Origin of the sequence: Acholeplasma laidlawii PG-8A, from assembly GCF_000018785.1 — a bacterium.
GTDB lineage: Bacteria > Bacillota_I > Bacilli_A > Acholeplasmatales > Acholeplasmataceae > Acholeplasma > Acholeplasma laidlawii.
Window position 1 is genome coordinate 865,071 of record NC_010163.1, and the last position, 57,671, is coordinate 922,741.

Below are 57,671 nucleotides of genomic sequence, written 5' to 3' on the forward strand. Positions count from 1 at the left end.
GATTATTAACACTAGGTGATTTAGAAATTATTTTTAGAAGATTGATTGTGATTGCATATGAAGATATCGGACTAGCAAACCCTACGATGGGTCAAAAGGTTTTAGCAGCCATTCAAGCTGCTAAAATGACAGGATTACCTGAGGCAAGAATCCCTTTATCTGTCATCGTTGTCGACATGGCATTATCTCCTAAATCTAACACTGCTTATAGTGCACTTGATAAGGCTATGGAAGATTTCCAAAATGGTTTAGCAGGACCGATACCAAAACATATTGATAACAAATATATTAAACAACATCCAGATAGCTACAAATACCCACATAACGATCCAGGTTCATTAAATAGTCAAACACACTTACCTGATAACTTGCTGGATAAAACGTATTATGTACCTAAAGATGAAAGTGCTTACGAAAAAGCACTAAAAGATCGCTTAAAACTCATTGATAGTATCAAAGGGTATAAAAGGAAAGGATAATTCTTATGTTAAAAAATAAACATATACTTACAATTGTTTCAAATGATTATGATGATTTAGAGTTTCATTATCCACTCATTAGACTTAAAGAGGCAGGTGCAACCGTGGATATTGCATCGGAAATCAAAGGACAAACCTATAAAGGAAAATATGGTTTATCTACAGTCAGTGATTTATCTTTTGATGAAGTAGATATCACCAAATATGATGGTATCATCATCCCGGGTGGTTGGGCACCAGATTATTTAAGACGCCTACCTAAAGTTCTAGATTTTATAAGATATCTAAATGAACACAAAAAGATTATTGGTAGTATTTGTCATGCAGGTTGGGTTTTATCTAGTGCAGGTATCTTAAAAGGTGTCACGCTTACATCAACTCCTGGTATTAAGGATGATATGATGTATGCAGGTGCTACATGGGTTGACAAGCCTGTGGTAGTTGATAAACATATCGTTACTGCCAGAAGACCCATAGATTTACCATATTACTTACCTAAACTCATAGAAGCATTATCAAAACAATAAAAAAGAAGACTTAGTCTTCTTTTTTCATTTCTGTGGATATAATTACTGGTATCGTAATCGGTCTTCTTCTAGCTGTTTGATATACATACTTGGATACTTCATCTCTGATTTGGAGTTTATATTCATTCCAATTGATGTATTTACCTTTTAAATGTTTATCGGTTACTTTATCAAAGATTGCTCTAATCTCATCAATCATTGATTCATTTTCATTTAAGTGTACAAACCCTTTAGATACTATCTTAGGTTCACCTAAAACTTGTTTTTGTTTTGCATTAATGTTTGCAATAATGAGTAACACACCATCTGCTGCGAGTAACTCTCTATCTCTCATAACAAAGTCATTCACATCGCCAACTGCAGTACCATCAATTAATATTTCAGATGTCTTGATTTCATTTTTTGAGACAAATGGTTCTTTACCCTTACTTAAATTAACTGCATCACCATTATCAAGTAAGAAAATCTCATCTTCTTTGTAGTTCATTTGTAACGCGAGTTGTTTTACACCATATTGATGACGATATTCACCAATGGTTGGAATAATGTATTTAGGTCGAAGTAAATTAATCATCATCTTAATTTCTTCAGCAGTCGCGTGATTAGAAGCTAATAACCTTTTATCTACAACTTCAATATTTGCATCACTTCGATATAAAATATCTAGCGTACGTGCTGCCATCTTCTCTGTACCTGGTACAGGTGATGTCATAAGTAAGATAGTATCATTTTCACTAATGTGAATTAATCTGTCTTGTTTTCTACACATTCTTTGTAACATATAGAATGGTTCATGACGATTTCCTGTAACTAAGCACACTAGATTGTTTGCATCATTTTTATTTTTTTCATCAATAAACTTTAAGTTTACTAGCGCTTCTTTTGGAATTACTAAATATCCTTTTTCAATCGCTATATCAACAATACGTTGTGCACGTCTACCTATAATAGCTATTTTCTTATGATGATTTAATGAAATATCTACAATACGTTGAATTTTTTGTAAGTCTGAAGAGAATAAAGAAACAATAATTCTTCCTTCAGCATTTGCATACACTGAATTAATTTTATGTGTTAATGCATTGTGAATACCACCATCTTGAATTAGTGTTGAGCCTAAAGACTCTACTAATAATGCTATCACATTTTTTTGTGCTAAATCGTTAATCTTAGGAAAGTCTGTTTGATAGTTTGGATCGCTGTATTGAGCAAAAGTAAAATCTGAAGTATATACAATAACACCATCAACCGTATGCAGAGCAATCCCTACTGATTCTGGAATCGAGTGGGTTGTTGAAAAGAAGGTAATTTTTACATTACCAATACGTATAATTGAGTTTTGATCAATTGTGTTTAATGTTAATTGGTTTAAGTCAAAGTTCTTTTCTTTTAAAGAATCTTTTACGACCTCCATAGTAAAAGGGGTAGCATATATAGGCACATTTAATTCTTTTAAAATGTGTGGTAATGCTCCAATATGATCTTCGTGTGCATGAGATAAAAATATCCCTTTTACACGATCTTTGATGTTCATAAACATCTTATAGTTTGGTATAATTTCATCAACGCCATACAGTTCTTGGGTCGGATATTTTAGACCGGCGTCCAAAATAAAATATTGTCTATCGATATCAACGACATACATATTTTTACCGTTTTCTCCCAATCCACCTAAAGCGAAAAAGCGTATTTCACTCACAAATAGTTTTTCCTTTCAGTAACGATTTTCAGTTAATATATTATATCATATTTTTTCGGACTCTGCTTAAAAAACATAAATTTTATCTTTATCATGTAAATATATCTTAATTAGTTTATAATAACTTTATATAGGAGATTATGCAAAATGAACTACCCAAATAAAAAAAAGCCAATCAAAAATGTTAATAATTACGCTAACCTTGGAATGACTTTAGAATCCGATATAGATTTAACTAATCAGTATTATTTATCTCATCAAATTGCTGTAATTCATAAAAAACCTACGCCTATTCAAGTTGTTAATGTCAGCTATCCTGCTCGTAATAAAGCTAAAATTGTTGAAGCTTACTACAGAACACCTTCTACTACCGATTTTAATGGTTTATATAAAGGACGTTATATTGATTTTGATGCCAAAGAAACAAATTCTAAAACAAGTTTCCCATTATCCAATGTACATGAGCATCAAGTTAATCATTTATCTGATGTTGATGCTCATGGTGGTATTGCTTTTTTAATCATTGGATGGTCTCAATATAATGAGTATTACATTTTATTTTTCAAAGATCTCATATCTTTTTGGCAAGCATCAAAACAAGGTGGTAGAAAATCAATTCCTTATACTTTCTTCAAGGAAAATTGTCACCAAATACCATTTAGTTATGAACCACGTCTTGATTATCTTAGCATTATAAATAAATTAATTTGATCCAAACTGTAGTTTTAATTCTTTAAACTGAGGTAGTGCTAAACTACCAATAATAATGATACTTAATGCAGTGGTTAAGGTATAGATGATATTATATATACCTGAATAGATAAATGCATTTTGATTTACATTATCCATTAAGTTTTGTGTAAACTCACTACCTGATGCATAAGCTGCCCAAAGAATTGCTCCTACTATTGTAGATGATAACCATCTAATTAATAGTACAACAACCGTAGTGATACTAAACCAAATACGTGAGTCAAGTGCTTTTTTGAAGAATCCACTTAACCCAAGCGCACCAAATGCAACAATATAGTCTAAGAAAAAGACTAAGAGTGCTTCACTCAAGTTTGTAGCAAAATAACTTAAGGCATAACCATCATAGAAAAATCCAAATAAACCATAAGTAACTGCCCCTACAATGCCGTAAATCGGCCCTAAAAATATACCTATCATTATAATTGGTAATAATGATATGTTAAATAATCTACCACCTAAAGGCATCGATAGATTAAGTCCAGGTATCAAACCTGTTATGACATCAAGTGCGATAGCTATCGCTAATAATGTGGATACGATGACCACATTTCTTATCTGAATCCTATTTTGATTCATATTTCTTCCTCCTTGGAAATAAAAAAATTTCTTCGGGGCCAAAGAAATAAAAAGTTAAAAAAATATAATAACTTTCCCTCCGCTGGCATCACCCAGATCAGGTTTAACGGGTCGACTTGATTAAAGTCCTCTCAGTCCATTACGTGGACTCCCCGAAGTTGATCATATACATTATAGCATAACCAAAATAATTCGTTCTATTTTTGCTTAATATAACTATGAATAATTTTTAATAATTTTTAATAATTTAATTGACAATTATGATAATTGCCCTTATAATATAGATATGAGAGGTGATTTTAATGAGTGTAACATGGTTTAATGGGGAACCAAAGGAAATTGTAGTAACAATTACACCGATAAACTTAACAGTAAATAAATCCGGTGTACAATTCTTTGAGTTTGCCAATCAGGTAATGTTAGGATATGATAAGGATAAAGATGTGATCTTAATTCGTCCCTTATCAAAAGATGATGTGTTAAGAGGGGATATCCCCGAACATACTAGATATAACATCAGCGTGAATGCTTCTTATGGAAGAATTGCTAATAAAGCATTCATTAGTCGAATATCTACTGTATTTGAATTAGTTTTTGAAGAAAAGGGGACGAAATTCAAAGCTGTTTGGAATAAAAATTCCAACATCTTAGAAGTTCGATTAAAGGAGGTATTATAACATGATTGAGTTTCTAGCTGAATATGCAATATGGTTTTGGCTGTTAGTATTTGTTACTACGATTATTATTGAGTTTATGACTGTAGAATTTGTTAGCATTTGGTTTGCGCTTGCTTCTATTCCTACATTAATTATCTCAATATTTATGCCAACAAATATCGGACTTCAAATGATCGTATTTTTCTTAACAGGGTTTATTCTTATGATACTTACTAGACCTGCATTAGTTAAATACTTTAAAAAGAATATCGTTTCAACCAATGTTGATGCCTATGTAGGTAAATCAGCAATAGTTATCAAAGAGATTTCACCCTTGACTCGTGGTCAAGTAGATTTTGAACATATGAACTGGACCGCTATTTCATCAGAAGATATTGAAGTAGGAGCTACTGTTCGTATTCTTGCAATTGAAGGAAATAAATTTATAGTAACTAAAATTAATAAGGAGGATTTAAATTAATATGGAACCAGGACAAGTAGTATTAATTGTATTAGTTGTTGTACTAGGTGTACTTGCATTACTTGTAATATCAGGTGTGCGTATTGTTACACAAACTAAAAAGTACGTTGTAGAACGTTTAGGAGCTTATCACACAACATGGGGCGTTGGTATTCACTGGCTTTTTCCATTTGTAGATAGAGTGGTATCTGTGGTATCACTTAAAGAACAAGTTAAAGACTTTGATCCACAAGCAGTAATCACTAAAGATAACGTTACAATGCAAATCGATACGATCGTATTTTATCAAGTTACAGATCCAAAACTTTATGCTTATGGTGTTGAAAACCCAATACTAGCGATTGAAGCATTATCTGCTACAACACTTCGTAACATCTTAGGGGATTTAGAACTTGATACTTCTTTAACCTCAAGAGATATTATCAACACCAAGATGCGCCACATCTTAGATGATGCTACTGATAAATGGGGTATTAAAGTAAACCGTGTTGAAGTTAAAAACATTATGCCACCTAAAGACATTAGAGACTCTATGGAAAAGCAAATGCGTGCTGAACGTGAAAGACGTCAAACCATTTTAATTGCTGAGGGTGAAAAACGTGCTAAGATTTTAGAAGCTGAAGGTATTAATGAATCGATTATTTTAAAAGCTCAAGCGGATAAACAACAAGTGATTTTAAACGCGGAAGCTCAAGCAGAATCTATTCGTCAATTAAAAGAAGCTGAAGCATTAGGTATTAAGTTAATTAAAGAAGCTGCACCAGATGCAGCTGTACTACAAATTAAGGCTTATGAAGCACTTGCTAAACTTGCTGAAGGTCAAGCTACAAAGATTGTAGTTCCATCTAATTTAGCCGATTTAGCTGGTACAGTGACTGCATTAACTGAAGTTGTTCAATCAGGTAAAGAACCAACTAAAAAATAAGTGGTAAATAAATAAGGTACTGTTCAAAGTGAACAGTACCTTTTATTATGTATATAATATCTCTTCTATGACTTTATCATTTAAGGATTCAACAAATAGTTTGAGTAACTTTTTAGTATGAACTAAATCAGAATAGTCTATCATTTGGTGATGTGAGTGTTTATTTTTGATTGGTATACCAATGGATAATGTTGCAGCACCTAATTTTGATAGTTGAAGATAATGACCTTCACTTAAAACTGATTGTTGGTGTGCTTCTTGATAAGGTATTTTATGTAGTTTGCACAAGTTAAGTACATAATTTCTTAGTCTTGGATGAGCAATTAAGCCTTGATCATAAAAACTAATTACCGGTCCACCCCCTAATTTAATAAAATCAGGCATCGTGTGATCTGTACTATCCATGGTATCTAAACTGATAGCTATATCAGGTTCTACCATGTAACTTGCTGTTTTAGCACCTTTCATGTTCATCTTGTGTTGAACAGTAAATGCAGCATTAAGTGCTACTTTTAAGTTTTCTACTTCTTCTAAAAGTTCACTTAATACATAAACAGATGATCTCGTATCTAAAGCTTTTGAAATAAAACGGTCATTTTCTAGTGACTTAAATTCAGCATAACGCGTAACCATATCACCGATTTGAATACCTTTATCAAATGCTTCTTTATCCGATTTAAAACCAGCATCTAAATAAAGTGTTTTAAAGTCTTCTACTCTAGGTAGTTCATCACCTGCTTGATAGGTTAAAGGCTTACCAATTAATGTAGCTAAAAATGTTTTATCTTTGGTTGTAACTAAAAATAATTGGTTTAATGAGTTCTTAGCATGCATATAGCCAACATTTTGAAATTTAAGTAGACCTTGTTTGGTTACTTGAGTAACAATCATGCCCACTTCATCTATAGGTGCAGTGATTAAAACTTGTCCGCCTTCACCAGTTGATGCGACAACAGAGCCAAGTCTATCTTTCGTTATTTGACCTTTTAGTGAAGATTTTAAGTAACTAGTTACTTCAACTTCATTGGATGCAATTGCATGTAATTGCGTTAATTTATTTAATTTTTCGATGTCTTTTTTCATTTATATGTCCATTCTAAACTGTTTTATGAGAATAAAATAAAAACCTAGGAAGGTGTTGGAATCTCTTATTTTTAAGTGGGAATTTCCTATACACATACGTTGGGATTCCAAGTGATAATTTGGCCTTCAACTCCAGTATGGTTTAACTCCCTAAAAGATATGTTTGGGTTCCACGGGTACTTCCTAGGCACCTTTAATTTACATCATTTTTTTATATTTGTCAATGAAAATGGTTTCCACGTTCTAAATCTTTTTGCTTAAGATTTCATTCAAATCCTTTTTCAAGTCATCGCGTTTTAAACCAAAATCAATGATAGCTTCAATATAACCAATCTTTGATCCAATATCATATCTTTTACCAATCATGTCAAATGAAAATACTTTCTCATAGTCCATTAATCTTAAGATGGAGTCGGTTAATTGAATCTCATTACCAGCACCTCTTTTTTGATCTTTTAGTAATTGAAAGATTTTTGGAGTAAGTACATATCTACCAGAAATTGCTGAGTGTGATGGTGGATTTGATTTAGGTTTTTCAACAACACCTTCTAGTTCAACAATTGGTTTGACACTATCTTTTTTAGGTATACAAATACCATATAATTTGGTGTCTTCTAGTGGAACTTCCATGGTACCTAAAATACTGGATTTCTTATCATTATAAGCATCAATTAGTTGTAAAAGTGCAGGTTTTTCTTCTGATACATACACATCATCTCCAAGTAACACTGCAAACGGTTCACCATTAATGAATTTTTCTGCTTGTAAGACTGCATGACCTAAACCTAGTTGTTCTTCTTGTGTTGTGTAAAATATTTTTGCACCATAACTTGTATTTTTGATGAGTTTAATATCATCAAGTTTATTTTTTTCTTTTAAGAATTGTTCTAACTCAACATTATGTTCAAAGTAAGATTGTATTGCCCCTTTATTGGATGAAATAATAATTAATATTTCTTCTATACCTGATGCAACCGCCTCTTCAATAATATAACTTAATGCTGGTTTATCAATAATTGGTAGCATTTCTTTTGGAACTGCTTTAGTTATTGGTAAAAACCTTGTCCCCCAGCCTGCTGCGGGTACTACTGCTTTTTTAATCATCTTTGTTTCTCCCCTTCGTAATATACTAATATTCTAACGTATGTTGCTTGATAAATCATTGCGTTTAATAAAATGTCTCTTATCTTTTGTTCAATAGCAAAATTAGAGTTTGGTGTTTTAATAGATACTCTAGCTGCTAAATAATCCGAATCATCTAACTCTTCCATACGAGCTACATAATAATGCTTTGATAATTTCAAGATATCTTCTTTATTTTTAAATGAGAATATAATCGATATAATTAACTCTCTCTTGGTTACTTGTAATTCTTTTAATAAATTGGCAAGCGATAATGCTCTTGCAACAATATACTCTGTTTTATGAAAGAAAGTTTTCTCATAAATTTGTTTGTATTTATCATATACAATTTGTTCTTCAATATTTGTGTGTAGTATATTTTCTAAATAGTTTTTAAAATTTTGAGCACGCTTGGCATGTTTATGATAAAACTCAGTATATACATTCATTTCCTTACCATTGAAGGTATATGCAGTAATCATAAAGTGTTTTCTATTGGCATAAAACAGTATATCGTTTAGATGTTTATGAAATTCATCTACATGAGTTTTGAATTTATAAATACCTACGATATTATACGTTTCATTATAAACAAGTGGCTCATAAAACTCATTGGCATAGACATGTCGTTGATCATCTGGATCATAATATTTATAGGCACTATATGCCACTCGGTTTAGTGATAAATATTTTTCATAGACAATATCTGTAATACCAAGTAGTGAAATGATTACTGTAAAGATAACTTGTGATAGAAAGGATATAGGAAGTATCCATGCTGCAAATATAACCGGTAAGAATATAAACATTATAGCTGCTCTAAACATCGCTCTAAAGCCATTTTTATAGAGTATAAAGGTCAGGACGAATAAGGATGTTACACCATAGAAAGTAAAGACTTGTAAGGGATTATAGTTACTTAGATCAATATAGATATTCTTCAATTCATTAATAAACAAGAATATTGCAGTAAATAAGAATAGAATTGTAATTAATTGTCTAGTTTTTAAATACCAACTCTTAGTAAATAACTTTTTAGTTTGAGGTAATCTAACATAGTTTTTCATTTCTTGGCGATATGCATAAAACGGCCAATATTTACCACGTATTGAAATACTTAAAGGTGCTGTGTCTGTCGGTATAAGTTTTGCTTCTAGATGTGTTTCAAAGTTTGATAATGGGTTTAATATAATCATAAGTGAACCAACAGCAATAATAGCTTGCTCATAGTCTGGTAAAATGATTAAACCCAATATAATGACTAATGAGTAAATTAACATTACTATGAACTTGGCGGTACCACTAAATAAGTATACAGAAAGTAGGACAATGCTTATGGTTGCAAATACAGTATATATTAAAGAATAATCTAACTCCATCAATGGAAAAACAAGCATGAATGAGATCAATAACATTAAAATTAATATTAAACTAATTAACAATCTTCTTTTCATCTTAATCGCCCTTTATACGTTTACTTTCCTATCTTCTATTATATCAAACTTTGACTATAAATTGCCCAGGTAACTATAAGTTAAATAGCAAATATTTAAAGAACTAAAAATAAAAGAGACATATTTATTATGTCTCTTAAGTCAATTGTAAAAAAAATTGATTATTTTACTTGATATTTAGCTGGATTAGCGATTGCATCTTTTGCTAATTCAACATATGAAGCAAATACTGTTGGTTCTGAAATTGCTAAATCTGCTAAAACTTTTCTGTTTAATTGTACATTAGCAAGTGATAAACCGTGAATTAATTTAGAGTATTTAAATCCGTTTTGGACAGCTCCTGCATTAATTCTTGAAATCCATAATCTTCTAAAGTTTCTCTTGTTTTGTTTTCTATCTCTGTAAGCATACTGTAATGCACGCATTACTTGTTCGTGTGCTGTACGGTATAATGTTGATTTGGAACCAAAATAACCTTTAGCTAATTTTAATATTTTCTTACGTCTTCTTCTAGTTACTGGTGTGTTTTTTACTCTAGCCATTTTCTAGTTCCTCCTTATTTCATGTTAGCAATTAAACGTTTGATTCTTTTAGCATCTGTAGCATGTACAGTTGTTTCTGCGCTTAATTGTCTATTTTGTTTTGTAGTTTTAGATGCTGCTAAGTGGTTTGAATACGCTTGATGACGCATTAATTTACCAGTAGCAGTGATTTTGATACGTTTTTTTAATCCACTATGTGTTTTTTGCTTTGGCATGGTATTATCCTCTTTCATCTTTCTTTGCAGGTGCAATAATTGCTATAATCTGCATACCTTCTAGTTTAGGTTGTGATTCTACAACAACACCTTGTAGTAATTCAACAAATTTGTTAACTTGCTCGAATCCGATGTCCTTGTGAGTAATCATACGTCCTCTAAAACGTAATGATACTTTTAATTTGTCACCACCATTAATAAACTTTTGAGCATTTCTTAATTTGGTGTCAAAGTCATGTTTATCAATTGTAGGTGATAACTTGATTTCTTTTAGCTTAACGATTTGTTGATTTTTCTTCATTTCTTTAAGCTTCTTTTGTTGGTCATAACGATGTTTTGAATAATCTAATAGTTTTGCAACCATTGGCTTTGCATTTTCAGGTGATACAACTAAAATGTCGATATCTCTTTCTCTTGCAATCTCTAATGCTTGTCTACGATCAAACGTTCCAAGTCTTTGACCTTCTTCATCAATAATTAAGAATTGTCCGTTTGGCAATGTCTCATTTACTAAGTCTGAGTTTTGTTTGGGTTTGAAGCCCATTTTTTGTGGTCTAATATTTAACCACTCCCTTCGATTTTTATGCTTTGGTAAAATAATGAAAAAGCGCGTATATATGAATATACCCGCTTTGCACTAAAATTCGAAATTAAATAAATGTTAGCGTGCTATTTACCCAAGGATGGACCATCAGGTGAGAGGGTATCTCTTCTTTTCACAATATTACCGTAGTTATTATATATAATATCTACTCATTTGTCAAACATATTTTGTATCTTTGATACCAATTTACGCAAATTGTGACATAAAGAGTTCATGATACTTGCCCTTTTGCTCCATTAAGCTCTCATGGGTACCTTTTTCAATGATATTACCTTTTTCAACTAGTAAGATGATATCAGCATTTCTAATTGTAGATAGCCTATGTGCAATCACAAATGTTGTTTTATGCTTCATTAAGTTAAGCATAGCTTCTTGAATGTTGACTTCAGTATAAGTATCTACATTCGATGTTGCCTCATCTAAAATAAGCATTTGAGATTTACTTAACATCGCTCTTGCTATAACAATTAATTGTTTTTGTCCTTTTGAAATGTTTACACCTTCATCTGATAAGACCGTGTCATATCCATTGGGTAGATGTGAAATATAGTGGTGTATACGTGCCTTTTTAGCGGCTTCTACTACCTCTTCAAATGAACAATCGCCATTACCATATTTGATATTATCCAACACTGTACCTTTAAATATCCATGTATCTTGTAACACCATTGAAAATGCACGTCTATAATATTTTCTATTAAACGACTCAATTGGTATACCATCCACTAAAATCTTACCTGAATTTATATCATAATATCTCATCATTAAATTCACGAGTGTCGTTTTACCAGCACCAGTTTGTCCAACAATAGCAACTGTTTGACCAGGCTTTACATCAAAACTTACGTTTTGCAGTACCGGTCTATCTTCTACATATCTAAAACTTACATCATCAAATGTGACTTGGCCTTCAGTAATACCTGAATCTTTACCATCTAAGATATCTTGAGTCTCATCGTCTTGATCAAGTACATAAAATACGCGTTCTGCAGCAGCAAGTGCTGATTGAATATCAGCAACCAAGTTACTCATATGATTAATTGGTCCTGAAAAACGTTTAGAATAGAGCATAAATGCAGATAAGTCACCAACCATTATACGACCAAATAAGACTAATATGGCACCTGCAGTACCCACTAGTGCTGTACCAAAGTTGTTAATAAATAATACACCGGGTCCTGTAGTTGTTAAATAATATCCTGCTTCATAACTCTTTTCTGTTGTATCTTCATTTAAAATCTTATATCTTTCATAGACATTATCTTCTTGAACATAAGATTGAATTGTTTTTTGTGCGCTAATCATCTCTTCAGTATAACCATTTAGTTGACCTAAACTCTTATTTCTAATTCTTAACTTCTTCTTAATAATTTTTGATAAGAAGGTTGTTAATAAGAAACTTAAAGGTATGGTAATAAAATAGATAAGTAATAAAAGCGGAGATACGATTATCATCATAATAAAGGATACAACCAGTGTGATGGTTGATGTAATCAAACTAAGTGCATCAGATGAAAGTGATCCAGCAATCGTGTCAATATCATAACTCATACGAGATATGATGTCACCTGTTTGGTTTGTATCAAAGTACTTTACACTTACCGTTGTCATTTTATTAAATAAATCAGTTCTAAGTTTAAAAACGACACTTTGGGACATTTTAACTAAAGCAACACTTAAGATATAATTCATAAGTGCTGAGGTTAGATAAAAAGAAATCATCAGTCCACCTAATAAAAATACTTCATTAAAATCGATATTAAGTCCATTATTCACTACGACCATCTCATTAATCATCTTACCTGTTAAGTAAGGCCCAATTAATGATAAAGCGTTTGATAATACGGTAAGGATAATACCTATAACTAATCTTTTCTTATAAAACGATAGATAAAACCATAATCTTTTTAGGGTTTTCTTTCTGTCTTTAGCAACATCTGAACCATCGTTTCGACCTTTACGTCCGCCCCGATTCATACTAACCCCTCCCCTAATTGATGTTTTACAAGCAATTGATAAATCTCATTTGTTTTTAATAGTTCTTCGTGTGTACCTTGAGCAGCTATTCTACCATTATCAATAATAAGTATTAAATCTGCATCTTTGATAGAAGATACACGTTGAGCAACAATAATTTTAGTTGTATCTTTAAGATGTGTTGTAATAGCAAATCTTAAGTTTTTATCTGTTCTATAATCCAGAGCAGATGAAGCATCATCTAAAATTAAGAGTTTAGGATTGCTGGCAACAGCTCTGGCAATTAATAGTCTTTGACGTTGTCCACCTGAAATATTGGTACCACGTTGAGCAATTTCATAGTTATAAGTTTCTGGTATATCATCAATAAAGTCTGCTTGAGCAATTTCTTTTGCCATCTTTACTTGATTTGCATCAACTCCTGGTCTAGAAAATGCGATATTTTCGTGAATCGTATCCGAAAAGACTGAGTCATTTTGTAACACCAAACCAACATGTCTACGTAATTCATCACGGTTGATATTTTTAATGTCTTCTCCAAATACTTTAATCACACCTTTTTGAGGATCATAAAAGCGCATAATCAAGTTAATAATTGTAGTTTTACCACTACCTGTAGCTCCAATGATACCTAATGTTTGTCCCTTTGAAATTTTAAATGTAATATCTTCTAGGTGTGATTCTTTACCTTGGTATGAAAAATCTACATGATCAAATTCTAAATGGACTTCATCATTCATTACTAGCGGCAAATTACCATCAACCATCTGAGTTTCCATATTTAGAACTTCTACAATACGCTCAGCTGATGCAGCAGCTTTTGACATTCTAATAAATATACGTGTTAAAGATGCCATTGAGTTTAATATGATTGTAAAGTAAGTAATTAACGCTAAGATTTGACCTACCTTTGTAGCACCATCAGCAACTCTATATGCACCAAAGATGAGGACAATGACCAATCCAACATTCATTACGACACTAATAATAGGGCTAATCTTGTTCATAGTAATTGTAGCAATGAGTTCTTTATCTACTGCTTTTTTGTTCTCATTCTTAAAACGTTGTTGCTCATAATCTGTCATAGATAGTGCACGCACTACACGTACCCCTGTAATATTTTCTCTTAAGACTCTAATAATCTCATCCATTTGAACTTGAATATCTTTATAAAGTGGTTGACCTTTTTTAGAGTATTGCCATACTACAATAGAAATAAGTGGTAACATCGCAATCATTACTAAAGTTAGGAGTGGATCCATAAACGCAGACATGATAATCCCACCAATTAATAACATTGGTGCACGTATACCTAATCGTTGTAAGGAACCTACCATTTGGAAAATATTATAGGTATCTGATGTAAGTCTTGAAATAAGTGATGATGTTGATATTTCATCCACTTGAGAAGCACTTAACTTTTCAGTTTTATAAAAGAGCTCATTTCTAACATCTCTAACTGTTAAGCTAGATACTTTTTCTGCAGATCTATTGGCTGATATATTAAAAAACCAACCTAATAGTGCAATTAATAACATACCAATACCGGTAAATATAAGTAACCAATAATCTGATGTAGTCACTTCAAATAAAAGTTCATCAATCATATAAGCTAATATAAAAGGCAATAATAAGTCTGCTCCGGCAGCGAGTGCCTTAACAATAAGTGAATAAATCACTTGACCCTTATATTTGCCCATTTTTCTAAATATAAATAACATGTTTACATAACCTCTGTTATTTATTTTAACATAATAATTCAATAAATAACGTAGTTATGATGCAATCTAGCGCTTAATAGTTCATAATTTACAAAATATGAAAAATAAGGTAAATAAGTAATACCTTCACTCGTAATAACCTTTACAAAAGTAGTACTAAATAGATAATCGTTTGGTAATACTTGAATAATGATATTGTCTAAACCCAGATGAAATGGTGTTTCATCTGGTCCAACATATATAGTATCTATTTCTGTTTTTAACGCCACATCCACAATAATTTGAAACAATCTTGGTAAATCATCTTTGATACCTTCAATACCATACCAGTGGATATGATTTGCTTGTTGTTCTGGATATTCTACATAAAGCCTACCTGCAAAGAATTCATATACGTCATGATGATAGTTTAGTTTAATATACAACTTATCCATCAAGTAGGTTGCATCAATTTCAGGTAGTTTTAGTATGAGTTCGTATCCATAGTAAGTTTTATCTTGATACTGCTCATTGTGATATGTATCAATATACACTTCTTCTATTTGAAACTTAATCGTTTCATCGGCATTATATATGAACGTACTTAAGATCATTTGTTCATCTAAAATATCTTTTTTAGTAGAAAAATACTTCATGCTGATCGTTTTATCTTGTTCAAATAAAATATAATGCGATTCTGGTACGACTAATATTTCATCCAGTCCCTTTTTGGGTAAGTATAAATATATAAGTATAGCCACCAAAGTTATCATGATGATACTAAATGTAATGTATTTTCTCATATCGGTGTAATTTCTAATCGCTGATAGTGGGTTGTTACTACAAAGATCTCAAACCCACCTTTAGCAATTTCAATCCAAAATAAGTAGTTTTTTGCAACCCCATTTGTAATTTTACCTTCACCATAAAGATAAAGTACCATTTGTGTAGTTGGCTCTATAGAAACTTTAATATCAAAAGTTTCTATATCTTCTGTCTTATTATCATAGACATAGTCCATATTTAAGGAAGCAGTAAGTCCACTACCAAATACTTTATTATCTTTTTGAGTTTGTAGTTTGACACCACCACTGACCTTTAAGGTGTATGAACTAATTGTCTTCTTACTTGCTTTATAATTATATGTAATGGGTGATTTTCCGTTGTTGTAATAACTAAAAAGTGTTTCAGATGTATAAGTAACTTTCATATTTTCTGTGACATAATAATGTTTCCATCCAGCAAATTTATTACGCCCTAACTCTTTATAGGCATAATCATAATCTGATGGGGTAAACTCATCTAATAGCTTATTTGTACCTACTTTTGTAAAATCTTGAAAATCTGCATAACCAAAACTCGTTTGAGTACTTAATGTGATAAGTACAACCAGCAATAAACATATTAACTTAGTTTTCATTAAAAAAATCCTCCTACTTTATAGTAGAAGGATTCCTTAATTTTGACTTTTATTTCATGAAAGCTTCGATATCTTTAACTTCTTTAATGATATCACTTGATAAATTGATACATCCATCTTCAGTTAATAACAGATCATCTTCAATACGGATACCAATACCCTCTTCTGCAATATAAAGTCCTGGTTCAACCGTAATGACTTGACCGACTTTAAATGGTTTTGTAGGATCTCCTACATCATGTACATCAAGGCCAAGTGGATGTCCTAAGCCATGATAGTAATATTTAATGATTTCAGCATCTTCTTTAATTAATCCTAAATCTTTAGCTGCCTGAGTTAAGAGTTCTTTACCTTTTTGATTGTATTCAAATTGAGTAACACCCGCTTTAACCCAGTTAATGATGTCCTTATTAACTTTAAGCACTGCCTCATACACTTCTTTTTGGCGTGGACTAAATTTCCCACTTGCAGGATAAGTTCTCGTAATATCAGATGCGTATTGATTGTATCTTACACCTAAGTCTAATAATACTAAATCGTCTTCATGAATCGTATCATTATTCTTTTCATAGTGAAGAATTGTTCCATTTTTACCACTTGCAATAATTTCATTAAAACTTGGTTTAGTTTGATTTTTATTTAAAACATAATTAAATTCAGCATAAAGGTCCGCTTCATTTGTAGCTGTTTTAAGTGCATTTAATAGTGCAGTATTTGCTAGATTAGATACATGAATTGCACCTTTAATGGCTGCAACCTCACTGCTATCTTTACTACTTCTTAAATCAGCAATCATACCTTGTGCATTTTTAATATTAATATGTGGGTATGTTTTACTAAATTCACTTGCTTTTTTCTCACCAAGTAGTGGATTATCCATTGGACTTTGACGTTCAATATCAAAATACACTTTATCTACTGTACCAAATAGTGCACGTCTTGTTTGAGTTAATAGTTGGGCAAAGAAACTGTCAAACTGTGCAATATCAATAATATTAGATAATGGAATACCTGATAACTTACTTGCTTCTTCAAAACTTAAGGAAGCGCCTACCCATAATGCTTCTACTGGATCAATTTTTTTGATAAATAAATAACTATCTGTTAAGTGAGGTGATTTACCCATAAGTAAAACAGCACCTGCTTGGTCAATATTTGTTAAGTACCAAAAGTTTTTATTGACCATAAATGGATAATAAGAATCATTTGATAAATGTGGTGCATGTCCTGCATACAATACAGTTAAACTATTTTCTTCAACTTGATTTAAATAATTGTTTCTACGTGTCTTAAACATATGTAACACTCCTTATTTATATCTGATTTATAAACGCCATAATGGCTGTTTTTAAATCGCTAATTTTTTGTTTAGATGCTGCATGACTCGTCGTTTTAACTGAGATATAAATCTTTAATTTAGGCTCAGTACCACTTGGTCTAAAGATAATAAAGCCTTGATCACTTTCAAACTTCAATACATTAGATGGCGGTAGTACAATATCATGAGGATGTATCATACCTTTACTAAAGTCAATTTTCTTTTTAACTTCAAAGCCATCAATTTTGATACCATGTAGTCTAACATAGTCCGTAATTTGGATAATACGTTTAGATCCTTCAATACCTTTTAAAGTTAAATTGATGGTGTCTTCAAGATAATATCCGAATATATGATAAATTTCGTCTAAATAGTCTTTAACAGTAAGATTTCTAGATTTTAAAGTATTTAGTATTTCAGCCAATAAGTATACTGCTTGAACAGCATCTTTATCTCTTACAAAATCAGATACTAAACTACCATAGGATTCTTCACATCCGAAGATGTAAGGTAGTTTACCTTGATTTTTTTCTGCTTGTTCACCAATAAATTTAAAACCTGTCAAAGTTTCTCCAACCTTTTGGTTGTATTTATGTGCAATATCTTTAAGTAAATGAGATGATACTACCGTTGTATAAACAATACCTGAAGGTTGCTTCTTTTCACTTAAGATGTAATATAACATCATCGATGCTGTTTGATTACCATTTAAAATGTGATAGTCATCATTTAGTTTATATGCAACACCCAATCTATCAGCATCTGGGTCTGTAACAAAGATGACATCTGCATCTTTTTTTCTAGCAAGCTCAATCGTTTTTTCATAAGCGATATGATCTTCTGGGTTTGATGATTTCGTATGACTAAATTCAGGGTCTACCTTCATTTGATTTGGTTCCCTATAAACGGTGTAACCTGTCTTATCAAGGAGTTTTGGTATCACAGTACCACCAGTTCCGTGAAGTGGTGAGTAAACGATTTTTAAGTCTTTTTCATCATGTCTTACAGCTATTTTTTCTACTTCATTTAAGTAAATATCATCAATTTCATCACCGATCCAGTGAATGAGGTCATTATCTAGCGTACCAATATGAAATGGTGATGCAATCTTACTAATTTCTTCAATGACTTTATTAGATTCATCGGTTGATAACTGTGCACCTGTATCATTATATGCTTTAAATCCATTATATTCTTTTGGATTATGAGATGCTGTTAACATGATACCTGCTGAAGTTTTAAAGTGTCTGACTAAATAACTTAACATTGGGGTAGGTCTTAATGCTTTATAGATATAAGATTTAATACCATTAAATGCTAGTACTTTTGCAGCTTCGTATGCAAATTCATAAGAACCATAACGATTATCATATGAAATAGCTACACCATTTAATTTATGTTCACTTTTTAAGTAATTCGCAAATCCTAATGTTACACGTTGAATCGTATATTTATTAATACGATTTGGTCCTAAACCTAAAATACCTCTGATACCACCTGTTCCAAAGCTTAATTCTTGGTAAAAAGATTCTTCTTTTTCTTTTTCATCCATGGAAAGTAGTGTTTGTTTTTCTTTTTCTGATAAGGCATTTCCATTTAACCAAATCTTATAATTATCTTGATATGTCATATTTCATATCCCCTATTACTTTATATTTTTCTTATAGATATTAAGTAATCCTTTTAATACAAGCTCTTTATCTTGCTTAATATCTAACCTAATGTGTTCTAAGATTAAACTAGATAGGCCACCAGTGATGATTACATCAAAATCTTCGCCTACCTCTTCTCTAATACGGCCAAACATACCTTCAATCATAACAATAGTCCCGTAGACAACACCTGATTGAATACAGTGAATCGTATTATTGCCTAAATATTTTTTAGGTACTTTAATATCCACTTCATGTAAGAGTGCAGTATTTCCATCTAGCGCATGAATCGATAGTTGAAGACCTGGTGCAATAATAACACCAGTTATCATTTGGTTTTTTACATAGATTAATTTGTTGGCAGTACCTAAGTCTATAATCAGTGTTGGATGTGGGTTATCTAAACCTGCAGCATTTGCGATTAAGTCTGCACCAACTTCTCTAGGGTTATCTGCTTTGACAAAAATACCAGTTTTTGTGCCTGGTTCAATAACGACTGGTTTTAGTTTTAAATATTTTTCAGTTAATGCAATTAAAGCTTGTGTAACAAGCGGTACGACTGAACCAATAATAACGCCAGTAATGACATTTGGATCAATAAAAGATTTTAATGTGACAAAATATTCATCCGGTGATTTATGGATATCGGTATTCATTCTAAATGTCTCATCAATGTTTGTACCATTGGATAAACCTGTATAAATACTAGTATTACCTACATCAAATAATATAATCATATTTTTTAACCTCTTATTATATTTTACCTTGTTTTTTCCATTTTATATAAAATGGATTGTTTTTACGTTCATTTCTTATTGTTGAAGCATCATCATGGCCAGGTTTAATGATGATATTGTCATTTAGATCATCAATAAGCTTTAATACACTGCGTTTTAAATCAAATAAGTTGCCACTATATAAATCATGTCTACCGACACTTTCTTTAAAAAGTGTATCACCTGTAAATATATATTTTTGATATAAAAACGAAACAGAACCTTTTGTATGTCCTGGTGTATGAAAAACAACCACCTCATGATCTGCCAGTGGAATTTTTACTTGATCTTCAATCGTTTGAATGTTTAGTTGTTTACGTACATATGGTCTTGGATTATCTTTTGAATACCCATTATATTTATCTTCGAAAAGTAATGCTGCATCATCACTGTGCACATAAATTGGCACATTAAATAGATGAATAAGTGATGTATGATCACTATGAGCATGTGTAAGTAGGATGCCATCAAGTATCTGGTCTCCTAATTTAGATTCTATTTCACTATAATTTATATTGGGATCAATTAATAAACAATGACCAAATCTACAAATCATGTATGCATGAGCATATGATTCATTACCGTTAAATGTATATATCATGTCTTATAAATAGAAAAAAAACTATACTAAAGATAGTTTATTTCTTTTCTCTATGAAGCGTATACTTTCTTGTACGTGGGCAATACTTACTCATTTCCAAACGATCTGGTGTTGTCTTTTTATTCTTAGTTGTGTGATAGTTCTCATCGCCACATTCTGTACAAACTAATTTTACTAATTCACGCATGAATCATCCCTCCAAACTTGCAATATTAAGTATAACAAAATTAAATAGATTTATCAACTTAAAAATATATATTTATGATAAATGAATTTCATAGTCACATATTTCTTCATAAAATGATTTTTCATGTGAAACTAAAATAACGGTTCCTGGATATTTTATCAAAGCTTCTTTTAAAACAAGCTTCGCATGCTTATCTAAATGATTTGTAGGCTCATCAAGAATAATTACGTTAGATTTATGTGTTCTTGTCAGTGCAAACTTCACCTTTGTTTTTTCACCACCAGAGAGCGTTCCAAGCGCTCTAGAGGCCATATCAAAGGTAATACCAAACTGTGCTAGAATCGATAAAATATCTTTTCTATCAAGTTCTGGGTTTTCATGATGCACTAATTCAAATGGTGTATATTTATCCTCTAGATTAATATCTTGTTCATAATATAATATTTGTGTATTATCAATCCAGTCAAAGCTGCCTTCAAGTGGTGGGATAATACCCATTAAGGTTTTAATCATGGTCGATTTACCAACTCCGTTTTTACCTGTTATAGCAACTTTCTCACCTTTTCTTACAATGAACTCGATAGGTTCTACTAAAGGTGTTTCATAGCCAATACTTAAGTCTTTAACCTTTAATACTTCTCTACCAACTGAATTACCATATAAAAACTCAATATGGATCTTTTTATCAAGCACTGGTTTGTGCACTCTAACAAGTTTTTTTAGCATTTTACGTCTTGATTGTGCCATTTTTGTTGTTGAAGCGCGTACAATGTTACGCTTGATATAATCTTCTGTTTTTTCAATAAACTTTTGTTGGGCTTGATATGTTTTTTGTTGTGTCTGAACACGTAATTGATGTTCATTTAAATAAAACTCGAAATTACCTTTATATCTTAATATCGTTTTACCTTCTACCGCAAATACAGTTGTAGCAATCTGTCTTAAGAAATACTCATCATGACTCACAACGATAAAAGCTTTATTAAATCCATTTAAAAACTTAATTAACCAGTCTATATGTTTGATATCTAAAAAGTTTGTTGGTTCGTCTAATAATAAAACATCACAATCTTCTAAGAGTAGCTTACCTAAAATAATTTTAGCGCGCATACCACCAGATAATGTTTTAATTTGTTGGTCTAATACTTCCATATTTAGACCCAAACCATTGATAATATTGGAAATAGTGGATGAAATCGCATAAAAGTTATCCTTTTGTAATTCTTCTTCTAAACGATGTGCTCTGTTTAAAATTTTATCGTAATCTTTTGGATCAGCTGTCCCAATAGATTCATATAAGGTTTGAATGAGCTCTTCTTTTTCAAATAATGGCAAGAATACATCATATAAGTACGATTTAACTGTAAGTTTATCATCGATTTTGGCATATTGGTCAAGATAACCTACCTTTTGCCCACTCAGCCAAGAAACCTCACCTTTATCCGGTGAAAGATTTTTACTTAGTATTTTTAATAAGGTAGATTTACCCGCACCATTTTTACCTACTAATACAGCGTGTTCACCTTCAAAAAGACGCAAATTAGCGTCTTCATAAAGTAAATCATTGTCATATGAAAATGTTAAATTTGTAACATCAAGTAAACTCATTATAGTCCTTCTTTTAATACAGTATCCAGTTCATTAAATGGTATAACATGCATATCCCAAATACGTTCATTAGGTTTAGTGAAACGTACATCACTTTCATCGTAATGATAAGTAAATGGTCCTTCATTAGGATATATGATTACAATTTTTCTGTTAGGCATTTTAGAAAAGATGGTTTGATCGGTATAAAATTTCTTTTGACCTATCTTCTTTTCCCAAATAGTTCTAGAGTTAAATTGAAATTTTGCATATTTTTGAACCTTTATCATTATAACACTATATGTTAGACCTTGATAGTCATAAGATAAGTATAAACCTTCTTCATGTAGTGTGCCATGTGTTTCTAATATCGATTTAATTTCTTGTATATTTAGTGATTGTTTTTCCAAGTATTTACTGACACCATAATAAGCACCATAAATTAATAATATAGCAGCAGCGCCAATAATTATGTATAAATACATATCTGTAATGTCTGTCATAAAGCTTTTACCTCCACACTTAAGAGTTCATTCCCCTTAAATTCACAGTGATAATGATATTTTTTCTTATCTTGAATAACATTCATGATAAAGTAGGGAATATTATATGATACACCTAAGTTTTCTTTATTAACAATCCAATCGATTTGTTTCCAAGCTAATATACCTTCTCTTGTTTCAATTGGTGTTATATAATCAAAGTCTTCTGGTACTTCAGCAAAATAAAGATGAAGTCCTAAAGAGGGTGTATTAAACTCACCGTTCCAAGTTACGATACCTTTATCAAAAATGCTATGTTTATCCACTTTTATATTGGTTTCTTCTAATATTTCTCGGTGTATACAATCTAGTGGTGATTCACCTTGATTTCTTTTACCACCCACACCATTCCAGATACCAAACCATGGACTTTTATTTCTGTTGAGCATTAATATGGATTTTCCGCGCTTAATAAAGCATAAAGTGTATAAAAATTGCATGTTTATTATTCCTTTTCATCATCTTAGTTATTATAACATGCATGACAAAATAAAAATAGAGTTTCAAGTTTCCCAAATACTTTTAAATGCGCTAGTATTAAAAGTAGATAAGAAAATTAGAACTCTATTTTAAGAGTGATTTCTGTAGGGAGAGTACAGAATATCTTGTTTGTAATTTATGCTGGAGAATGCTAAATTACAAGAAGTAAAAAGAGGTTGTTTTAATAATTTTATTTTTTTCAATCAAAAAAGGATTTCAAAAATAAATTTAAACACGAATATGATGTATAATTAAGGGTGCACGACTCCAGCAATTGGAGCAAGATCAGTATTACCAAAATCTTCAAACCCTAGTTTTGAGCTTTGAGCTCTCTCAGGATGATCATTAACAACAGATGCAGACATATTTGAAACAAATACTACTGCCACTAAGAATAAAACGATTACTAATAATAATTTTTTCATTTAAATCACCTCATGTCTATATTCTACTAAATAACCTTATATTGTGACACGACATATATGTCGTATAGTGAAAGGAGTAAAAAAATTGTTCAATCACTCAAAAGAATTAGCTCTTTTTCTCGAACAAATGCGTTTTTCCAGAGGCATTTCGCAAGAAGATTTTACGGATGGTATCATTTCAAATAGACAATATCAACGTTACATAAACGGAAGTTCAGCAATGCCCTATCATTTATTAGATGCTTTTGCTGAGCGATTAAATACCAAAAAAGAAATATTATTGTTGGAATTTGATAACTATGCAATTAAAGAGGCAGAAATAGTTCTAGATTTTTATAACGCAATCAATAATAACGAATTAGATAAAGCTAAATTAATCGGAGAAAATATTAGTCCTAAGTTTATCTTAGATAATTATAATCTTAAATTATATGAACATGCTAAGTCACTCATGAATTACATGGAAAATAAAATTACAAAATCAGATTATATAATATATAACAAGAATCTCATTGATTATCCAAAAATTTTATCTCACGCAGCAATGACTATGATTGAAACTGTAATTTTATCCAGTTTATTGCCCTATACTGATGAAGAAGAACAAAACAAAATATTTCCAAAAATCCAGTCGTTTCTATCTAATCCTAATTTGATATGGACAGGAAGTCAAATATTAACTTTTAACATGATTATATATATGATTGCAAAGTACTCTGGTGTTAAGAAAGATTTTAAAAATGTCATACATTTTTGTAAGATGGGTATCGCTACGAATTTAAAGGCAAGATATTTTTTAAATCTTGATTACTACTATTACTTCTTGGCATTATCTTATTACAATCTAGGTAACCAAGAGTTATTCAATTTAAATTTATATAAGTGCTATACAACACTAGAAATGATGGACAACCCAACTAAAACGTCAAAAATACTTAATTTAGTAAGAAAAGATTTCAACATGGATTTAAATCAGTTTGCAATTGAATATCAACTTAAGAAGTATAAATCAAAAGGTTTGAACATTTAGTTCAAACCTTTATTTATTAATTTCTCTATGAAATTTTTAAGTAATACAAGTAAAACTGTAAATAATACAATGACCGGTAGCATGATACCTAAACAGAATATTAGTACACTACCAAGTGATTGATCACCATATGTTGGATTCATAAAATTGTATGGATACCAATTGGTCCATGGACCAACCGCTAAAATAATCCCAAAATATAATATTGGCAAGATAAGTGAGACCCATACATGGCGTAGTTTGATACATTCTTGAATAAGTAGGTAGTAAAATGCTGCAAATAGTACTGGGTTGATCGTATGAACCACATGGTTTTGGAACGACATGCCTGGCTCTGCTAGCAGTGCATGATATATGATGCCTGTCATCAATATGGCTACCAAACCAATTACAGCTAAATATTTAAACCATTTTTCCTGATGTATGTTTAGTAAATATAAACCAACTACAACAAATACTATCATATTGGAAATATTTGTAAACATTCTTAATCTTTCTAAAACCTCTAACATAGATTCATTTAAAAAGAATAAATCTATCATTGCATACACATTGAAGATGAAAATAATACCTGCGATTGTCTTTGTTGTTTTTTTATTATCTCTGATGGATTGGATCCAATTACTCATATATGTTATTCTCCTTTATGAAGAATATTATACTAGTTTCATCGATTATTTCAATCTAATTGACTTTCTTCTTTTAATAATGAGTATGGATGAACCAACAATTAATACTATCAACGTTAGTGTTACACGGATTATAATCCATATATTATGTATATTGGTAGAGTTTATATCTGTTTGAATTGGTATGGTTTCATTGACTCTAACTTGTGTTTGAATTTGAATCCATTCAGTTCCAGTATTAGCACTTAATGTAACAACATATACACCTGGTTTAGTCTCATTCCCCTCATAATCATTTTGAGTGATTTCAATTTCTGTGTAATTAATCGTTAATAGATTCTTGATTAATCCAAGTAATTCATTTGCGTCATGTATATTGCTTGCATCTAAGTTAATTGCAGGTATTTTAATAAAAAATACTGGTGGGGTATTGTCTAATACCTCAATAAATACTTCTTTAGTTGCTTCATTACCAAATTGATCTTTTGCTCCTATAATTACTGTAAACTGTCCAGTTTCATGTTTTTTAAAATCACTTGATTTGATATATACTTCAATGAAATCCTTATCTATTTCATCAATTGCTGACATACTTTCTAGAATCATTTCTAAATCAAATTGATCTTCAATATCAATGATATATGTACTTCACCAGTAATAATAGGTGCAACATCATCAATTACATAAATATGTTGTCTAACAGTGACAGCATTACCATTGTAATCATCCACCATGATATCAACATAGTATTGTCCAACAATATGTTCATTACCTGTATAATTTTCATCATCAATTGATATTTCTAAGTTCTCTGTATAGTTATCTGTTGCCTCTACGATGTCAATAAGAGTTCCTACATCAATTTTGCCGGCATAACTAATCCTAATATCTTCTAAAGGTTGGACAACAGGTGGTTTTGTGTCTTGGACCCACACATTGTAAGTATATGTTGTTTTATTATTAGATAGATCTGTTGCTTCTATTGTCACTTTATACAGACCTGGTTTATGTTTATTCGGGGTGTAATTATCATTTATTATAACGATACTATCCGTAATGTTTCCATTTTGATTGTCCCATGCTCCAAACAACTCATTTAATTCTAGAATATCTAGTGGATACTCTACATCAACTTTTAATGTGATAGTAGACTGAACTCTAGAGAATTCTCTTCCTTTTACAAAGTACATATGAAAATTACCTAAATCTTCTAGTAATGTCGTATCCTCTTGACTAGACAATTTTAAGATGCCATCTTTATTATAATGAGTGCTATCTAATAAAATTGATGTTCTTCCAACATAACTGTATATGATATTACCCGTATCTGCATCAGATACTACAAATGTTTCATATAGTGAATCTATTTTATATATATTTGGACCCATACGACTCATCACATCATCATTAAATAAAATGTCATCAAATGCTGCTATATAGACACGGTCATGCGTCTCTATAAGTTCCATTTCATCCAGACCTTCTAGCGGTTTTAAACTCACTGGAAGTGCATGTACATTCGGTATCAGTGATACCGTCAAACAAAGTATACTTATCCATATAACTATCATTAAAAGCTTTTGTTTCATATTAAAATCTCCTTTTATTTACTTTCTACCTTATAGTAGAGACAAAATATAAAAATGACTTTTATTTTTGTTTGACAAATAAGTAAACTTGATATACAATGATAATGCTTTATAAAAAATGCATCCATAGCTCAGTTGGTAGAGCAACAGACTCTTAATCTGTGGGTCCACGGTTCGAGCCCGTGTGGGTGTACCATTTATATATGAAAAGGCCATTTGATGAACATATCAAATGGCCTTATTTTTTCGTTATTAAAATCAATAATTATTTTACTCTCTTACCTTTTTCATAGTATTTAGACGCCATATAACTATAGATTATTTTCCCATCTTCTATAATCATATATCCAGGTTCATAAATCACATAGATTGGTCTTTCATGATAGTGACTTGTACGTCTTAAACTCTTCTTTTGTTGTTTACGGCGGTTATAATGCACCTCAACACCAAAATCCTCTAATAAGCCAATACCATCACTTAATTGATATTTTTTATAGTCTCTATCTTTTGAAATATGGAACCAGTTAAATTGAACCATGGTCCCTGCAGATGGTCCCATGACTACTTTATTAGAGTTTTTAATGGTATCTAATAAGTTATATTCTACGAGACGATTATAGAATTTTTCTGGTGCACCACCTGGTAAAAAGATGATATCTGCATCACTGACTTTTTTTATGGCGCTATCCGCTGTATCCTTTTTATAAATCACCCAACTCACATTATCCGGATCGATACCATAACTTAAAAACGGTTCTAAAATATGCAGATACCAAATACCTAGAGGTTGTTCATAACCTTTGTGATATTGATCTATCATATCATCAGACTCAAATTGTGAGAATGCTATTACGCATATCTTACTATCTTTATGAATGTATTTTTCTAAATGTTTTTTGACATATGGTTTGTCATAGATTGTTCTTGAACTTAATATATTTATCATGACCCTATTATACCTTATTTTTACATGATTTTAAAGTCTATTAGAGGTGCAATTAAAGGTTAAAAAAAAACACCTTCTAAAAAGGTGTTTTACAGCATGCGCCAAGTGTTTGATCTTTCTTAACTTTTTCAATTAAATGTAAAATGACATCTTCATCTAACATCACATGAACAAGCGCGTTCGTAATACCTTCACTTAAGAAGGATTCAAGTTCAGCTAAAGTTCTTAACTGTTTTTCAGTTTGGGTTTGAAGTCTGTTATCAAGTAGTTGATCTTCATGATCCATAACAAGCGCCAACATGTATTCTTTATACGCTTTAATATGATCGCATAACTCATCCACACTAAGTTTTTTTAGAGCATCTACAGTTGGTTTTTTCTTCTTGTAATATTCAGTTTCAACAAATGTCTTATAACTTTTTTCTTCTGTCACTTTTATAACCTCTAATTGATATGAAGTATTGTAGCATTAAACAAAATAAATGTCATGGAAAGTGGATTATAACTTATGAATTGTGTGAATTTCCGTGACATTAAGAAAAAACACTTACCATGGTAAGTGTTTATAACTATTATTTTATGATTAAGGTTGTTGTGTCACAATTGGTTGTAGTGTTTCATTTTCTATGGATTCAGGATAAGGATAAGCTTCTTCACGTAAGCGTTTGAACATGACATAAATTAAACCTCTAGTCAAATCAAGTCTTGTTACGATACCCAAATCTCTTTCACCCTCAACACGAATTTTTTCACCGATTAAATACGTTTCATTGCTCCATGCCATATGTCATTTCTCCTAACATTTAAACTACTATTTATTATACCATATTTCAAGCTAAAATATCTTTAATTATTTTTCCAATTACGAAACTATGGTTTCTATCCTTTATTCTTTGGAACCATAATAGTAATTGTTTTAAACTCGGATCTTGAATTAATTTAATTAATTGATCTAAATCTTGCATAAATAAAGGGTGATCCATATCATTTAAATTATTAATTAAACGTTTAGCTTGTTTACTTGTTTTAATTGTTTTATATAGTTTTTCTATTAATGGGGGCATTGTTAAAACAGGTATACGAATCTTTTTACTATTGATATCCAAATTCATTTTATAAATCGCTAATATTTGCTGTTTGGCAGCATAATCAATGATTTCCTGATACTTATCATCCTTCCAGATAAAAATCTCTTTAAGGAGTTTTAATCGATATAAAAAGCGGTGGTTCGAACCCTTAGATAAGTTGTTTTCACGTAAGAATTTCCCCTCTATTAATTCTAAATCCTGTAGATTATAAACACCATTGAGTGATTGCTCAAATAAGGATACTAAAAGTCCAGTGGTTTCAGTCTTATGTGGTGTATTTTGAAGATATCTTTCTAAGTCTATTAATACATTGTTTTTTTCTAGTTCGTAAGCATTCAAAACACTATCAAATGATACTGTTTGAATGCTTCGATTGATTTTCTTATCTGTAATAATATAGGTTATATAAGAAAGTTTATCTTTTGTAATTTCATCTTCAATAATGACAGAAAATCCAAATGAACCATCTTCATAGTTTCTATTTGTTGGATGTCCTACAATATCATTACGTAAATATTTTAAATGTCTTAAGTTTCTATTTTGGTTGATGTTAACGTGGTATTTATATTTCGTTGCTGTAAAAGAGAGTTGATATAACGCATCAATGGCTACAAATAAGCCTTGAAGTAACCCAAAAACGTCAAGTAAAATATCTGCTTTACTGGATGCATCTCTAACTTTAAAATCTTCTATCATAAGATCCACATACTTTAATGCGGCTACACTACTTTCAGCTCTAATTTTTGCATCAAACGCTAAGTTTTCAATTGCTTTTTCAATTCTCATTTGAACTATTTCCTTTGATTTTTATAAATAGCCTATCTGCAGTAATTGGTTTATACATATCACCTTGAATGTATTTGATGCCTAAACTATGAAGTACTTCTTTGTGTTCAGGTGACTTTACATCTCTAATGATAACTGCCATGTGATGATTTAGGAACAATTGGTGCATACTTTGAATATATTGGTTCCATTTATCGTCCGTAGATTTAAAGTCCAGATGAAGTGCATTAAATGGATAGGAAAGGGCAGTTTCCACAGATGTTGTATCCAGTCCAATACCCGTATTGGCAAGTTCTGATATTTGATTTAAGTGCTGATTGATTTTTATATTATCACCCTTGACTTTAAATCGAATAAATTCAAAGGGTATACTATATTGATGAAACAACCCAAAGATATAAGGATTAAAGTCTACACTCGTAAATGTTTCTTTAGAAATTGGAATGGTAATTTTAATGAGCTTAGTTGTCTCTTTTTCGAGTGTATGTAAAAACTCACAGACCATCTTAATATGATGGTGTTCTAACGCTTCTAAACGATTACGTTTTTTAGCAATTGCGTGTAGGTATTTACTATCTACAGCAATATTTTCTAAGATAAGATCAGATTCATATTGCCAAATAACATTTCTATCTAAATCGATTATTTGCTCAAAAGCAAGTGATAGTTGATTGGTTTCAATCGCTTGATTTAAGTAGTTAATGACTTGTTGTTCAAAGACTTCATTTTCATAGATAGAATGCTCATAGAATATATAGGGTTCATCACTTGCTTTTCTTCTTAAATAATCTAGTGATAATTCTAAATATCTAAATATCTTACTTGGTAGTTTTTCTTCTGTAACAACAGGATATCTAATCACAGCTATTTTCGGTTCAAATTGTTCGTAGCTTATGACTACAGATTCCGTGTCATTTAAGTATTTAATATATGCTTTTAATAATCTTGTCACACTTCGTATATCATTTACAGGTACATATACAAACAATTGGTTTGTACCATATCGGTAAACTGTACCATCTTCAAAGAACTTTTGACTACGTTGACCAAACTCTTTAAAGAATTTTAATGCAATATCACTACCATAGATAGGTAAAATAGATTCATTAAATGATATGAGTAAAAATGAACCTTTATCTTTAATGTACTTTTCAAAGTTATTATGTAGCGCATTTAAATTTAAAAGCGATGTTTCAAAGTCCACTGTAGCTTCTTCAATGAGTTTCATACGTTCATCATAAATATGTGTAATATCATCAAAGATTGAAATTACATGAATTTCATCTTGAGTAGCGATTGAAACAAGTCTTTCTTTAATTTGTTTATCTAAATAAACGTAGGTGACTACATCCATTAAACCTGCTTTTTCAAATAATCTTTGAACTGAATGTTCATAAGCTTTAATTTCATGAACACCTAGATTTCTTAAAAACAGCTCAAATGGTAAGTGACTATCAACATTGAGTAATTTTTGACTTGCGATATTATAAGTTGATTGATGATTCGTCATGATACGTAGGTTCATTAAGTTTGAGTCTAGGATATGTCTTAAAAACGTATTTTCAGTACGAATATTACCTATTTTCTCTTCATCCTTTAAACTTCCATAGATGATGGTTGAAATACCTTTAAATAGGTCAAAAAAGGTTCCTGGATCTTGTATTTCATCTTTTAGATATACCATGAAGGCACCTAAATCATAAAGGGCAAAACTATAAATATAGCCAACACTTTCATCATATGGTTTACCAGTTAATATATTTTTGGAATCCATAAATGATTTTGGTGTACCAAAACGCTCTTGACCATCTTTTAAGACATTATGAATGATGGTGTCATAATAACTTTGAGGTATCAGTTGCTTATCGTAGAGTCTTTCTTTTTTATAATGATAGAGCATATCATCTTTACTGGTAAAGACGATAAAGTCTGTTGCATCTACTACTTCAGATACACGCATAAAAAAGAGTCTTAAGTATTCTCTATAGTGTTTGTTATCATGGATTTGATGAGCATACCCAAAGAGCTCAATTAAGGCATCCATGTGATAGATATTTTCCTTAACTGCTGAAACTTTAGGAGCTATACTTACTTGATGATCCGTGACCTTAATGCCTGAATCTTTCTTTTCTTCAATAACAGATTCATTTTTCTTTTGTTTCTTTAATTCTTTTTGAAGATTTTTTAACTTCTTGGCATAATTATCATAAAGAAATTTGTTTTTAATTTCCTCATAAAAATTCATGAAAAGTTCATAGGATTTTAATCTAAATTCAGGTGATTCTAACTCTATTTTCTCACTAAAATCGCCATCTAGAATTGCTAGTCTATGTGAATCCTTTTCATGTACATAAACTTCTAAAAGCGTCATAAATGCAGACATTTCATGTCTTTTATCTTGACGATATTGATTTGCGATTAATTTAGCTTCACTATACTGATTTAATTGTAGTAGTGTTTTTAAATATAGTGGTATATACGTTTGTTCATAATCTAATCTTTTGAGTTCAGCCATCAAAGTAATGGCTTTATTTGGTTCATTTTGATTTAAGTAATTCACTAAAAGATCTTTTAATAATGATAGTTTTATGTCATTAGGTAATGTATCTTGTAGTAATCTTTCGATATCTTCAGTATAATTTTGATGGGTTATCTTTTTAAATTCTAATAAATTTAAATCAGCTAAATATCTTTTATTTACCGGTAGTACTTCTTTACGATCTTGAATATAGGCATATGCAATATCATATTTTTCTAAGTTCATAGCAGATAAATAAATCAGTTCATAAAGTACTTCTAATTCAGGATTTTGATGATGTTGAATCAACTTCTCATGATAAGCTATACCTTCATTTAATACGATTGGATATGCTTTTAGAGCATAATAGGTTTTCATTAAATGGATAAAAACTGTTTGGTGTTCCAAAACAGTTAATGTCTTATGCTCTATGAAATTTAATATTTCAGCAACGGATTCTTGACTTGGCTGAAGGTTTAATATCTCTTTCACTTGAATTGCTCAATTTCCTTTAGTTGTTCTAAAAAGTGGCCAGCTAAACTTAAATACTTGCCTGCAATCATTTCAAAATCTAAATGAAGTTTCTCTGATAAATTAATTTCATGTTTATAGGTTGCAACAATATGCCATTGTAACACTTGATACATTCTATAAAAACGTATATGTGCAAGTTCAAAAGCAGATGGTGTACGTTCTAGATAATAACCTAATAATTTTTCAGCATCTTTAAAATCAATGTTTCCAAACGATGCAATATCATAGTAAGGGTCATTTAATCCAGAAAATTCCCAATCTAATAAATAGATTTTATCCCCTGATTTCACTAAATTAGAGCGCTGTGCATCACCGTGGCATAGCACTTTAGGTAATTTAGAAAAATAAGCATCATATAATTTAAGCCATTGCATCTTAAGTGTATAATACGTAGTTGATGGCTCTTTTTTAAGAAGCTTTTCATATCTTCTTAAACGTTCTTTTAATCCATAGTCTTCACCAGGTAATTTAGCTTGATGAAGTGTTTTTAATGCATTAGCTACTAATGGATAATCTGTTTCTTCCATACTAACAGATAGCGGTGTACCTTCTACATATTTTGAAACTTTAACACCTGTTTTAGAATCAAAATAAACTAATTCTGAGTTAAGATTTAAAGCTTTTGCTTGTTGAATATGCTTTTTTTCAATACTTGGTTTAACTAAAACTTCACCACCATCACCAATAATTCTAATGACATATGGTTGTTCTTTGACATAGACCAAGTAGGTGTAGTTACTCATACCTCCTTTAAATCTTGAATCTACTCTTACATCTATTTCATTTACTTGAAATACTCTTGTAGCTATTTCTACGATTTTATCTTCAATCAACATTTATGATGCTCACTTTCTCTTTTTCGTATACTGCGTATGTCTTATTCTTTTGTCCGGTCAGGGCACCTGGGTTTATAAATATAATATTATCAATACTTCTATAAAATGCGTCATGCGTATGTCCAAATATGCAGATGTCTGCACCCATTTCTTTAGCCATCATGATTAATTCATTTAAACCATACTTTACATTTTGAAGATGACCATGTGTCAGTAATATGTTTAAACCTTTAAATTCAATGAGTCTTTCGGTTGGTAAATCTAGGTAATAATCCGTATTACCTTTAACAGCAATCATTTTAGCATTTTCAATAGTTTGTAAATCTAAACCTAAATCACCAGTATTTAGATGTAAATCAAATGTAGGTTCTCGTTTCAATACTTTTTCAAGTACATCATTTCTTCCATGTATATCGCCAGTAATCAATAATTTCATCTTTAGCCTCCAAAAAGTTGTTCAAAGCATGTCTTCTATGCGAATGTTCATCTTTATAAGTTGAACCTAATTCACCCAGTGTTTCTTGCTTACCATCTGGTATGAAGATTGGATCATAACCAAATCCCATACTCCCTTTTAAGTTTAAAGCTATATTGCCTAACATGTTGCCAACGTATGTAAATATTTTACCATCAGGAAACGCAATTGCAATCGCACATACAAATCTTGCTTGACGATTTTCCTTATTTTTTAGTACATCTAATACTTTAATATTATTCACAGTATCACCTAATCCACTATACCGTTTCGAATAGATCCCTGGTAGGGGACTTATCGCTTCTATAATGATACCAGAATCATCTGCAATGGCCACTTGATTAAATCTTTTAGCAAATGCTCGTGCTTTAATCTGTGCATTTGCTTCAAAGGTTAATCCGGATTCTATAATTTCTTTTTCATCTATTTGAAAGTCTTTTAATAAAGTGATCTGATGTGGTTTTAAAATACTTTCCATTTCTATGAACTTATGATAATTATTTGATGCAAATATTATATCCATATATTCACCTTTATAAAATTTATATCATATATAATTATATCATTATTATGATAACTAATGGTTTTCTAGTATAATAGATTTATTAAATACGTTGAGGAGATAAGCACATGTATGACCATTTAGATGAAATAGAAAATGAATTTAAAGAAATTCATGAAGAACAGAAGAACAAGGATGAAGTAGATCCAAAAATGCAAAAAATTTATAGAAATAACCTATTCTTATACTTAGCGTATATGATACTACCAATTATTCTTTCTATATTTATTTTAATCGCATTAACTGATATCGACTTTTTCTTTCAAGATGTGAACGCTAGTGAATTTGCAATCACTAATGCAGTCAATGATGTCAATGGATTACTGATTGTCGATCCAAACAATTTTGAAAATCTTGATTCAGCTTATGAATCTTTCTTAATACCGGTTGGAGCAGATGGTACCCATATCATTTATGTACACGCTTCAGCAACCTTTATTACAGATACTGACTTCTTTGATTCCGTCTTAGAAGGCGATGTTTACACCTATACATTGAAGGCATCAGTGCTCAATGATATCATAGATGGAAACATAAAAAAATGGCCTAATAACGCCCAAATTAACTTCCATATACCCTATGATGATGTTTCACCACTAGTGGCAGGTTCTTCTGTTGACAATATCATCGAATTGACCAAAGAAAATTCAGTCCCAACAGTAGCTTTAAATGCAATATTCGCGTTTACATTAATGTTAATTATTGCAATTCCGATGGTAATCATTTCTAAACCAATTTTAATTGGAGACTTCAATTTATTAAAGGTAGATAATGAAAGTGTTGGCACAGTTTTAGCAAAATCTGGTATTGGTGTGCTTTACATGTTTGGTGGTAATATTGCTGTTGGTATTCTTGTCATGGCGATTTCTACAATGTTTCAAATCCCTGATCAAGTATCTGCAAATCAGTTAGCAATTAATTTAATGTTAAAGTCACCTTACTTTATTTTAATGATTATTACTGCTGTTGTTATTGGACCTATTGTTGAGGAATTGGTATTTAGAAAATCATTCTTTGGTTTAATTAAAAATGAAAACTGGGCACTTGTTATTTCTTCACTAGTGTTTGGATTAATCCACATCTCAACTGAAATTCTTACAGGCGATATTGGTATGGTGATTGTAAGTAGCTTACCATATATTGCAGGTGGATTTATATTTGGTTACATTTACATGATTAATAAGAAAAACATTGTGATACCGATCATTGCACACATGGGTTATAATTTAATATCTGTTTTAATGTCCATGTTCTTACTTTATGTTTTATAAAAATAATAGCAGCCAAATTGGCTGCTATTTTTGTATCGTGCTTAAATGAGTTGTCTAAGTACATTAACACATGCACTTAACTTATAGTGCTGTGCATAATCAAATGCGTTTTGCTTTAATCTGTCCTTTTTTAATAAATAGCCATTATCAATAAGTGTTCTAAGTTTTAAGTGATCTCTATTTAATACTGCTAGTGTAAGTATTTGATCATTTAATAAATTTGTATAATCTGGCGATAACTGCCATTCTTTTAATAGTTCATAAATAACGATGTCATCATTAATTTTTGCTAGATTTAATGGTGTCTCATAGCGTCTATTATATATTTCAACATATGCATCATACTTTAGTAAAAGTTGGACAATGTCTTTTTGACCAAATCTTACGGCGTTAAACAGTGGTGTTTCAAAGTGGTCATTTAATAAATTAGGATCTAATTTATGTTCTAAAAAGTGTTCTACCATAGATACATTGGTTGTTCTAGCAGCATAATGTAAAAACGAATCTTTATTACTGTCTAAATAAAAGTATGAAGTCTTAGCGTATTCTAAGAGATATGTAACTACATCCATATGTCCTGCAAGTATTGCATAGTGTATTGGTAATCTATCTTCATTATTTTTAGCTTTAGGGTCTGCTTTATATTCAAGTAGTAATTTAACCATATCTAGATTACCCTTATGAGCTGCCAAATGTAAAACTGTTTCATCACGGTTATTTTTGATGTCTACACGTGCATATTTAGCTAATAGTTTTTTAGCAATATTTAGTTTAGCTTTTCTGGCACAATCAAAAAGTGCAGTTTCTCCTAATTGATCTTTTAGATTTAAATCAATTTCTTGATTTAATAAATAATCAATAACATCCATACTACTGCCTAGTACTGCATGATGAAGTAATCCCTTACCTCTTTGGTCTTTAATACCTAAAAAATCGATATGAGTCTGAAGACTAGACACATCATTATCATATGCATATTTAAATAAATCCATGATTAAAAACCTCCTATTCCTTCAAATATATTATATACTATTTCCTAAAATAAAGTTACTTGAACTCGTCTTATAAAAAAAGTACACCTAAGTTGTACTTAGAAGTGTACTTGTTTACTATGATTTCTAAAAGATTAACTTGTAGATATTTGAGCCATTCTCAAGTTGCTCATAGATTTTATTAAAAGGCTATTTAACTGCGTCTTTTAATAATTTACCAGCTTTGAAAGCAGGTGTTTTTTGTGCTGGGACAATAATTTCTTCACCAGTACGTGGATTTTTACCACGACGTGCAACACGATTACGTACTTCAAAAGTACCAAATCCCGTAACAACTACTTTTTCGTCTTTAGAAAGAGTTTCTGTAACGACATCTACAAACGAGTTAACGACTTTTTCAGCCATAGCTTGAGTAACTTCAGCTTTGTCGGCAACTAATGCAACTAATTCAGTTTTGTTCATTTTTAATCCTCCTATTAAGATATTATGATTATAACATGATAAATCGCTTTATACAACGATTAATACACTCTATTTTTTTAATAACCGACTAAAATTAAACATTACAGACTCAAATGTTCTCATTTTAGGCATAAAAATACCCCGTAAAACGAATTATTCCATAATATGGATTCACGTTTTATGGGGTAGTTCATTTAAATTAGCTTTTAAATTAAGCAATAACTTCTTCTTTTAACTCTCTAGTTAATAGATTTTGAATCGCTTCTTTGACACTCATGTTATTAAAGATAACCTCATAAGTGATTTCAATAATAGGTAACTCAATTCCTGTTTGAACACATAAATCTTTTGCTGCTTGGATTGCACGAACACCTTCTACAACCATCTTAGATTCACTTAAAACTTGTTCAACTGGTGTACCTTGACCTATCTTTAAACCTGCATTAAAGTTTCTAGAATTATAACTTGAAGCTGTTACAATTAAATCTCCAATACCTGTTAAGCCAAACGCAGTTTCTTTTTTACCACCATAGTGAACAACAACACGTACAATTTCTAGGATCCCACGTGTAATTAATGCTGCACGTGCATTTTCTCCTAAACCATAACCTGTCATCATACCCGATACGATAGCAATCGCATTTTTAATTGCACCACCGACTTCACAGCCAATTAAATCATCTGATGTATAAACACGTAAGTAGCTTTGATTTGAAAAGAGTTGTTGAACACTTTTTCTAAACCATTCCACATCACTTGCAGCAGTTAATACTGTAAGTTTACGTTCGATAACTTCTTCAGCATGAGATGGCCCTGTCAATACTGCGTAAGCACCAAGTAATTCTGGGGTAATTTCATCAGTTACAATTTCTGAAACACGTTTAAGTGTTACAGGTTCAATTCCTTTAGATACATTGATAAAATATAGTTTTCTAGTTGCTAGTTTATTAATATCTCTTAAGGAGTCACGCATAAACTTAGTAGGCACTGCAAGTAAAATGTAATCAGCATAATCAATAGATTCTTTCAAATCTAATGTGGCACGAATGCCAGTAATCTTATTATCGAAAAATGGATGGATATTATTGTTAATCTTTTTAACTGCTTCAGGATTCACATCATAAATCAATGTTTCATGTCCATTATCAGTTAGTACTTGAGCAAGTGTAGTTCCCCAAGAACCGCCACCAATTACACTAATCTTCATAGTTATCCTTCTTTCTAAAGACGAATTTTAACGGTGTACCCGTTAATTCAAAATTATCTCTAAACTGATTTTGTAAATAACGTTCATAACTAAAATGAATGAATACTGGATCGTTAACGAAAATTGCAATCGTAGGTGGTTTTGTATCCACCTGTGTAGCATATGAGAAGTTTGCTTTACCATGATTGAATATAGCAGGTGGATTCATTGCTACAGCATCATATAAAGTATCGTTCACAAGTTTTGTAGGTAATTGTTTCGTGAAGTTTTCATATACTTCTCTTAATACAGGGAATATTGTATGAACTCTTTGGTTTTCTTTAGCAGAAACAAAGACAATTGGTGCATAAGGTAAGAACTTAAACGTTTCACGGATTTCAGTTTCAAACTTCTTCATTGTCTTACTATCTTTTTCAATTAAATCCCATTTGTTCACGACAATAATACATCCACGCATATATTGCATAATATAGCCAGCAACGTGGCCGTCTTGTTCTTGTATACCTGCTGTTGCATCAAGTACAAGTAGTGCAATATCACTACGCTCAAGTGCAGTCATGGCACGTAATACAGAATACTTATCTAAGTTTTCGTATACCTTACCACGCTTTTTAATACCAGCAGTATCAATAATCGTATATTTTTGTTTATCTTTTGTAAATGTTGTATCAATTGCATCTGTGGTTGTACCAGAAATATCTGAGACGATCACACGCTCTTCACCAATAATGGCGTTAACTAATGAACTCTTACCAACATTTGGTCGACCTAGAACTGAAAAAGAAATAATCCCTTTTTCATGTACTTTTTCTTCCTCAACCATGTAACTTAATGTTTTATCTAATAAATCACCGACACCAATACCATGGTGACTGGATACTGCAATTGGATCACCAAATCCAAGTGCATAAAACTCAAAAGCATTATGGGCATGTACAATATCATCAATTTTATTAACAGCAACAATGACAGGTTTATCTGTCTTGTAAAGTAGTTTTGCAATATAGTAATCACTATCTGTTAAACCACTTAAGCCATCAACAACAAAAATAATGACATTTGCTTCATCCATTGCTATTTCTGCTTGGTGTTTAATTTGAGTTAAAAAAGGGGCATCACCAACATCGATGCCCCCAGTGTCTATTAGACTAAATCGTTTAGTTAACCACTCTGCTTGAGCATAGATACGGTCTCTTGTGACACCCGCTACATCGTCCGTGATCGAAAACCTTTCACCTATTATACGATTAAACAGTGATGATTTGCCGACGTTTGGACGACCGACGATTGCTACAGTAAATGGCATCCTAAAACCTTCTTTATATTATATTTTTTTATTTCTTCTTTTTATCTTTGCCTAAATTTGTATATATGTCACCTAGTGTTAGGCTTTCTGCTTCATCAGCATCACCCATATATTTTTCAAATTCTTGGCGTTCTTGTAAGTTTAATAAACGTTTAACAGATAATTTTAATACCCAGTTTTGTTTATTAAATTCAATCACTTTAGCTTTAACAGTATCACCAACTTGGTAATACTCATCAATATTCACTTTTGGATCGTTATGTGCTTCATTTTTTGGAATGATACCATCAACAGATTCAAAAGATACTTTGACTTCTTCTTTTGTTACTTCTTCAATACGTACTTCAATATCTTGACCAACTCTTAAGTTAAGTTTAGCCCATGGATTATCTTCTAATACTTTCTTAGAAAGTGAAATTCTTTCTTTCTTAGCATCTTTAGATAAAATAACTGCTTCAATTTCATCATCAATTTTGATGTATGCGTCAAAATTAGATTGAGGATTCCATGAATATTCACTCTTATGAAGTAAACCTTTAACATCACGATCAAGTTCTACTAAAATACCAAATGGTAATTTAGATACGACTTTACCTTTTACTGTTTCTCCAACTTTGTGAGCTTTTAAGTATGCTTCATATGGTGTAGGTTGTAAAGCCTTCATAGATAAATCTAGACGGTTACCTTCTTTTTTGATCACTTTAACTTGAACTTTTTGTCCGATTTCTAAGACATCTTCAATTTTATCAATTCTATGATGTGACACTTGAGAAATACGTAACATACCTGATACATGTTCAAAACGTACAAATGCAGCGTGTGTTTCAAAGGATTCAACAACACCTTCTAATACAGCACCAGTTGTAATTGTTTCTAATTCTTCTTGGCGTGCTTCTTGACGTTGTTGTTGCTCTTCTTGACGACGTGCTTCAAAAATAGGTTTTCTAGTTGCAATTAATTTAGGACGTTTACGATCTGCTTTAAACTCTTCAATTAATACCACTAATGATTGTCCAATAAGTTTATCTTTTTGATCTTTTAATTCGAAATCTAATAATGAGTAAGGTAAGAATAATTCAATTCCTTCAAAGTTTAATACTAAACCTTTATCATTAGCTGACTTAACTACAGTTTCAATTTCTAACTTTTCATCAAAAGCTTTTTGGATTTTTTCCATATTCTTTTCATGTAAAAGTGGTAATCTAGATAACATGATTAAAGATGAACGATCATCTTCACTTATTTTTTCTACCTTAGCGCGTACTTTATCGCCTTTTTTGATAACTTTTCTTAGATCCTCAGGTGCAGGTCTGTCAAAGTACTCAGCATAGATAGTTCCCTCTGTAGCTGCGTTAATGTCTAAAAGTACATAATTTTTCTTTACTTGAAAAACTTCACCTTCGATAATTTGTCCTTTTTTAGGGATTATAAAATCATTCATTGATTACTCCTTTTGCTGACTGTATCAGCTCTATTATTTTTTTAACTGTTTGTTGCAATGACATATGTGTCGAGTCTACCACGATTGCATCCTCTGCTTTTTTAAGTGGTGATATTTTTCTTTGTGAGTCTAGTTGATCTCTTCTTGTAATTTCTTCAATTAACTTTTCGATATCTACTTCATAGCCTTGGTTTTGTTTATCTTGTTGCCTTCTTTTAGCACGTTCTCTTACATCAGCGATTAAAAATATTTTTAAGTCTGCATCTGGTAAGACAACTGTACCAATATCTCTACCATCCATGATGATATTGTTTGTTTCGCCAAGTTTTTGTTGTATTTCAACTAACTTCTTCCTCACATAAGGAAAACTTGAGACTAGTGACACGTGGTCAGTGACCGCTTTAGAACGAATTTCTTTTTCAACAATACGGTCACCTATATAGATGTGATCATCTCTATAAGTTATCTGTACGTCCTCTAAAAAGCGATACTGAGATTCATCATTCATGTCAATTTGATTTTCGATGGCTAAAAGGGTGACTGCTCGGTACATGGCACCCGTATCTATATGGGTCATACCTAGTTTGTGCGCTACATTTTTGCTAATTGATGATTTACCGCTTCCTGCGGGACCATCAATGGCCACTTTAAATCCTGCCATAAAATTCCTCCACACTACATTTTATTATACCACAAAGTAGATTTAATATCATATGTTAACTACGATATAAGTATTTTACTTCGTGAGATTTTAATTTTCTATAACTTCCTCGGTTAACACCTTCTAGTGTTAGACTATCAAATCTAATACGAGTCATGTTTTTAACCTCATGTCCAAGTTGCTTGAACATGGTTTTTAGTTCTTTAGCTGATTCATTGGTTATTATCATTTTAACTAATGTGGATTGATGTGCTTTATCAAGTTCAACAATTGCTATATCAACTGGTTTAATAATTTTGTTTTCAACCTTAATACCGCGTTTGATTTCACGGATACGCTCTTTAATCATGATACCTTTAGTACGTATAACATATTCTTTTTGAATACTTTCGCTTTGGCTTGTTAATTTCTTTGTTAATTCACCATCGTTTGTTACAAGCAATAAACCAGATGTATCATATTCAAGTTTATGTATTGGAAATAAACGAACATTTTGATCTTCTTTTAAAATAAGGTCTAAAATGTTACGACGCTTATGTATATCAGCGGTTGTAGAAAGATAACCGGTAGGTTTATTTAGTAAATAGTATACTAAAGGTTCTTTGACTAAGGGTTTGCCTTCAACAGTAATGATATCTTTAGGACTAACTTTATAGCCTAAAACATTAATGACTTCATCATTAACCTTAACCTTACCTTCTGTAATTAAATTTTCTGCTTTACGTCTGGATGCACACCCAGCCTGAGCAATGACTTTTGATAATCTTTCCATATTTTCACCTTTAATATTATAGCATATTTAGCTTATAATTTTAACCCTAAAATCTACATGTTTCAAAATAAAAAGACACTAACGGTCTTTCTATCTTCATAAATATAAATTACGCTCTTGAAACGTAAGTACCTTCAGTTGTATTCACGATGATCTTTTCACCAGTTTCAATGAACATTGGTACTTTAACTAAGTATCCAGACGCCAAATAAGCATCTTTCATTGCGTTAGTTTTTGTATCACCTTTAACACCAGGTACAGTTTCTTTAACTTCTAATACTAATTTTTCAGGTAAGTTTACACCAATAATTTCTGTTCCGTAAAAGTTGATTTCAACTTCTAAACTTTCATATAAGAAATTAAGTTCGTATTCGATTTGAGATTTGTCCACTTCGATTTGTTCATAAGTTTCCATATTCATGAATACGTGTGTGTCACCTGATGCATATAAGTATTGCATTTTAATGCGGTCGATAATCGCACGTTCAACTTTATCGCCAGATTTGAAAGTTATTTCTTGAATGTTTTTTGTACGTAAATTACGTAATCTTGTATTAATTAGCGCTCCACTTCTAGCTGTTTTAGAATGTAGGAAGTCTAATATTACATAGATTTGGCCGTCAACTTCGATTGTTAAGCCTGTTTTAAAATCACTTGTAGATACCATTTTTATATTCTCCTTTGTAAAACCTTATATAGTTTACTAGAAATTACTCATTTTTTCAAGTATATAAGTAACTGCATCCATATAAGACTGCTCTTTTTTACCAAAAAATGTTTGATTTACCACATCTTTTATATAATTTATCTTTCTAAAAGCTTCTCGTTCATAAATATTTGATAAATGAACTTCCACTTTAATTAACTTAATTGTTTCTAAACAATCTCTAATAGCAATCGACGTATGTGTATATGCACCTGCATTGATTACGATAGCATCACATGCTGTTTCTTGAAGAAAATCAATGATTGCACCTTCATGATTACTTTGGAAAAATTCAAAGTCTACTTTAGGAAATGTATTTTGAATATGACAATTGATATCATCAAGTGTCATCATGCCATAATGATTTACATCTCTTTTACCTAACATATTTAAATTTGGACCATGAACAATAGCTATCTTCATTTATTTTTCCAATCCGTAACAATCTTAACTAAGTCTGATACAGCTTTAGTTATATCATCACTGTTTGATACTATTTTATCAGCAAACCCTTGATATTTTAAAAATCTAATATCATAAAGTTCTTCTAAGGTCATAGATTTTAATAAAGGTCTATCATAACTAGATTTTAATCTTTTTTCTATTGTTTCAATCGGTGTATTAATATAAATTTTTAGTCCATCCATCAAAGCTTTGTTTGCCTTCTTCATGACTATACCACCACCGGTTGAAATGACGTAATCTTTACCGATGAAATCTTTTAGGCTTTCAGTTTCAATTTCTCTGAATTTTTCTTCGCCATACATTCCAAATATTTCATCAATGTAAAGTAAATATTTTTGTTCAATATACTGATCAAGATCGATAAATGTCTTATTAAGTTCTACTGCTAACCTTTTACCTAACGTGGTTTTACCACTTCCCGGCATACCAATTAAATATATATTCATAACTTTATACTCCGATAAATTCTTTGATGTCTTTTAAACACTCATCTAGCAAATCAGGGCTTAAAGCATTATATACTTTAGGCTTCATTTGATTGATAAACCATGTTTTTTGTCTTTTAGCAAATCTCATTGTTGCAGTAATAATCTTTTCTTTAGCAGTGTCTAAATCATTCATACCATTTAAATAATCTTTGATTTCACGATAGCCTATAATATTTAAATCGTAGTTTATTAAAGCTTTAGTCTCTTCAATAAATCCCTTTTCAATCATGAGATCTAATCTAGTTTCTAATCTTTTTTTCAAGATTTTTCTATCCATATCCAAATAAATTAAATAGATGTCATAGAGTGGTTCGTTCTTTTTAGTTTTGTTACTTCGCTTTTGACCACTGATGATTGTTCTATATGCAGATTCTATACGTCTAGGATTATTTAGATCTATTTCAATATCCGGATCTGCTTTTCTAATAACTTCAATCATTTCATTAATGTTTGGAAATTCAACGTTATCTTGTTGCTCAAATTCATAATTATAAAGCGCGGACTTAACATATAAACCACTACCACCTACGATAAATGGTTTATCTATTTGATCAATTAGCGTGCGAACATCTTGTTGAAAATTATAAACTGTATAGGGTTCATCTAAGGCTACATGACTGATTAAATGATGTTTTACACCATCCATTTCATCAGTTGTTATCTTAGCTGATCCAATATCTAGTTTCTTATAAATACTTACACTATCACCATTAATAATTTCAGCGCCTAATGATTTGGCAAGTTTTACAGATAATGCAGTCTTCCCACTACCTGTAGGTCCCACAATACAAACGACTTTTTTCATACGATACGCTTAAACATTTTCTCAATATCTTGATTAGAAAGTTTAATTAATACAGGACGTCCATGTGGGCAGGTATACGGATTTTTACACTGTCTTAAATCATTTTCTATTTTTTTTATTTCTTGTAGGGATAGTTGTCGGTTTGCTTTAATTGCACCTTTACATGCAATATCTTTAGCTAGTTGGTTTCTTAAGATCTTTAGATCAATTTTGCCATTATCTTGAAGCTGATCTACTAAAGCATGCACTGCTTTATCAAGTTCATTTTCACGTAACCATGTAGGATGTTTTACAACACTAGCATTCTCAAATTCAAAGCCAATATGTTTTAATAAATGACGATGTGTATGTAAAATTAATGCATCTTGTTCAGTGATATGTAGATCTTTAGCAACTAAGAGTTCATAGTAATCACTCTTTAAGGCACCAACTTTATCTTCATAATATTCATAGCGAATACGTTCTGCAGCAGCATGTTGATCCATTAGGAAGAGTCCTTCATCATTTTGATACAGTAAGTAAGTACCTGAAAGTGTTCCAATATACTCTAAATGTGGTAGTTTTTCAGTTTCTACAATCAGTGATTCAACTACTGGTGCCTCATTAAGTTCAAATAACTGTTCTGGTAAATCTTCTTGTTTAACAAAATCAAAGATGTCAATAATGGTTGGTTTAAATAAGTCTTTTCTAACTTCGGTAATTGCTTGCCTAATTGGCATATTACCAGATTCTAAGGTTTTTCTTATCTCTGGTGCTAGTTGATATGCAAACATACGCTCGTTAGCAAGTTTAGCCTCCATCTTTTGAGGATGGACATTCACATCCACTAAACTTGGATCTAGCGTAATATATAGTAAGCACAATGGATATTTGTTTGTCATTAAAAATGTTTGATAACCATCAATAATACTTTGACTAATGACATAGTTTTTAATATATCTTTGATTAATAAAGATGTTGATGTCACTTCGTTTAGAACGAACAAATTTAGGATCTACTAAATAGGCATCTACTTTAATTTTACCTAGATATGTAGATAATACTTTCATACCTTCAGTTATCTTTTTACCATAGATTGCTTCTATGAGTTGATTCATTTGGTTATTGCCCAATGTAGATTTTACTAATTTATTATCCATATAAAGTTTAAAACTAATCGTTGGATGTGAAAGTGCTAGTTTGTCAACTATTTCAGTGATTGCATTTTTTTCTGCGTATTCAGATTTCATGTACTTAAAGCGTGCCGGCGTATTATAAAAGAGTTCTTTAACAATAATTTTAGTGCCCTTATTTAATACTGCAACACCTTCATCAACAACCTTAGAATTTTCTAACTTTAAAAAGTATCCGTCGCCAGCATCTGTTCTAGACATAATCTCAATTTTAGATACAGATAAAATAGAAGGGAGTGCCTCACCTCTAAAACCTAGGGATCTGATATCATTTAAATCTGATATTTTAAATATCTTTGATGTAGCATGTCTAAGAAAAGCTTTATGAAGGTTTTCTCTAGTCATACCACTTCCATCATCGGTAACGCTGATGGATTCAAGTCCCATATTATGAACTTCTATACTTATGTTTTTGGCTTCTGCATCAATTGCATTTTCAACTAATTCTTTGATGACTGATGCAGGACGTTCAACGACTTCACCAGCTGCAATTGTATTGGCAAGCGCCATATCCATAATGGCTATATTTTTCATCATTAAATCCTTATTTTTTTTCTTTACTTAAACTTTGTAGATATTTTAATTTAATCAAAGCATCAAGCGGTGTCATTTGATTAATATCCAAGTCATTGATGTGATTTAATAAATCCTGAATATCATGCGGAATGATTTGTCCAAGTTCTACTTTTTCTTCAAACATAAATAGATTATGATCAATGCCTTTTCCATCTTTTTCTAATTTTTTAAGTAAGTATTTAGCACGTTTAATCACCGGATCCGGTAGATGTGCTAGGGCTGCTACTTGAATACCATAGGATTTATCTGATGAACCAAGTTCAACTTGGTGTAGGAATACCATATGGTCTTTTTGTTCGATAGCTTTAACGTGTAAGTTAGTTATAAGATCATGTTTTTCTGATAATTTAGTCAGTTCATGATAGTGTGTTGAAAACATCATTTGAGCTTTGATTTGGGTATGTACATACTCAATCATCGCCTGAGCAAGTGCAAGTCCATCATAGGTTGCAGTACCTCGTCCTATTTCATCAAATAAAATAAGAGAGTTTTCTGTTGCATAAGTGAGTGCATCATTTGCCTCAACCATCTCAACCATAAATGTAGACTTACCACCTGAGATATCATCACTTGAACCAATACGTGTAAATATTGCATCATATATTGGTAAATTTGCAGATGTAGCGGGTACAAACATACCAGTTTGAGCCATAACAGTAATGACTGCAAACATACGCATATAAGTCGATTTACCACTCATGTTTGGTCCAGTTAAAATAAATATTTCACTTGGTTTCATGTGAATATGGTTTTTAATGAACTCAACATGTTGTTCCACAACTGGGTGACGTCCATTTTCTATATCTACAATGCGGTTATGATTGAGTTTTGGTCTAACATATTTATACATTTCTGCTACTTTTGATAAACTGATATATTTATCAACTGATGCAATAATTTGACTTAATAATTGAAGTTCATGTGTATACGTTTTAGCAGTTTCTTTAATTTGATTAAATATTTCATACTCTAGTTTATCTGCTCTATCTTTAGAGGATAAAATCTTATTTTCTGCATTCTTTAAATCTTCTGTAATATAACGTTCTGCATTAGCTAGTGTTTGTTTTCTAATATAACCAAATTCCTCTTGAATGAGTGGAATATTTCCTTTAGATACTTCAATAAAATATCCAAATACACGGTTATAACCTACCTTTAAGTTCTTAATTCCGGTACGTTCTTTTTCCTCATTTTCAAACTTTTCTAACCATAAGTCACCGTTTTTAGCAATACTTCTAAATTCATCTAAAGTTTCATCATATCCATCTTTGATGATGCCACCTTCTTTAACAGTTAGGGGTGGTTCATTTTCAATCGATGCATCAAGTAATTGAAATAAAGTTTCAAAAACATCTACCTTATCATTCATTTCATCAATAAGTGGATTATCAAATGAATCTAAAACTTCTTTAAACTCTGGAATAAGACTAAGTGTTGTTTTAAGTTGAACTAAATCTCTAGCGTGTGTTTGGTTACTTGAAACACGTCCTACTAATCTATTTAAGTCATAAACTTGTTCTAGTATAGATTCAAGTTTATTTCTTGGTTCAAATTGTGTAAAAGCTTCAATATAATCATATCTTTTTTCTAGTAATTCTTTATCCTTTAAAGGATGTGTTAATTCATATCTTAGTAATCTAGAACCCATTGCAGTGGAAGTTTTATCAATCCACTGAATCAAGGTAGAATTGATATTTCCTGTTAAGGATTCTGTTAACTCTAAGTGATTTAAGACCTGGTGATCAAGTCTCATATATTGATCAACAATGACACTTTCAAAAGGCATTAAGTGAGATAAATCAAGTTTAGATTCTTTTTCTAAGTAATTAATTAATAAAGAACCAGCTTCTTTGAGATGCTTTTCTTTTAAATTTCTTACAATTCTAGTATTTTGAACTTCTTGATTCGTATAAATGGATACTAAAATACTTTCTTGTTTAAAAAAGTTTAATAAATAAATGTCCGAAGTGTTTGTTAAAACGATTTCTTTGAGTTTTAAATTAGATACTTCATCAGTTAAAGCTTGTTTGGTTAGACCATTTAAGATAAATGTATCACCCGTTGAAATATCTGCATAACTTAATATATATCCATATTCTGATAAAGATACTGAACCGATAAAGTTATATTCATTTTTGGGTAGAATATCATCATCAATAATCATACCAGGAGTAATGAGTTGAACAACTTCACGTTCAACTAAACCCTTACCGGGTTCTGATGTTTGTTCAACAATTGCGATTTTAAAGCCTTTAGTAATTAGTTTTTGAATGTATACTTTCGCTGCATGATGCGGTACACCACACATTGGAACAGTTTGACCTGCTTCCTTTTTAGTAAGCGTTATTTCTAGAACCTTGGATGCAGTAATCGCGTCATCAAAAAACATTTCATAGAAATCACCAAGTCTAAAAAAGACTATCGCATCTGCGTAGTCTTCTTTAATTTTTAAGTATTGTTGCATCATAGGTGTGTATTTAGAAATATCTGACATGTTTACTTCCTTATTTTATACATAATATTGTGACATATCATGTGCAGAACCAAATAGTGGTTCTATGATGGAATCTCTTAAGAATGGTCCTATAAATGGTATGTTTTCATATCCATAAGTAAATTCTAATCTCCAAATGCCATAGAAAACTACAAAGACTAAAAGCACAAATGTAATAAATCCTAATAAGAAAAACATGAATCCACGAGATTTTTTAACTTTTTTCTTACTGTCAGGATGACTTATTTTTTCTATAGCTTCAGCTAACTTAGTGGTTTCTGATGCTTCTTTTTGTTCTACAACTTGAACTTTTGATCCAATAGAAGCAAACACTAGTAATCCTGTAATAATAAATCCTGTAAATAGTGTAATCACACCTAGCACTTTAAGTGACTTCATTGAAGGTTTTCTTAGGAGTTTAATAAATGCATATAAGTTTACTAACGAAAGTACAATAGAACCATAGTTGACAACTAACTTCATAGTAGCATCTAAATCAGCAACCATTTGATTTGCTTCCACTAAGAATGGTGCAATAAGTAGACCAAATGAAAGGAGTGATACCCAAGCAAATCCAACCGCAAAGACTAGTGATAATAAAGCAGCAAGTACACCAATTCCACGTTTGTAATGGAATTCTTTAGTCATTGTTTTACCATCAATCTCAAATGGTTTTTCAGGATCAAGTTCTGGTGCATCAGAATCATCTTCTCTTAACAGTTCTTGAATAAGTACTTCTTGATTCACCATCATATTAGTTGGTTGTGGTCTAACGACTTGTTCTTCTTTTATGAGCGGTTCTTGAACCACTACAGGTTCAGGTCTAATTGAATTTTCAATGTGAACACTAAACTCTTTTTCTTTAAAACTTTCAGCTAATTTGGTAAATGCTTCAGTTAGTTTATCAAGTTGAGGTCTATAATCAATAACATCGGCGTTTACGACAACATTTGGCGTCACAGTAGGTTCAACTACCTTTTCAATAATCATAGGTTTAGGTTCAACTACTGTTTCAGTTTTTACTACTGGTTTAGGTACTTCTTTTTTAACTACAGGCTCATCAAGATTTTCGTATACTTCTTGAGACTGTGGTACGAAATAAGTTGACTTAGTTTCTTCTGCATTTGATAGAATAAATTCAATTATTTCTTCTTTTTTAAGTTCAGTAGATACTTTGATGTCATGATCTTTAGCAAATCTTTCAAGTAAAATAATATTTTGTGTTTTTAATTTCTTTTCAAGATCTGGTGTAAGCTCATTACGTTCTTTTAATTTATCTAAAATCACTTGAAGCATTTCGTTTTTCTTTAAGCGCTTTGGAATTGGAGCATTATACTTTTCACCAATACCTCTTAATTCAGTTAGGGTGGTTGCTTTATAAGTAACCGGTCTAAATTGAGCTTGTGTTACACCATCAATTTCCCCGTTTTCATCATATAAAACAGTATTTAAAGCTTTATTGAAGTCCAGAGTAAGTGGGCGTTTATTGCTCTTAATTGAATTATCAGCTTCGATAAATAGTCTTTCAATATCGCTATCGGATACACCTTTAACAACTATATAGTCTAAAAAATCTCTCCAGAAACCAGTGAGATAAAGATTACCTAAGGATGTTGATTTATACCATTCTAATAAGTTAACTAATTGTGTATCGGTAAACTTACTAAACCATGTTAATTTGTAACCCATTTCATCGGCAAGTGTTTTTCTTTCTTCAATTGTGCGCTCAACAGGTTCTTTTAACACTTTGGATAAAACATTCATGCGTAATTTACGCGGAATAGTTAAACCAATAGATTGTAAAAACTCAGCTAGATAAGTTCCTGATACAAAACTTAACTTAGTGACCAAATCATCGACTTGGTATTTCCCTTTTTTTGTAACAAACAAACCCTCTTTATTGAATACTGCCATAAGAAATTCCCCCTTATCATATAGACTATTTTAATTATAACATATAATATTTTATAAAAACAAACATTTGAGTGAGTCATATAGGTCAATTATTGCCTTAATATAACATTTAAACTAATTTATGAGTTTCCTCTAAATGTATTTTTTCAATTTTCTTTGTAGGACTTAGCGTAAATAAACATGCATTTAATTGACGTCTACCTAGTGCTACTTCGTTTGGTCTACTTTGACCATGGATAAATCTGTCTATGATAATTTCTTTTTTAACACCTATGACACCATCTAGTGGTCCTGTCATGCCTACATCTGTGAGATAGAGTGTACCATTATCAAGTAATCTATCGTCATTTGTTTGAATGTGCGTATGTGTTCCCACCATCATATCAACTTTACCTTCTAAAAAGTAAGCCATCGCTATTTTTTCAGATGTTGTTTCAGCATGAAAATCTAATAGTGCATAGTCATAAGTTTCTTTGTCTAAAACTTCTTTAACCATCATAAATGGCGGTTCATAATCTTCATTCATAAACGCTTTTCCAAGTGCGTTGATCACTAATACTTTTTGACCGTTATAGTTGATGATTCTATAACCACTGCCTAAATTAGATCCATCATTGATTGGTCGAATGATATTGCTATCTTCAATAAATGTTTTAAGTTCAGGGTTCTTCCATGTGTGGTTACCCATAGTTAAAAGTGATATACCAGCTTGCATAAGTTTTTTATATATCTTTTTATTAATACCGCGTCCATTTGCAGAGTTTTCTGCATTTGCAATGATTAAATTAGGTTGGTATGTTTGTCTTAGGTATGTGATATTTTCTAATAAGTAATCTATACCAGGATCACCATAGATATCACCAATAAATAATATTTTCATACATCCATTATATATGAAAAAGAGGCAAAACTGCCTCTTTACATTAAACTTTATTTTATTTAGCTACATCCGTTGCTCGTTTTTCACGAATAACTGTAACTTTGATGGTTCCAGGATATGTCATTTGTGCTTCAATCTTTTCTTTGATTGTGCGCGCAATATTAATTAATCCTAAATCATCTACTTTATCAGGTAATACCATAACACGTACTTCACGACCAGCTTGAATAGCATATGCTTTATCAACACCAGTTACATCATTAGAAATTTCTTCTAATTGTGTTAGACGTTTCATGTAGGAGTCCATAGATTCAGATCTTGCACCTGGACGCGCTGCAGATAATGCATCTGCTGCTGCAACTAAAACTGCAATAATTGATTCTGGCTCGCTATCACCATGGTGAGATGCGATTGCATCAATAACTTCTTTAGGTTCTTTATATCTTGACATAAGTTCCACACCAATCGATACGTGTGAACCTTCTACTTCATGATCAATTGCTTTACCAATGTCATGGAATAAACCAGCACGACGTGCAAGCATTTCATTTTCACCAATTTCAGCAGCTAATTTCCCTGCTAGGAAGGCTACTTCAATTGAGTGTTTCAATACGTTTTGACCATAGGATGTTCTAAATGTCATACGCCCTAATAGTTTAATAATATCTGGATGTACTTTACCCACACCAGTTTTAAATACTGCTTCTTCACCAGCTTCGCGGATGAACATGTCAATTTCTGTTCTTGCACGTTCAACAACTTCTTCAATACGTCCTGGATGAATTCTACCATCTTGAACTAATATTGTTAAAGCACGTTTTGCAACTTCACGTCTTACAGGGTCAAAACCTGATAAAACTACTGCTTCTGGTGTATCGTCAATAATTAGATCCACTCCAGTGAGAGCCTCAAGTGATCTAATGTTTCTTCCTTCTTTACCAATGATACGACCTTTCATGTCTTCATTTGGTATTTCAACAACTGTAACTGTACGTTCAGATGTTGTTTCAGCTGCATATTTTTGCATAGCAAGTGATAATATCTCTTTACTCTTATTTTGAGCAATAGACTTCGCATTATCCTCTTCATCTCTAATATAAGCCGCAATTTCATTTGAGATAGAATCCCTTACTTGAGCCATTATCAATTCACGAGCTTGCTCTCTTGACAACGCTGAAATAGAACTGAGTTTCTCCTCTTGTTCCTTTATTAATTCTTCCACTTTGCTATATTGGATATCAAGTTGTTCTTTACGTTCGTTATGTCTTTCTTCTTTAGCGTCCAGACCGATTTCACGTTTATCTAAATATTGTGATCTTTGGTTTAAAGCATTCTCACGTTGAGTTGCTTTTTCTTCAAGATTCATGACGATTTGACGGCGATCTTTAATATCTTCATCAAATTCTTTACGTAACGTTAAAATTTCTTGTTTAGCTTCAAAAACCATCTCTCTTTTAGTTCTATCAGCTTCTTTTTTTCCGTCTTCAATAATACGTTCAGCTTCTTCTCTAGCCAAACGTAAACTTTTTTCATGTTGAGCTACACGAATAAAATAACCCACCAAAGCACCACCAAGGGCACCTACGACGATTAGCAAAATGAAGGTAATTAATGCAGGAGTGTCAACATTAAACATTATGTCAAACATCTCTTTAAACCTCCATATTTAGTTTTAACTTCTTATTTGAATAATAATCAAAAATTAGTTTCGTACATAAAGTACTTAATTTATTATAACTTGATTTCATTTTATAGTCAATGAAAAACACGATATAGAAGCGCTTAAATATTTTCATAAACGACCATTTACTTTTAAATAACACGATTCATCGATTTTGATGTCAAGAAAAACTTATAAACATTTTTAAATCTAACATTTCTATAGTATAATATCACTTAAGTAAACGTTATAAGGAGAAAGACATACATGGTACCTAAGCATACACCAAATTCTAAATTCGGAAGATGGTTATTAAAATATCGACTAAAACTCATACTATTTGCATTTATAGTTATTATACCAGTCACCTTTGTCATCGCACTATATTTAGGGGATTATCTAAAATATAAAAATGTTGATTTTGATGGCAATGTTGTATCACAGTTTCAATCAACTTTCATCACAACCGAGGATGAAACAAATCATGAAATCATTAATTTACAAACAGATGAATTACTTATCCAAATCAAACTTATGGATATGTTAATTCCTGAATATTATGATGATACCAATGGTCATTACACATTCAAGGCACGTCAAGAAGTTAAATCGGGTAAGCACATTCATGAACTCGCGGTAAAATTTGTAGTTCAAGCAGAATGGATTAATGCTAAATCAGCTGTGACTACCATACCACTTACAAACACTTTTGGTACAGATAGAAAAATATCATTTAACCACATATTACCTCAATCACCATTATGGTTTGTTCATGTGAATGCACCTTATCTATATGTAGAAGTTGTATATCATATTGAACTAGCTCTTGATCAAGAAGAGACAGTGACACATTACTTCAAGACATATCTAGGTGATTTAACACCAGCTAGTCAAATAGTAACTGAATAATTAATTTATAATAAAAATCCTTTTGGTAGACAATCTCAAACTTGAGATCTTACCAAAAGGATTTTTTTATTAAACGTTTTCTATTTTAACATTCATTTGTGATTTATAGATGTGAGCATATTGCTTATCAAGTTCCAGCAACTGATCATGTGTGCCTTCTTCTACCTTAAAACCATTATCTAATACTACAATTTTATTTGCATGCTTAATTGTAGACAATCTATGCGCAATGACAATTGTTGTACGTCCTTCTTTGACCTTATTAAGGGCTGTTTGAATAAGACTTTCAGTTTCAGTATCAATATTAGCTGTAGCCTCATCCATAATTAAGATAGCAGGGTTATGAATTACTGCTCTAGCAAAGCTAATTAATTGTTTTTCCCCAACAGATAAATTACTTCCACCTCTATAAAGTGGTTGATGAATACCTTCTGGTAGTTTATCTATCATAGGTCCACCACCAATTTCTCGAAGTACGCTTTCTACTTCTTCATCCGTGACATCTTGGCCAAATTTAACATTACTTGCTATAGTACCTTTATAGATCATTGGATCTTGTAAAATCATACCAATATGGTTTCTATAAGTACGTTTAGAGTAAGACTGGATATCTACACCATCAATATAGATTTTACCTGAATCACCATCTTTAAAGTCATAAAATCTTAGTAATAGATTCATCATTGTTGATTTACCACTACCTGTATGTCCTACAATACCTACCATAGAACCTTCTTCAATATTAAGACTTACATTTTTTAATACAGGGGCATCTTTTGAATAGGCAAAGGTGATATCTTCAAATTCGATTTTACCTTTAAATCTTTCAATTTCTTCAAAACTATCATCTTCTTGCTCAGCATCAATGATTGTAAATATACGGTCTGTTCTTACAAGAGCTAGTTGTAAATTACCAAACTCTCTAAATAACACACCAACCGGTTCCATCAAACGAGATAGGAAGTCATTGTATGCATAAATTGTACCTGCAGTCATGACGTATGTACCTACAGTTAAGCTTTGGAATCCAAAATAAGCAACAATAAATGCAGTAACTAAAAATCCAAGTAAACGAATCATATTCCAACCAATCGATAAGTGAAGTCTTTGTTCTTTGAGTTGTTCACTTCTAAATATATTGGATGTGACTTCAAATTCTTTTTCTGTTTGTTCTTGGTAGTTAAAGATTTGAAGCACGTTAATACCATTTATAATTTCATTTAACTGTGCAGTAATCATGGAAGCAGATTCGGATACTTTTTGAGCAATCTCATTTAAATTTCTAATAAATACCTTTAACCATATATAGATTAATGGGAATAAAATAAATGTAAATAGTGCAAGTGTTGAATCTAAATAGAACATTCCAATGTATGCAAATATAACGGATAAGAATGAATTAAATACTAAATTCATCAAAGTTGAAAATAAATTGATCATACCATTGACGTCTGTAATAATACGGTTTGCTATTTTACCAGCTGGTTCGTACTCAAAATAAGACATCGGCATATTTTGAAGTGCTTTAACTGCATCTTTTCTTGCATCTCTAACAACATTTGTTGTAATGAAGGCTGTTGTAATACGTTGGATAAATAGAAATAGTATATGAAATACATATCTAAGGATTAATAAACCTAATAGGATGAAGATAGGTTGTAGGAATGGTGCATAAAAACTACTCACTTCACCACCTGTTAGAATTTGTGCAGTATATACAACTTTATCACCTTCAAAAGTTGTAATTGTTAATTGCCCTTCTGTTTCAGTAGTTGCAACAAATTGTTGATTTCCAGAGACGATTTCATCAAAAATAGCTAAGTATTTCCCATTTACAATAACAATCGTTAATGGTGCACCTTCATTTGCGTCTTGAGTATAGTAATTTCCTTGATATGCCACTTTAGAACTATCTGTAGTCTCATACCACTGTTTAGTAATTCCTACTAATTGATCATCTAAAATAGAACGAACGATGAGTGGTGCTAAGAGTCCAAGCATTTGGACAATGAGCATACTAATGATTGAAATAGTTAATAACTTTTTATAGCGTCTAATATAACGCCAAACTTTTTTAAATTGTTTCATATAGACACCTATTTCATTTTCATTTGTTGGTCATATTGAGCTTTGTACCAACCATCTTTTTGAATTAATTCTTCATGTGTTCCGATTTCAGAAATACGCCCTTTATCCATAACGATAATTTGATTAGCTTCTCTAATTGCTGAAAAACGGTGTGCAACAATGATATTTGTATTACCTGAACGATAAGTTTTAAGTTGTTTTAATATGGTTTCTTCCGTGTTTGCATCGACTGCTGAAAGTGAGTCATCTAAGATTAATATTTCAGGGTCTCTGATGATTGCTCTGGCAATCGATAGTCTTTGCTTTTGACCACCAGATAGTGTTGTTCCACCTTCACCTACACGTGTTTGAAGACCGTTTGTTAAAAATCCGATATCTTTTTCAAAGTCTGCTATTTTAATTGCTAAATTTAATTGATCAATACTTGCATCAGGATTACCAATCATGATATTTTCTGTTACTTTTCTTCTAAATAACATATGTGTTTGAGGTACATAACCAACAATCTTTCTTAAACTCTTAATGTTATATCGTTTAATACTTTTATTATCAATAACAATATCACCTTCTGTGACATTAAACTCTCTTAAAAGTTGTCTAACTAGTGTAGTTTTACCTGAACCAGTAG

59 protein-coding genes, 1 tRNA gene and 1 riboswitch (2 of these 61 cut by a window edge) are annotated in these 57,671 nt (G+C 31.3%); of the genes, 10 read left to right on the forward strand and 50 right to left on the reverse strand.

Annotated features, from left to right (window positions below; translation table 11 throughout):
- On the forward strand, positions 1 to 479 hold the end of the coding sequence (locus tag ACL_RS04105; protein WP_012242775.1) for a replication-associated recombination protein A. The gene continues 760 nt to the left of window position 1, outside the view; 479 of the gene's 1,239 nt are visible here — the last part of the coding sequence; its start codon lies beyond the left edge, outside the window; it ends in the stop codon at positions 477 to 479.
- A gap of 5 nt (positions 480 to 484) precedes the next feature.
- Positions 485 to 1,006, forward strand: coding sequence for a type 1 glutamine amidotransferase domain-containing protein (locus tag ACL_RS04110; protein ID WP_012242776.1), 522 nt, complete (start codon positions 485 to 487; stop codon positions 1,004 to 1,006).
- A gap of 10 nt (positions 1,007 to 1,016) precedes the next feature.
- On the opposite strand, the gene ACL_RS04115 is transcribed toward ACL_RS04110, so the two are convergent.
- Positions 1,017 to 2,705, reverse strand: a complete 1,689-nt coding sequence (locus tag ACL_RS04115) for a ribonuclease J (RefSeq protein WP_012242777.1) — start codon at positions 2,703 to 2,705, stop codon at positions 1,017 to 1,019.
- 147 nt (positions 2,706 to 2,852) lie between these two features.
- On the opposite strand from ACL_RS04115, the gene recU reads away from it, so the two are divergent.
- Complete coding sequence (recU, locus tag ACL_RS04120) at positions 2,853 to 3,416, forward strand: Holliday junction resolvase RecU (protein ID WP_012242778.1); 564 nt, start codon at positions 2,853 to 2,855, stop codon at positions 3,414 to 3,416.
- On the opposite strand, the gene ACL_RS04125 is transcribed toward recU, so the two are convergent.
- Positions 3,408 to 4,034 (reverse strand): energy-coupled thiamine transporter ThiT, encoded by a 627-nt coding sequence (locus ACL_RS04125; protein WP_012242779.1) that lies wholly within the window; start codon positions 4,032 to 4,034, stop codon positions 3,408 to 3,410. The two genes, recU and ACL_RS04125, sit on opposite strands and share 9 nt — an antisense overlap.
- Before the next feature lie 57 nt (positions 4,035 to 4,091).
- Positions 4,092 to 4,199: riboswitch (TPP riboswitch) on the reverse strand.
- Between the two features lie 137 nt (positions 4,200 to 4,336).
- Here ACL_RS04125 and ACL_RS04130 point away from each other — a divergent pair.
- Genes ACL_RS04130 through ACL_RS04140 form a run of 3 tightly spaced genes read left to right on the forward strand, consistent with a single transcriptional unit; the run spans position 4,337 to position 6,096 of the window.
- Complete coding sequence (locus ACL_RS04130; RefSeq protein WP_012242780.1) at positions 4,337 to 4,711, forward strand: hypothetical protein; 375 nt, start codon at positions 4,337 to 4,339, stop codon at positions 4,709 to 4,711.
- A 1-nt stretch (position 4,712) separates the two neighbouring features.
- Positions 4,713 to 5,171, forward strand: coding sequence for an NfeD family protein (locus ACL_RS04135; RefSeq protein ID WP_012242781.1), 459 nt, complete (start codon positions 4,713 to 4,715; stop codon positions 5,169 to 5,171).
- 1 nt (position 5,172) lies between these two features.
- Positions 5,173 to 6,096 carry an SPFH domain-containing protein gene (locus ACL_RS04140; RefSeq protein ID WP_012242782.1) on the forward strand — a complete coding sequence of 308 codons (924 nt, stop codon included), beginning with the start codon at positions 5,173 to 5,175 and terminating at the stop codon, positions 6,094 to 6,096.
- Between the two features lie 45 nt (positions 6,097 to 6,141).
- On the opposite strand, the gene ACL_RS04145 is transcribed toward ACL_RS04140, so the two are convergent.
- The 19 genes from ACL_RS04145 to ACL_RS07475 all read right to left on the reverse strand — a co-directional run bounded on the left by ACL_RS04145 (position 6,142) and on the right by ACL_RS07475 (position 23,781).
- The gene (locus tag ACL_RS04145; protein WP_012242783.1) at positions 6,142 to 7,179 is read right to left on the reverse strand and encodes a M42 family metallopeptidase; all 1,038 of its coding nucleotides are present in this window, start codon (positions 7,177 to 7,179) and stop codon (positions 6,142 to 6,144) included.
- A gap of 243 nt (positions 7,180 to 7,422) precedes the next feature.
- A complete protein-coding gene (locus ACL_RS04150) occupies positions 7,423 to 8,283 on the reverse strand; it encodes a UTP--glucose-1-phosphate uridylyltransferase (protein ID WP_012242784.1) in 861 nt (286 codons plus the stop codon).
- The gene (locus ACL_RS04155) at positions 8,280 to 9,755 is read right to left on the reverse strand and encodes a hypothetical protein (protein WP_012242785.1); all 1,476 of its coding nucleotides are present in this window, start codon (positions 9,753 to 9,755) and stop codon (positions 8,280 to 8,282) included. The genes ACL_RS04150 and ACL_RS04155 overlap by 4 nt, the downstream gene beginning before the upstream one ends.
- A 161-nt stretch (positions 9,756 to 9,916) precedes the next feature.
- Complete coding sequence (rplT, locus tag ACL_RS04160; protein WP_012242786.1) at positions 9,917 to 10,297, reverse strand: 50S ribosomal protein L20; 381 nt, start codon at positions 10,295 to 10,297, stop codon at positions 9,917 to 9,919.
- 14 nt (positions 10,298 to 10,311) lie between these two features.
- Positions 10,312 to 10,512, reverse strand: coding sequence for a 50S ribosomal protein L35 (gene rpmI, locus ACL_RS04165; protein ID WP_012242787.1), 201 nt, complete (start codon positions 10,510 to 10,512; stop codon positions 10,312 to 10,314).
- A 4-nt stretch (positions 10,513 to 10,516) separates the two neighbouring features.
- Entirely contained in the window at positions 10,517 to 11,056 is a 540-nt protein-coding gene (gene infC, locus ACL_RS04170) for a translation initiation factor IF-3 (RefSeq protein ID WP_012242788.1), read from the reverse strand.
- Between the two features lie 246 nt (positions 11,057 to 11,302).
- Positions 11,303 to 13,093 (reverse strand): ABC transporter ATP-binding protein, encoded by a 1,791-nt coding sequence (locus ACL_RS04175; RefSeq protein WP_012242789.1) that lies wholly within the window; start codon positions 13,091 to 13,093, stop codon positions 11,303 to 11,305.
- Complete coding sequence (locus ACL_RS04180; RefSeq protein ID WP_012242790.1) at positions 13,090 to 14,814, reverse strand: ABC transporter ATP-binding protein; 1,725 nt, start codon at positions 14,812 to 14,814, stop codon at positions 13,090 to 13,092. Before ACL_RS04180 ends, ACL_RS04175 begins: the two co-directional genes overlap by 4 nt.
- A gap of 38 nt (positions 14,815 to 14,852) precedes the next feature.
- Positions 14,853 to 15,596 (reverse strand): hypothetical protein, encoded by a 744-nt coding sequence (locus tag ACL_RS04185; protein WP_012242791.1) that lies wholly within the window; start codon positions 15,594 to 15,596, stop codon positions 14,853 to 14,855.
- A complete protein-coding gene (locus ACL_RS04190) occupies positions 15,593 to 16,213 on the reverse strand; it encodes a hypothetical protein (protein ID WP_012242792.1) in 621 nt (206 codons plus the stop codon). The genes ACL_RS04185 and ACL_RS04190 overlap by 4 nt, the downstream gene beginning before the upstream one ends.
- Positions 16,214 to 16,262: 49 nt before the next feature.
- Entirely contained in the window at positions 16,263 to 17,510 is a 1,248-nt protein-coding gene (locus ACL_RS04195) for an aminopeptidase P family protein (protein WP_012242793.1), read from the reverse strand.
- 16 nt (positions 17,511 to 17,526) lie between these two features.
- Positions 17,527 to 19,161, reverse strand: a complete 1,635-nt coding sequence (locus ACL_RS04200; protein WP_012242794.1) for a phospho-sugar mutase — start codon at positions 19,159 to 19,161, stop codon at positions 17,527 to 17,529.
- A 15-nt stretch (positions 19,162 to 19,176) separates the two neighbouring features.
- Positions 19,177 to 19,920 (reverse strand): type III pantothenate kinase, encoded by a 744-nt coding sequence (locus ACL_RS04205; protein WP_012242795.1) that lies wholly within the window; start codon positions 19,918 to 19,920, stop codon positions 19,177 to 19,179.
- Between the two features lie 16 nt (positions 19,921 to 19,936).
- Complete coding sequence (locus ACL_RS04210; RefSeq protein WP_012242796.1) at positions 19,937 to 20,560, reverse strand: MBL fold metallo-hydrolase; 624 nt, start codon at positions 20,558 to 20,560, stop codon at positions 19,937 to 19,939.
- 37 nt (positions 20,561 to 20,597) lie between these two features.
- Positions 20,598 to 20,747, reverse strand: a complete 150-nt coding sequence (rpmG, locus tag ACL_RS04215) for a 50S ribosomal protein L33 (RefSeq protein ID WP_012242797.1) — start codon at positions 20,745 to 20,747, stop codon at positions 20,598 to 20,600.
- Positions 20,748 to 20,819: 72 nt separating this feature from the next.
- Complete coding sequence (locus tag ACL_RS04220; protein ID WP_012242798.1) at positions 20,820 to 22,355, reverse strand: ABC-F family ATP-binding cassette domain-containing protein; 1,536 nt, start codon at positions 22,353 to 22,355, stop codon at positions 20,820 to 20,822.
- Positions 22,355 to 22,837, reverse strand: a complete 483-nt coding sequence (locus ACL_RS04225) for a hypothetical protein (protein WP_012242799.1) — start codon at positions 22,835 to 22,837, stop codon at positions 22,355 to 22,357. The genes ACL_RS04220 and ACL_RS04225 overlap by 1 nt, the downstream gene beginning before the upstream one ends.
- Positions 22,834 to 23,316, reverse strand: a complete 483-nt coding sequence (locus ACL_RS04230) for an NUDIX hydrolase (RefSeq protein ID WP_012242800.1) — start codon at positions 23,314 to 23,316, stop codon at positions 22,834 to 22,836. Before ACL_RS04230 ends, ACL_RS04225 begins: the two co-directional genes overlap by 4 nt.
- A 291-nt stretch (positions 23,317 to 23,607) precedes the next feature.
- Entirely contained in the window at positions 23,608 to 23,781 is a 174-nt protein-coding gene (locus ACL_RS07475) for a hypothetical protein (RefSeq protein ID WP_012242801.1), read from the reverse strand.
- Positions 23,782 to 23,908: 127 nt separating this feature from the next.
- Here ACL_RS07475 and ACL_RS04235 point away from each other — a divergent pair, with 127 nt between their 5' ends.
- A complete protein-coding gene (locus ACL_RS04235; RefSeq protein ID WP_012242802.1) occupies positions 23,909 to 24,811 on the forward strand; it encodes a transcriptional regulator in 903 nt (300 codons plus the stop codon).
- On the opposite strand, the gene ACL_RS04240 is transcribed toward ACL_RS04235, so the two are convergent.
- The 3 genes from ACL_RS04240 to ACL_RS04250 are packed head-to-tail and all read right to left on the reverse strand — an operon-like array spanning position 24,808 to position 27,029.
- Positions 24,808 to 25,440, reverse strand: a complete 633-nt coding sequence (locus tag ACL_RS04240; protein WP_012242803.1) for a Pr6Pr family membrane protein — start codon at positions 25,438 to 25,440, stop codon at positions 24,808 to 24,810. The genes ACL_RS04235 and ACL_RS04240 overlap by 4 nt on opposite strands.
- A 45-nt stretch (positions 25,441 to 25,485) precedes the next feature.
- The gene (locus ACL_RS04245; RefSeq protein ID WP_012242804.1) at positions 25,486 to 26,046 is read right to left on the reverse strand and encodes an Ig-like domain-containing protein; all 561 of its coding nucleotides are present in this window, start codon (positions 26,044 to 26,046) and stop codon (positions 25,486 to 25,488) included.
- A gap of 2 nt (positions 26,047 to 26,048) precedes the next feature.
- On the reverse strand, positions 26,049 to 27,029 hold the full coding sequence (locus tag ACL_RS04250; protein ID WP_012242805.1) for a hypothetical protein: 981 nt from the start codon (positions 27,027 to 27,029) through the stop codon (positions 26,049 to 26,051).
- A 120-nt stretch (positions 27,030 to 27,149) separates the two neighbouring features.
- On the opposite strand from ACL_RS04250, the gene ACL_RS04255 reads away from it, so the two are divergent.
- Positions 27,150 to 27,225, forward strand: a tRNA-Lys gene (locus ACL_RS04255).
- A gap of 69 nt (positions 27,226 to 27,294) precedes the next feature.
- On the opposite strand, the gene ACL_RS07270 is transcribed toward ACL_RS04255, so the two are convergent.
- From ACL_RS07270 to rdgB, 8 genes are all read right to left on the reverse strand, one after another.
- Complete coding sequence (locus ACL_RS07270) at positions 27,295 to 27,975, reverse strand: Type 1 glutamine amidotransferase-like domain-containing protein (RefSeq protein WP_012242806.1); 681 nt, start codon at positions 27,973 to 27,975, stop codon at positions 27,295 to 27,297.
- Positions 27,976 to 28,051: 76 nt separating this feature from the next.
- The gene (locus ACL_RS04265) at positions 28,052 to 28,408 is read right to left on the reverse strand and encodes a hypothetical protein (protein ID WP_012242807.1); all 357 of its coding nucleotides are present in this window, start codon (positions 28,406 to 28,408) and stop codon (positions 28,052 to 28,054) included.
- 150 nt (positions 28,409 to 28,558) lie between these two features.
- Positions 28,559 to 28,759 carry a hypothetical protein gene (locus tag ACL_RS04270; RefSeq protein WP_012242808.1) on the reverse strand — a complete coding sequence of 67 codons (201 nt, stop codon included), beginning with the start codon at positions 28,757 to 28,759 and terminating at the stop codon, positions 28,559 to 28,561.
- Between the two features lie 46 nt (positions 28,760 to 28,805).
- The gene (locus ACL_RS04275) at positions 28,806 to 29,849 is read right to left on the reverse strand and encodes a hypothetical protein (protein WP_012242809.1); all 1,044 of its coding nucleotides are present in this window, start codon (positions 29,847 to 29,849) and stop codon (positions 28,806 to 28,808) included.
- Complete coding sequence (locus tag ACL_RS04280) at positions 29,839 to 32,859, reverse strand: EAL domain-containing protein (protein WP_041634094.1); 3,021 nt, start codon at positions 32,857 to 32,859, stop codon at positions 29,839 to 29,841. Before ACL_RS04280 ends, ACL_RS04275 begins: the two co-directional genes overlap by 11 nt.
- The gene (locus ACL_RS04285; RefSeq protein ID WP_012242811.1) at positions 32,856 to 33,737 is read right to left on the reverse strand and encodes a phosphotransferase; all 882 of its coding nucleotides are present in this window, start codon (positions 33,735 to 33,737) and stop codon (positions 32,856 to 32,858) included. Before ACL_RS04285 ends, ACL_RS04280 begins: the two co-directional genes overlap by 4 nt.
- Entirely contained in the window at positions 33,727 to 34,173 is a 447-nt protein-coding gene (locus ACL_RS04290) for a metallophosphoesterase family protein (protein WP_012242812.1), read from the reverse strand. Before ACL_RS04290 ends, ACL_RS04285 begins: the two co-directional genes overlap by 11 nt.
- A complete protein-coding gene (gene rdgB / locus ACL_RS04295; RefSeq protein ID WP_012242813.1) occupies positions 34,133 to 34,735 on the reverse strand; it encodes an RdgB/HAM1 family non-canonical purine NTP pyrophosphatase in 603 nt (200 codons plus the stop codon). Before rdgB ends, ACL_RS04290 begins: the two co-directional genes overlap by 41 nt.
- 107 nt (positions 34,736 to 34,842) lie before the next feature.
- Here rdgB and ACL_RS04300 point away from each other — a divergent pair, with 107 nt between their 5' ends.
- The gene (locus ACL_RS04300; protein ID WP_012242814.1) at positions 34,843 to 36,045 is read left to right on the forward strand and encodes a CPBP family intramembrane glutamic endopeptidase; all 1,203 of its coding nucleotides are present in this window, start codon (positions 34,843 to 34,845) and stop codon (positions 36,043 to 36,045) included.
- A gap of 41 nt (positions 36,046 to 36,086) precedes the next feature.
- Here ACL_RS04300 and ACL_RS04305 read toward each other — a convergent pair whose 3' ends face one another.
- From ACL_RS04305 to rny, 16 genes are all read right to left on the reverse strand, one after another.
- Positions 36,087 to 37,037 (reverse strand): ankyrin repeat domain-containing protein, encoded by a 951-nt coding sequence (locus tag ACL_RS04305; RefSeq protein WP_012242815.1) that lies wholly within the window; start codon positions 37,035 to 37,037, stop codon positions 36,087 to 36,089.
- Positions 37,038 to 37,226: 189 nt separating this feature from the next.
- Positions 37,227 to 37,499, reverse strand: coding sequence for an HU family DNA-binding protein (locus ACL_RS04310; RefSeq protein WP_012242816.1), 273 nt, complete (start codon positions 37,497 to 37,499; stop codon positions 37,227 to 37,229).
- Between the two features lie 211 nt (positions 37,500 to 37,710).
- A complete protein-coding gene (locus ACL_RS04315) occupies positions 37,711 to 38,706 on the reverse strand; it encodes an NAD(P)H-dependent glycerol-3-phosphate dehydrogenase (RefSeq protein ID WP_012242817.1) in 996 nt (331 codons plus the stop codon).
- Positions 38,696 to 40,012 carry a ribosome biogenesis GTPase Der gene (gene der, locus ACL_RS04320; protein ID WP_012242818.1) on the reverse strand — a complete coding sequence of 439 codons (1,317 nt, stop codon included), beginning with the start codon at positions 40,010 to 40,012 and terminating at the stop codon, positions 38,696 to 38,698. Before der ends, ACL_RS04315 begins: the two co-directional genes overlap by 11 nt.
- A gap of 28 nt (positions 40,013 to 40,040) precedes the next feature.
- On the reverse strand, positions 40,041 to 41,453 hold the full coding sequence (locus tag ACL_RS04325; protein WP_012242819.1) for a S1 RNA-binding domain-containing protein: 1,413 nt from the start codon (positions 41,451 to 41,453) through the stop codon (positions 40,041 to 40,043).
- Entirely contained in the window at positions 41,446 to 42,114 is a 669-nt protein-coding gene (cmk, locus tag ACL_RS04330; RefSeq protein WP_012242820.1) for a (d)CMP kinase, read from the reverse strand. Before cmk ends, ACL_RS04325 begins: the two co-directional genes overlap by 8 nt.
- A 55-nt stretch (positions 42,115 to 42,169) precedes the next feature.
- The gene (locus tag ACL_RS04335; protein WP_012242821.1) at positions 42,170 to 42,886 is read right to left on the reverse strand and encodes a pseudouridine synthase; all 717 of its coding nucleotides are present in this window, start codon (positions 42,884 to 42,886) and stop codon (positions 42,170 to 42,172) included.
- Positions 42,887 to 42,995: 109 nt separating this feature from the next.
- Positions 42,996 to 43,553: an elongation factor P gene (gene efp, locus ACL_RS04340; protein WP_012242822.1), complete on the reverse strand. Its 558-nt coding sequence runs from the start codon at positions 43,551 to 43,553 to the stop codon at positions 42,996 to 42,998.
- Positions 43,554 to 43,589: 36 nt separating this feature from the next.
- Positions 43,590 to 44,015 carry a type II 3-dehydroquinate dehydratase gene (locus ACL_RS04345; protein ID WP_012242823.1) on the reverse strand — a complete coding sequence of 142 codons (426 nt, stop codon included), beginning with the start codon at positions 44,013 to 44,015 and terminating at the stop codon, positions 43,590 to 43,592.
- Positions 44,012 to 44,503: a shikimate kinase gene (locus ACL_RS04350; RefSeq protein ID WP_012242824.1), complete on the reverse strand. Its 492-nt coding sequence runs from the start codon at positions 44,501 to 44,503 to the stop codon at positions 44,012 to 44,014. The genes ACL_RS04345 and ACL_RS04350 overlap by 4 nt, the downstream gene beginning before the upstream one ends.
- A 4-nt stretch (positions 44,504 to 44,507) precedes the next feature.
- Positions 44,508 to 45,350, reverse strand: coding sequence for a tRNA (adenosine(37)-N6)-dimethylallyltransferase MiaA (gene miaA / locus ACL_RS04355; protein WP_012242825.1), 843 nt, complete (start codon positions 45,348 to 45,350; stop codon positions 44,508 to 44,510).
- Positions 45,347 to 47,059: a DNA mismatch repair endonuclease MutL gene (gene mutL / locus ACL_RS04360; protein ID WP_012242826.1), complete on the reverse strand. Its 1,713-nt coding sequence runs from the start codon at positions 47,057 to 47,059 to the stop codon at positions 45,347 to 45,349. Before mutL ends, miaA begins: the two co-directional genes overlap by 4 nt.
- A gap of 7 nt (positions 47,060 to 47,066) precedes the next feature.
- A complete protein-coding gene (mutS, locus tag ACL_RS04365) occupies positions 47,067 to 49,592 on the reverse strand; it encodes a DNA mismatch repair protein MutS (protein ID WP_012242827.1) in 2,526 nt (841 codons plus the stop codon).
- A 15-nt stretch (positions 49,593 to 49,607) separates the two neighbouring features.
- A complete protein-coding gene (locus ACL_RS04370) occupies positions 49,608 to 51,506 on the reverse strand; it encodes a hypothetical protein (protein WP_012242828.1) in 1,899 nt (632 codons plus the stop codon).
- A gap of 109 nt (positions 51,507 to 51,615) precedes the next feature.
- Complete coding sequence (locus ACL_RS04375; RefSeq protein ID WP_012242829.1) at positions 51,616 to 52,386, reverse strand: TIGR00282 family metallophosphoesterase; 771 nt, start codon at positions 52,384 to 52,386, stop codon at positions 51,616 to 51,618.
- A 55-nt stretch (positions 52,387 to 52,441) separates the two neighbouring features.
- Positions 52,442 to 54,022, reverse strand: coding sequence for a ribonuclease Y (gene rny, locus ACL_RS04380; protein ID WP_012242830.1), 1,581 nt, complete (start codon positions 54,020 to 54,022; stop codon positions 52,442 to 52,444).
- A gap of 291 nt (positions 54,023 to 54,313) precedes the next feature.
- On the opposite strand from rny, the gene ACL_RS04385 reads away from it, so the two are divergent.
- The gene (locus ACL_RS04385; protein ID WP_012242831.1) at positions 54,314 to 54,955 is read left to right on the forward strand and encodes a hypothetical protein; all 642 of its coding nucleotides are present in this window, start codon (positions 54,314 to 54,316) and stop codon (positions 54,953 to 54,955) included.
- Between the two features lie 69 nt (positions 54,956 to 55,024).
- Here the strand turns inward: ACL_RS04385 and ACL_RS04390 are convergent, their stop codons facing one another.
- Both ACL_RS04390 and ACL_RS04395 read right to left on the reverse strand, forming a co-directional pair.
- Positions 55,025 to 57,043, reverse strand: a complete 2,019-nt coding sequence (locus tag ACL_RS04390; RefSeq protein WP_012242832.1) for an ABC transporter ATP-binding protein — start codon at positions 57,041 to 57,043, stop codon at positions 55,025 to 55,027.
- 8 nt (positions 57,044 to 57,051) lie between these two features.
- Positions 57,052 to 57,671: the 3' end of an ABC transporter ATP-binding protein gene (locus tag ACL_RS04395; protein WP_012242833.1), read on the reverse strand. The gene runs 1,114 nt beyond the window's last position; the window shows 620 of its 1,734 coding nt (coding positions 1,115-1,734); its start codon lies off the right edge, out of view — the gene reads right to left on this strand; its stop codon occupies positions 57,052 to 57,054.

Excerpts from the sequence above, each read along its gene's own strand:
- ACL_RS04390 (WP_012242832.1), bottom strand. The coding sequence starts at position 57,043 with ATGAAACAATTTAAAAAAGTTTGGCGTTATATTAGACGCTATAAAAAG.
- mutL (WP_012242826.1), bottom strand. The coding sequence starts at position 47,059 with ATGATGAAAAATATAGCCATTATGGATATGGCGCTTGCCAATACAATT.
- rpmG (WP_012242797.1), bottom strand. The coding sequence starts at position 20,747 with ATGCGTGAATTAGTAAAATTAGTTTGTACAGAATGTGGCGATGAGAAC.
- cmk (WP_012242820.1), bottom strand. The coding sequence starts at position 42,114 with ATGGCAGGATTTAAAGTGGCCATTGATGGTCCCGCAGGAAGCGGTAAA.
- rpmI (WP_012242787.1), bottom strand. The coding sequence starts at position 10,512 with ATGCCAAAGCAAAAAACACATAGTGGATTAAAAAAACGTATCAAAATC.
- ACL_RS04205 (WP_012242795.1), bottom strand. The coding sequence starts at position 19,920 with ATGATTATATTATTTGATGTAGGTAATACTAGTATTTATACAGGTTTA.
- rdgB (WP_012242813.1), bottom strand. The coding sequence starts at position 34,735 with ATGGATATAATATTTGCATCAAATAATTATCATAAGTTCATAGAAATG.
- infC (WP_012242788.1), bottom strand. The coding sequence starts at position 11,056 with ATGGGCTTCAAACCCAAACAAAACTCAGACTTAGTAAATGAGACATTG.
- ACL_RS04220 (WP_012242798.1), bottom strand. The coding sequence starts at position 22,355 with ATGAGTTTACTTGATGTTACAAATTTAACATTTTCATATGACAATGAT.
- ACL_RS04155 (WP_012242785.1), bottom strand. The coding sequence starts at position 9,755 with ATGAAAAGAAGATTGTTAATTAGTTTAATATTAATTTTAATGTTATTG.
- ACL_RS04315 (WP_012242817.1), bottom strand. The coding sequence starts at position 38,706 with ATGAAGATTAGTGTAATTGGTGGCGGTTCTTGGGGAACTACACTTGCT.
- mutS (WP_012242827.1), bottom strand. The coding sequence starts at position 49,592 with ATGTCAGATATTTCTAAATACACACCTATGATGCAACAATACTTAAAA.
- ACL_RS04250 (WP_012242805.1), bottom strand. The coding sequence starts at position 27,029 with ATGAAACAAAAGCTTTTAATGATAGTTATATGGATAAGTATACTTTGT.
- ACL_RS04245 (WP_012242804.1), bottom strand. The coding sequence starts at position 26,046 with ATGATTCTAGAAAGTATGTCAGCAATTGATGAAATAGATAAGGATTTC.
- ACL_RS04375 (WP_012242829.1), bottom strand. The coding sequence starts at position 52,386 with ATGAAAATATTATTTATTGGTGATATCTATGGTGATCCTGGTATAGAT.
- ACL_RS04180 (WP_012242790.1), bottom strand. The coding sequence starts at position 14,814 with ATGTTATTTATATTTAGAAAAATGGGCAAATATAAGGGTCAAGTGATT.
- ACL_RS04240 (WP_012242803.1), bottom strand. The coding sequence starts at position 25,440 with ATGAGTAATTGGATCCAATCCATCAGAGATAATAAAAAAACAACAAAG.
- ACL_RS04175 (WP_012242789.1), bottom strand. The coding sequence starts at position 13,093 with ATGAATCGGGGCGGACGTAAAGGTCGAAACGATGGTTCAGATGTTGCT.
- efp (WP_012242822.1), bottom strand. The coding sequence starts at position 43,553 with ATGGTATCTACAAGTGATTTTAAAACAGGCTTAACAATCGAAGTTGAC.
- ACL_RS04300 (WP_012242814.1), top strand. The coding sequence starts at position 34,843 with ATGTATGACCATTTAGATGAAATAGAAAATGAATTTAAAGAAATTCAT.
- ACL_RS04335 (WP_012242821.1), bottom strand. The coding sequence starts at position 42,886 with ATGGAAAGATTATCAAAAGTCATTGCTCAGGCTGGGTGTGCATCCAGA.
- ACL_RS04145 (WP_012242783.1), bottom strand. The coding sequence starts at position 7,179 with ATGAAAAAAGACATCGAAAAATTAAATAAATTAACGCAATTACATGCA.
- ACL_RS04130 (WP_012242780.1), top strand. The coding sequence starts at position 4,337 with ATGAGTGTAACATGGTTTAATGGGGAACCAAAGGAAATTGTAGTAACA.
- ACL_RS04305 (WP_012242815.1), bottom strand. The coding sequence starts at position 37,037 with ATGGATTTATTTAAATATGCATATGATAATGATGTGTCTAGTCTTCAG.
- ACL_RS04235 (WP_012242802.1), top strand. The coding sequence starts at position 23,909 with ATGCGTTTTTCCAGAGGCATTTCGCAAGAAGATTTTACGGATGGTATC.
- ACL_RS04325 (WP_012242819.1), bottom strand. The coding sequence starts at position 41,453 with ATGAATGATTTTATAATCCCTAAAAAAGGACAAATTATCGAAGGTGAA.
- ACL_RS04290 (WP_012242812.1), bottom strand. The coding sequence starts at position 34,173 with ATGAAATTATTGATTACTGGCGATATACATGGAAGAAATGATGTACTT.
- ACL_RS04135 (WP_012242781.1), top strand. The coding sequence starts at position 4,713 with ATGATTGAGTTTCTAGCTGAATATGCAATATGGTTTTGGCTGTTAGTA.
- ACL_RS04110 (WP_012242776.1), top strand. The coding sequence starts at position 485 with ATGTTAAAAAATAAACATATACTTACAATTGTTTCAAATGATTATGAT.
- ACL_RS04370 (WP_012242828.1), bottom strand. The coding sequence starts at position 51,506 with ATGGCAGTATTCAATAAAGAGGGTTTGTTTGTTACAAAAAAAGGGAAA.
- ACL_RS04185 (WP_012242791.1), bottom strand. The coding sequence starts at position 15,596 with ATGAGAAAATACATTACATTTAGTATCATCATGATAACTTTGGTGGCT.
- ACL_RS04125 (WP_012242779.1), bottom strand. The coding sequence starts at position 4,034 with ATGAATCAAAATAGGATTCAGATAAGAAATGTGGTCATCGTATCCACA.
- ACL_RS04225 (WP_012242799.1), bottom strand. The coding sequence starts at position 22,837 with ATGACAGACATTACAGATATGTATTTATACATAATTATTGGCGCTGCT.
- ACL_RS04230 (WP_012242800.1), bottom strand. The coding sequence starts at position 23,316 with ATGCAATTTTTATACACTTTATGCTTTATTAAGCGCGGAAAATCCATA.
- rplT (WP_012242786.1), bottom strand. The coding sequence starts at position 10,297 with ATGGCTAGAGTAAAAAACACACCAGTAACTAGAAGAAGACGTAAGAAA.
- ACL_RS04385 (WP_012242831.1), top strand. The coding sequence starts at position 54,314 with ATGGTACCTAAGCATACACCAAATTCTAAATTCGGAAGATGGTTATTA.
- ACL_RS04270 (WP_012242808.1), bottom strand. The coding sequence starts at position 28,759 with ATGGCATGGAGCAATGAAACGTATTTAATCGGTGAAAAAATTCGTGTT.
- ACL_RS04200 (WP_012242794.1), bottom strand. The coding sequence starts at position 19,161 with ATGACATATCAAGATAATTATAAGATTTGGTTAAATGGAAATGCCTTA.
- ACL_RS07475 (WP_012242801.1), bottom strand. The coding sequence starts at position 23,781 with ATGAAAAAATTATTATTAGTAATCGTTTTATTCTTAGTGGCAGTAGTA.
- rny (WP_012242830.1), bottom strand. The coding sequence starts at position 54,022 with ATGTTTAATGTTGACACTCCTGCATTAATTACCTTCATTTTGCTAATC.
- der (WP_012242818.1), bottom strand. The coding sequence starts at position 40,012 with ATGCCATTTACTGTAGCAATCGTCGGTCGTCCAAACGTCGGCAAATCA.
- ACL_RS04350 (WP_012242824.1), bottom strand. The coding sequence starts at position 44,503 with ATGAATATATATTTAATTGGTATGCCGGGAAGTGGTAAAACCACGTTA.
- ACL_RS04275 (WP_012242809.1), bottom strand. The coding sequence starts at position 29,849 with ATGAGAATTGAAAAAGCAATTGAAAACTTAGCGTTTGATGCAAAAATT.
- ACL_RS04210 (WP_012242796.1), bottom strand. The coding sequence starts at position 20,560 with ATGATATATACATTTAACGGTAATGAATCATATGCTCATGCATACATG.
- ACL_RS04190 (WP_012242792.1), bottom strand. The coding sequence starts at position 16,213 with ATGAAAACTAAGTTAATATGTTTATTGCTGGTTGTACTTATCACATTA.
- ACL_RS04195 (WP_012242793.1), bottom strand. The coding sequence starts at position 17,510 with ATGTTTAAGACACGTAGAAACAATTATTTAAATCAAGTTGAAGAAAAT.
- ACL_RS04310 (WP_012242816.1), bottom strand. The coding sequence starts at position 37,499 with ATGAACAAAACTGAATTAGTTGCATTAGTTGCCGACAAAGCTGAAGTT.
- ACL_RS04285 (WP_012242811.1), bottom strand. The coding sequence starts at position 33,737 with ATGTTGATTGAAGATAAAATCGTAGAAATAGCTACAAGAGTATTTCAA.
- ACL_RS04345 (WP_012242823.1), bottom strand. The coding sequence starts at position 44,015 with ATGAAGATAGCTATTGTTCATGGTCCAAATTTAAATATGTTAGGTAAA.
- miaA (WP_012242825.1), bottom strand. The coding sequence starts at position 45,350 with ATGAAAAAAGTCGTTTGTATTGTGGGACCTACAGGTAGTGGGAAGACT.
- ACL_RS07270 (WP_012242806.1), bottom strand. The coding sequence starts at position 27,975 with ATGATAAATATATTAAGTTCAAGAACAATCTATGACAAACCATATGTC.
- ACL_RS04140 (WP_012242782.1), top strand. The coding sequence starts at position 5,173 with ATGGAACCAGGACAAGTAGTATTAATTGTATTAGTTGTTGTACTAGGT.
- ACL_RS04150 (WP_012242784.1), bottom strand. The coding sequence starts at position 8,283 with ATGATTAAAAAAGCAGTAGTACCCGCAGCAGGCTGGGGGACAAGGTTT.
- recU (WP_012242778.1), top strand. The coding sequence starts at position 2,853 with ATGAACTACCCAAATAAAAAAAAGCCAATCAAAAATGTTAATAATTAC.